Source organism: Buttiauxella sp. BIGb0552 (assembly GCF_004366275.1).
Taxonomy (GTDB): Bacteria; Pseudomonadota; Gammaproteobacteria; order Enterobacterales; family Enterobacteriaceae; genus Buttiauxella; species Buttiauxella gaviniae.
The window spans coordinates 57,672-114,358 of record NZ_SODY01000003.1 but is presented as its reverse complement, the minus strand read 5'-3'; the positions used below and the strand labels follow the sequence as shown (position 1 = coordinate 114,358).

61 protein-coding genes and 1 pseudogene (2 of these 62 cut by a window edge) are annotated in these 56,687 nt (G+C 48.1%); 32 read left to right on the top strand and 30 right to left on the bottom strand.

Translation table 11 applies throughout. The features are described from left to right. Positions 1-72: the end of an S-ribosylhomocysteine lyase gene (gene luxS, locus EDF88_RS09560; protein ID WP_134184367.1), read on the top strand. 444 nt of this gene lie to the left of the window's left edge; 72 of the gene's 516 nt are visible here — the last part of the coding sequence; its start codon lies off the left edge, out of view; it ends in the stop codon at positions 70-72. Positions 73-146: 74 nt separating this feature from the next. Here luxS and emrB read toward each other — a convergent pair whose 3' ends face one another. The 14 genes from emrB to EDF88_RS09490 form a co-directional block, all read right to left on the bottom strand. Beyond that, positions 147-1,685 (bottom strand): multidrug efflux MFS transporter permease subunit EmrB, encoded by a 1,539-nt coding sequence (emrB, locus tag EDF88_RS09555; protein WP_134184365.1) that lies wholly within the window; start codon positions 1,683-1,685, stop codon positions 147-149. Between the two features lie 15 nt (positions 1,686-1,700). Beyond that, positions 1,701-2,873: a multidrug efflux MFS transporter periplasmic adaptor subunit EmrA gene (gene emrA, locus EDF88_RS09550; protein ID WP_064513280.1), complete on the bottom strand. Its 1,173-nt coding sequence runs from the start codon at positions 2,871-2,873 to the stop codon at positions 1,701-1,703. A 134-nt stretch (positions 2,874-3,007) separates the two neighbouring features. After that, positions 3,008-3,538 (bottom strand): transcriptional repressor MprA, encoded by a 531-nt coding sequence (gene mprA / locus EDF88_RS09545; protein WP_064513278.1) that lies wholly within the window; start codon positions 3,536-3,538, stop codon positions 3,008-3,010. A gap of 85 nt (positions 3,539-3,623) precedes the next feature. After that, on the bottom strand, positions 3,624-3,965 hold the full coding sequence (gene ygaH, locus EDF88_RS09540) for an L-valine transporter subunit YgaH (protein WP_134184363.1): 342 nt from the start codon (positions 3,963-3,965) through the stop codon (positions 3,624-3,626). Continuing rightward, entirely contained in the window at positions 3,962-4,702 is a 741-nt protein-coding gene (locus EDF88_RS09535) for an AzlC family ABC transporter permease (protein WP_134184361.1), read from the bottom strand. The genes ygaH and EDF88_RS09535 overlap by 4 nt, the downstream gene beginning before the upstream one ends. A gap of 124 nt (positions 4,703-4,826) precedes the next feature. Further along, positions 4,827-6,002, bottom strand: coding sequence for an MFS transporter (locus EDF88_RS09530; RefSeq protein WP_134184359.1), 1,176 nt, complete (start codon positions 6,000-6,002; stop codon positions 4,827-4,829). Positions 6,003-6,170: 168 nt separating this feature from the next. Then, positions 6,171-7,163, bottom strand: a complete 993-nt coding sequence (gene proX / locus EDF88_RS09525) for a glycine betaine/L-proline ABC transporter substrate-binding protein ProX (RefSeq protein WP_064513271.1) — start codon at positions 7,161-7,163, stop codon at positions 6,171-6,173. Positions 7,164-7,218: 55 nt separating this feature from the next. After that, entirely contained in the window at positions 7,219-8,298 is a 1,080-nt protein-coding gene (gene proW, locus EDF88_RS09520) for a glycine betaine/L-proline ABC transporter permease ProW (protein ID WP_064513270.1), read from the bottom strand. Beyond that, a complete protein-coding gene (gene proV / locus EDF88_RS09515) occupies positions 8,295-9,494 on the bottom strand; it encodes a glycine betaine/L-proline ABC transporter ATP-binding protein ProV (protein WP_064513268.1) in 1,200 nt (399 codons plus the stop codon). Before proV ends, proW begins: the two co-directional genes overlap by 4 nt. A gap of 433 nt (positions 9,495-9,927) precedes the next feature. Further along, positions 9,928-10,890, bottom strand: a complete 963-nt coding sequence (gene nrdF, locus EDF88_RS09510) for a class 1b ribonucleoside-diphosphate reductase subunit beta (RefSeq protein ID WP_134184357.1) — start codon at positions 10,888-10,890, stop codon at positions 9,928-9,930. 9 nt (positions 10,891-10,899) lie between these two features. After that, positions 10,900-13,047: a class 1b ribonucleoside-diphosphate reductase subunit alpha gene (gene nrdE, locus EDF88_RS09505; protein ID WP_134184355.1), complete on the bottom strand. Its 2,148-nt coding sequence runs from the start codon at positions 13,045-13,047 to the stop codon at positions 10,900-10,902. Beyond that, positions 13,020-13,430 (bottom strand): class Ib ribonucleoside-diphosphate reductase assembly flavoprotein NrdI, encoded by a 411-nt coding sequence (gene nrdI, locus EDF88_RS09500; protein WP_134184353.1) that lies wholly within the window; start codon positions 13,428-13,430, stop codon positions 13,020-13,022. The genes nrdE and nrdI overlap by 28 nt, the downstream gene beginning before the upstream one ends. Further along, positions 13,427-13,663, bottom strand: a complete 237-nt coding sequence (nrdH, locus tag EDF88_RS09495) for a glutaredoxin-like protein NrdH (RefSeq protein ID WP_134184351.1) — start codon at positions 13,661-13,663, stop codon at positions 13,427-13,429. The genes nrdI and nrdH overlap by 4 nt, the downstream gene beginning before the upstream one ends. A 210-nt stretch (positions 13,664-13,873) precedes the next feature. Further along, complete coding sequence (locus tag EDF88_RS09490) at positions 13,874-14,305, bottom strand: carboxymuconolactone decarboxylase family protein (protein ID WP_064513258.1); 432 nt, start codon at positions 14,303-14,305, stop codon at positions 13,874-13,876. 131 nt (positions 14,306-14,436) lie between these two features. Here EDF88_RS09490 and EDF88_RS09485 point away from each other — a divergent pair, with 131 nt between their 5' ends. Continuing rightward, positions 14,437-15,768, top strand: a complete 1,332-nt coding sequence (locus EDF88_RS09485; protein WP_134184866.1) for a PLP-dependent aminotransferase family protein — start codon at positions 14,437-14,439, stop codon at positions 15,766-15,768. A gap of 105 nt (positions 15,769-15,873) precedes the next feature. On the opposite strand, the gene EDF88_RS09480 is transcribed toward EDF88_RS09485, so the two are convergent. Next, the gene (locus EDF88_RS09480) at positions 15,874-16,200 is read right to left on the bottom strand and encodes a DUF883 domain-containing protein (RefSeq protein ID WP_034457412.1); all 327 of its coding nucleotides are present in this window, start codon (positions 16,198-16,200) and stop codon (positions 15,874-15,876) included. Positions 16,201-16,360: 160 nt separating this feature from the next. Here EDF88_RS09480 and EDF88_RS09475 point away from each other — a divergent pair, with 160 nt between their 5' ends. Continuing rightward, positions 16,361-16,702, top strand: coding sequence for a DUF2002 family protein (locus EDF88_RS09475; RefSeq protein ID WP_064513255.1), 342 nt, complete (start codon positions 16,361-16,363; stop codon positions 16,700-16,702). Positions 16,703-16,740: 38 nt separating this feature from the next. Here the strand turns inward: EDF88_RS09475 and alaE are convergent, their stop codons facing one another. Further along, complete coding sequence (gene alaE / locus EDF88_RS09470; protein WP_064513254.1) at positions 16,741-17,196, bottom strand: L-alanine exporter AlaE; 456 nt, start codon at positions 17,194-17,196, stop codon at positions 16,741-16,743. 334 nt (positions 17,197-17,530) lie between these two features. Here alaE and EDF88_RS09465 point away from each other — a divergent pair, with 334 nt between their 5' ends. Next, entirely contained in the window at positions 17,531-17,818 is a 288-nt protein-coding gene (locus tag EDF88_RS09465) for a DUF2623 family protein (RefSeq protein ID WP_064513252.1), read from the top strand. 45 nt (positions 17,819-17,863) lie between these two features. Here EDF88_RS09465 and EDF88_RS09460 read toward each other — a convergent pair whose 3' ends face one another. Together EDF88_RS09460 and EDF88_RS09455 are read right to left on the bottom strand one after the other, a co-directional pair. Next, entirely contained in the window at positions 17,864-18,043 is a 180-nt protein-coding gene (locus EDF88_RS09460; protein WP_134184349.1) for a hypothetical protein, read from the bottom strand. Between the two features lie 83 nt (positions 18,044-18,126). Beyond that, on the bottom strand, positions 18,127-18,651 hold the full coding sequence (locus tag EDF88_RS09455) for a rhodanese family protein (RefSeq protein ID WP_134184346.1): 525 nt from the start codon (positions 18,649-18,651) through the stop codon (positions 18,127-18,129). Positions 18,652-18,849: 198 nt separating this feature from the next. Here EDF88_RS09455 and EDF88_RS09450 point away from each other — a divergent pair, with 198 nt between their 5' ends. From EDF88_RS09450 to EDF88_RS09440, 3 genes are all read left to right on the top strand, one after another. Beyond that, on the top strand, positions 18,850-20,385 hold the full coding sequence (locus EDF88_RS09450; RefSeq protein ID WP_134184344.1) for a sensor domain-containing diguanylate cyclase: 1,536 nt from the start codon (positions 18,850-18,852) through the stop codon (positions 20,383-20,385). A gap of 67 nt (positions 20,386-20,452) precedes the next feature. Then, a complete protein-coding gene (locus EDF88_RS09445; protein WP_134184342.1) occupies positions 20,453-21,217 on the top strand; it encodes an EAL domain-containing protein in 765 nt (254 codons plus the stop codon). Between the two features lie 69 nt (positions 21,218-21,286). After that, positions 21,287-22,045 (top strand): EAL domain-containing protein, encoded by a 759-nt coding sequence (locus tag EDF88_RS09440; RefSeq protein ID WP_134184340.1) that lies wholly within the window; start codon positions 21,287-21,289, stop codon positions 22,043-22,045. A gap of 35 nt (positions 22,046-22,080) precedes the next feature. On the opposite strand, the gene EDF88_RS09435 is transcribed toward EDF88_RS09440, so the two are convergent. From EDF88_RS09435 to EDF88_RS09405, 7 genes are read right to left on the bottom strand one after another with little or no spacing between them, the layout of a single operon-like run. Beyond that, entirely contained in the window at positions 22,081-24,177 is a 2,097-nt protein-coding gene (locus EDF88_RS09435) for a flagellar biosynthesis protein FlhA (RefSeq protein WP_134184338.1), read from the bottom strand. Then, positions 24,164-25,297, bottom strand: a complete 1,134-nt coding sequence (gene flhB / locus EDF88_RS09430) for a flagellar biosynthesis protein FlhB (RefSeq protein WP_134184336.1) — start codon at positions 25,295-25,297, stop codon at positions 24,164-24,166. The genes EDF88_RS09435 and flhB overlap by 14 nt, the downstream gene beginning before the upstream one ends. Further along, entirely contained in the window at positions 25,297-26,070 is a 774-nt protein-coding gene (gene fliR, locus EDF88_RS09425) for a flagellar biosynthetic protein FliR (protein WP_134184334.1), read from the bottom strand. Before fliR ends, flhB begins: the two co-directional genes overlap by 1 nt. A 6-nt stretch (positions 26,071-26,076) precedes the next feature. Then, positions 26,077-26,349 (bottom strand): flagellar biosynthesis protein FliQ, encoded by a 273-nt coding sequence (fliQ, locus tag EDF88_RS09420; RefSeq protein WP_166671967.1) that lies wholly within the window; start codon positions 26,347-26,349, stop codon positions 26,077-26,079. Then, positions 26,346-27,107, bottom strand: coding sequence for a flagellar type III secretion system pore protein FliP (fliP, locus tag EDF88_RS09415; RefSeq protein WP_134184331.1), 762 nt, complete (start codon positions 27,105-27,107; stop codon positions 26,346-26,348). Before fliP ends, fliQ begins: the two co-directional genes overlap by 4 nt. Beyond that, on the bottom strand, positions 27,104-27,496 hold the full coding sequence (locus EDF88_RS09410) for a FliM/FliN family flagellar motor switch protein (protein WP_134184330.1): 393 nt from the start codon (positions 27,494-27,496) through the stop codon (positions 27,104-27,106). The genes fliP and EDF88_RS09410 overlap by 4 nt, the downstream gene beginning before the upstream one ends. Then, on the bottom strand, positions 27,489-28,367 hold the full coding sequence (locus EDF88_RS09405) for a FliM/FliN family flagellar motor C-terminal domain-containing protein (RefSeq protein WP_134184328.1): 879 nt from the start codon (positions 28,365-28,367) through the stop codon (positions 27,489-27,491). Before EDF88_RS09405 ends, EDF88_RS09410 begins: the two co-directional genes overlap by 8 nt. 470 nt (positions 28,368-28,837) lie before the next feature. Between EDF88_RS09405 and EDF88_RS09400 the strand changes: the two genes are divergently transcribed. The 11 genes from EDF88_RS09400 to EDF88_RS09350 all read left to right on the top strand — a co-directional run bounded on the left by EDF88_RS09400 (position 28,838) and on the right by EDF88_RS09350 (position 40,905). Beyond that, positions 28,838-29,857 (top strand): sigma-54 dependent transcriptional regulator, encoded by a 1,020-nt coding sequence (locus tag EDF88_RS09400; protein WP_134184326.1) that lies wholly within the window; start codon positions 28,838-28,840, stop codon positions 29,855-29,857. Positions 29,858-29,890: 33 nt separating this feature from the next. Beyond that, a complete protein-coding gene (locus tag EDF88_RS09395; RefSeq protein WP_134184324.1) occupies positions 29,891-30,265 on the top strand; it encodes a flagellar hook-basal body complex protein FliE in 375 nt (124 codons plus the stop codon). Between the two features lie 9 nt (positions 30,266-30,274). Further along, complete coding sequence (fliF, locus tag EDF88_RS09390) at positions 30,275-31,966, top strand: flagellar basal-body MS-ring/collar protein FliF (protein WP_134184322.1); 1,692 nt, start codon at positions 30,275-30,277, stop codon at positions 31,964-31,966. After that, on the top strand, positions 31,923-32,981 hold the full coding sequence (locus EDF88_RS09385; RefSeq protein WP_134184320.1) for a flagellar motor switch protein FliG: 1,059 nt from the start codon (positions 31,923-31,925) through the stop codon (positions 32,979-32,981). Before fliF ends, EDF88_RS09385 begins: the two co-directional genes overlap by 44 nt. A gap of 3 nt (positions 32,982-32,984) precedes the next feature. Then, positions 32,985-33,734: a flagellar assembly protein FliH gene (fliH, locus tag EDF88_RS09380; RefSeq protein WP_134184318.1), complete on the top strand. Its 750-nt coding sequence runs from the start codon at positions 32,985-32,987 to the stop codon at positions 33,732-33,734. After that, entirely contained in the window at positions 33,727-35,043 is a 1,317-nt protein-coding gene (gene fliI, locus EDF88_RS09375) for a flagellar protein export ATPase FliI (RefSeq protein WP_134184316.1), read from the top strand. The genes fliH and fliI overlap by 8 nt, the downstream gene beginning before the upstream one ends. Positions 35,044-35,066: 23 nt before the next feature. Beyond that, complete coding sequence (fliJ, locus tag EDF88_RS09370) at positions 35,067-35,501, top strand: flagellar export protein FliJ (protein ID WP_134184314.1); 435 nt, start codon at positions 35,067-35,069, stop codon at positions 35,499-35,501. A 3-nt stretch (positions 35,502-35,504) separates the two neighbouring features. Beyond that, positions 35,505-36,899, top strand: a complete 1,395-nt coding sequence (locus EDF88_RS09365; RefSeq protein ID WP_134184312.1) for a glycosyltransferase family 2 protein — start codon at positions 35,505-35,507, stop codon at positions 36,897-36,899. A 37-nt stretch (positions 36,900-36,936) separates the two neighbouring features. Then, positions 36,937-37,884: a hypothetical protein gene (locus EDF88_RS09360; RefSeq protein WP_134184310.1), complete on the top strand. Its 948-nt coding sequence runs from the start codon at positions 36,937-36,939 to the stop codon at positions 37,882-37,884. Between the two features lie 92 nt (positions 37,885-37,976). Then, a complete protein-coding gene (locus tag EDF88_RS09355) occupies positions 37,977-40,253 on the top strand; it encodes a glycosyltransferase (RefSeq protein WP_134184308.1) in 2,277 nt (758 codons plus the stop codon). Between the two features lie 16 nt (positions 40,254-40,269). After that, the gene (locus tag EDF88_RS09350) at positions 40,270-40,905 is read left to right on the top strand and encodes a class I SAM-dependent methyltransferase (protein WP_134184306.1); all 636 of its coding nucleotides are present in this window, start codon (positions 40,270-40,272) and stop codon (positions 40,903-40,905) included. Between the two features lie 57 nt (positions 40,906-40,962). Here EDF88_RS09350 and flgN read toward each other — a convergent pair whose 3' ends face one another. From flgN to flgA, 3 genes are all read right to left on the bottom strand, one after another. Next, positions 40,963-41,400 (bottom strand): flagellar export chaperone FlgN, encoded by a 438-nt coding sequence (gene flgN / locus EDF88_RS09345; RefSeq protein ID WP_134184304.1) that lies wholly within the window; start codon positions 41,398-41,400, stop codon positions 40,963-40,965. Positions 41,401-41,405: 5 nt separating this feature from the next. After that, the gene (gene flgM, locus EDF88_RS09340; protein WP_134184302.1) at positions 41,406-41,681 is read right to left on the bottom strand and encodes a flagellar biosynthesis anti-sigma factor FlgM; all 276 of its coding nucleotides are present in this window, start codon (positions 41,679-41,681) and stop codon (positions 41,406-41,408) included. Positions 41,682-41,786: 105 nt separating this feature from the next. Then, positions 41,787-42,545: a flagellar basal body P-ring formation chaperone FlgA gene (gene flgA / locus EDF88_RS09335; RefSeq protein WP_134184300.1), complete on the bottom strand. Its 759-nt coding sequence runs from the start codon at positions 42,543-42,545 to the stop codon at positions 41,787-41,789. A 98-nt stretch (positions 42,546-42,643) separates the two neighbouring features. Between flgA and EDF88_RS09330 the strand changes: the two genes are divergently transcribed. From EDF88_RS09330 to EDF88_RS09275, 12 genes and pseudogenes are all read left to right on the top strand, one after another. Next, on the top strand, positions 42,644-42,994 hold the full coding sequence (locus EDF88_RS09330) for a flagellar basal body protein (protein WP_134184298.1): 351 nt from the start codon (positions 42,644-42,646) through the stop codon (positions 42,992-42,994). An 18-nt stretch (positions 42,995-43,012) separates the two neighbouring features. Further along, on the top strand, positions 43,013-43,438 hold the full coding sequence (flgC, locus tag EDF88_RS09325) for a flagellar basal body rod protein FlgC (RefSeq protein WP_134184296.1): 426 nt from the start codon (positions 43,013-43,015) through the stop codon (positions 43,436-43,438). Positions 43,439-43,441: 3 nt separating this feature from the next. Further along, a complete protein-coding gene (gene flgD / locus EDF88_RS09320; RefSeq protein WP_134184294.1) occupies positions 43,442-44,122 on the top strand; it encodes a flagellar hook assembly protein FlgD in 681 nt (226 codons plus the stop codon). Between the two features lie 25 nt (positions 44,123-44,147). Continuing rightward, complete coding sequence (gene flgE, locus EDF88_RS09315) at positions 44,148-45,338, top strand: flagellar hook protein FlgE (protein ID WP_134184292.1); 1,191 nt, start codon at positions 44,148-44,150, stop codon at positions 45,336-45,338. Then, a complete protein-coding gene (locus EDF88_RS09310) occupies positions 45,338-46,069 on the top strand; it encodes a flagellar basal body rod protein FlgF (RefSeq protein ID WP_134184290.1) in 732 nt (243 codons plus the stop codon). Before flgE ends, EDF88_RS09310 begins: the two co-directional genes overlap by 1 nt. A gap of 23 nt (positions 46,070-46,092) precedes the next feature. Next, complete coding sequence (gene flgG, locus EDF88_RS09305) at positions 46,093-46,878, top strand: flagellar basal-body rod protein FlgG (RefSeq protein ID WP_134184288.1); 786 nt, start codon at positions 46,093-46,095, stop codon at positions 46,876-46,878. Between the two features lie 33 nt (positions 46,879-46,911). Beyond that, the gene (gene flgH, locus EDF88_RS09300; protein WP_134184286.1) at positions 46,912-47,577 is read left to right on the top strand and encodes a flagellar basal body L-ring protein FlgH; all 666 of its coding nucleotides are present in this window, start codon (positions 46,912-46,914) and stop codon (positions 47,575-47,577) included. 12 nt (positions 47,578-47,589) lie between these two features. Next, positions 47,590-48,684 (top strand): flagellar basal body P-ring protein FlgI, encoded by a 1,095-nt coding sequence (locus EDF88_RS09295; RefSeq protein WP_134184284.1) that lies wholly within the window; start codon positions 47,590-47,592, stop codon positions 48,682-48,684. Positions 48,685-48,693: 9 nt separating this feature from the next. After that, positions 48,694-48,984: pseudogene (locus EDF88_RS09290) on the top strand (rod-binding protein); the annotation flags it as partial. Positions 48,985-49,091: 107 nt separating this feature from the next. Continuing rightward, positions 49,092-50,459, top strand: a complete 1,368-nt coding sequence (gene flgK / locus EDF88_RS09285) for a flagellar hook-associated protein FlgK (protein ID WP_134184280.1) — start codon at positions 49,092-49,094, stop codon at positions 50,457-50,459. Positions 50,460-50,480: 21 nt separating this feature from the next. Beyond that, a complete protein-coding gene (gene flgL / locus EDF88_RS09280; RefSeq protein ID WP_134184277.1) occupies positions 50,481-51,389 on the top strand; it encodes a flagellar hook-associated protein FlgL in 909 nt (302 codons plus the stop codon). A gap of 5 nt (positions 51,390-51,394) precedes the next feature. After that, the gene (locus EDF88_RS09275; RefSeq protein WP_134184275.1) at positions 51,395-52,417 is read left to right on the top strand and encodes a hypothetical protein; all 1,023 of its coding nucleotides are present in this window, start codon (positions 51,395-51,397) and stop codon (positions 52,415-52,417) included. Between the two features lie 7 nt (positions 52,418-52,424). Here EDF88_RS09275 and EDF88_RS09270 read toward each other — a convergent pair whose 3' ends face one another. Next, a complete protein-coding gene (locus tag EDF88_RS09270) occupies positions 52,425-52,892 on the bottom strand; it encodes a hypothetical protein (RefSeq protein ID WP_134184273.1) in 468 nt (155 codons plus the stop codon). Then, positions 52,864-53,793, bottom strand: a complete 930-nt coding sequence (locus EDF88_RS09265) for a transcriptional regulator (RefSeq protein ID WP_134184271.1) — start codon at positions 53,791-53,793, stop codon at positions 52,864-52,866. Before EDF88_RS09265 ends, EDF88_RS09270 begins: the two co-directional genes overlap by 29 nt. Before the next feature lie 545 nt (positions 53,794-54,338). Between EDF88_RS09265 and EDF88_RS09260 the strand changes: the two genes are divergently transcribed. Beyond that, a complete protein-coding gene (locus tag EDF88_RS09260) occupies positions 54,339-55,247 on the top strand; it encodes a flagellin (protein ID WP_134184269.1) in 909 nt (302 codons plus the stop codon). Positions 55,248-55,417: 170 nt separating this feature from the next. Then, positions 55,418-56,687, top strand: the 5' portion of a protein-coding gene (gene fliD / locus EDF88_RS09255; RefSeq protein WP_134184267.1) for a flagellar filament capping protein FliD. 35 nt of this gene lie beyond the right edge of the window; the window shows 1,270 of its 1,305 coding nt (coding positions 1-1,270); the start codon lies at positions 55,418-55,420; its stop codon lies off the right edge, out of view.

Below are 56,687 nucleotides of genomic sequence, written 5' to 3'. Positions count from 1 at the left end.
CATGGCGTAAGCGTAAACAGCAACGAAGAGCTGGCTCTGCCGAAAGAGACACTCAAAGAGCTGCATATCTAGTTCTGATTAGGCGTAAGCGCCAATAGCAAAAGGGGCCAATCGGCCCCTTTTGTATTTCTGACATTCTTTCTGACTTAGTGCGCTCCGCCACCACCACCACCGGCACCAAACGGTGGTCTGGCAAACCAGATTAGACCCAGCAACAGAATAAATATTCCTGCAGAAACCCAGAAAATCTCATTGGCTGAGATAATCAGCCCCTGATTGGTAATCTGCTGCGCAATATAGCCAGAGGCTTGTTGCGGCGACATCCCCAGATTTTCCAGTTTTGAATACATCTCCTGCGCATTCGGGTTAAACGGTGAAACGGACTCCGTTAACTGCGAATGGTGTAACGCCTCGCGGTTAGTCCACAGCGTCGTGGTTATCGATGTACCAATCGAACCGGCAAGGGTTCGGGTAAAGTTCGACAAACTCGATGCAGCCGCCATACGCTCAGGCGGTAGCCCGGAAAGCGTAATTGTCGTCAGTGGCATAAAGAAGCATGCCACGGCGAAGCCCTGAATAAACTGCGGCCAGGCCGACGCGCCGAAATCCATTCCCGGCTCGAAGGTATATGCACGCCAGTAGAAACAGACGGCGTACATAATAAAGCTGAACGTCACCAGCCGTCGCATATCGAGCTTATGAGCAAAACGCCCGATAATCGGCGACAGCAATACAGGAAGAAGTCCGACCGGTGCCGATGCCAGACCTGCCCAGGTTGCCGTGTAGCCATATACCTCCTGCAACAGCTGCGGCAGCAACACAATTGCGCCGAAGTAGAGCATGTAAGCGAGACTGATACACAAGCAACCAATGGTGAAGTTTCGCGACTTAAACAACGACAAGTCGACTATCGGGTTGTCGTCCGTTAGCTCCCAGACAATCAAGAAACTAATCGTCACCACCGCGACGATTGTCAGAACGACCACTTCCGTTGAGTTAAACCAATCCAGCTCTTTACCGCGGTCGAGCATGATTTGCAGGCTACCAATCCCCACCACCAGCAGCGCAAGGCCGATGGCATCAATACGGCGCTGCTCGGTTTTGGTTTCACGGCCACGCAGCGTTTGCATCGTCAGCAGAACAACCACCGCCCCGATCGGCACGTTAATAAAGAAGATCCAACCCCAGTGGTAGTTATCACTGATAAAACCACCGAGAATTGGCCCACAAATCGGCGCCACGATAACCGTCATCGACCACAGCGCCAGCGCGATACTTCGCTTAGCAGGCGGGTAGTTATTGAGCAGCAGGCTTTGCGAAAGCGGAATCAACGGCCCGGCAACGATCCCCTGGATAACGCGGAAGAAGATCAGCATCTCCAGACTTTTGGACACGCCGCAAGCCCATGAAGCCAGCACGAACAGAATCGTCGACCACATAAACAACTTCACTTCACCAAAGCGCTTAGCAAGCCACCCGGTGATAGGAATTGAGATGGCGTTGGCCACCCCAAATGAAGTGATAACCCAGGTCCCCTGGCTCAGAGACGAGCCAAGGTTACCGGCAATGGTCGGAATGGCCACGTTGGCGATGGTAGAATCCAGCACCTGCATAAAGGTCGCCAATGACAAGGCGATGGTCATGATGACCAGCGGTGCCCCTTCTAGCGGTTTTTGTTGTGCCATACAACCTCCGCTTTGTTAACCCGCATTGGCCTGGATGATGTTATTAATCAACTCATTAGCAGGTGCCAGGTTAAGTTCGCGCGCGTTACTTTCATACACCGGAGAGTGACGCGTCTCGTTAGCCAGAATACTGCCTTCACGGTTGCTGGTATCCACGGTAACTAATGTGGATAGGCCAATACGTAGCGGATGTTCTTGAAGTTGCTTCGCATCAAGCTCAATACGTACTGGCAGGCGCTGAACGACTTTGATCCAGTTGCCGGTAGCGTTTTGCGCCGGGAGCAGTGAAAACGCGCTGCCGGTGCCCATGTCCAGGCCTACGACCTTGCCAGTGTATTCAATTTTATCGCCGTAAATATCACTGACAACCGTTGCAGGTTGGCCGATACGTATATGCGCAAGCTGCGTCTCTTTAAAGTTCGCATCGACCCACAAACCACTTGCTGGCACGATAGCCATCAGAGGAGTTGTTGGGCTTATTTGCGCACCAACCTGAACAACGCGGCGTGAAACATAGCCGGTCATTGGGCTTACAATTTTTGTGCGGGCTAGCGCCATCCATGCGTTACGCAACTCGGCAGCCGCTTGTTTAACACTTGGCTGCTCTTCGAGTTTGCTACCCAGAACCATGGCCTGGTTTGCATTGTATTGTTGAATGGCAACATCCAGTTGCGCTTGAGCCGTCGCGACGGCATCTCGGGCGTGTTGCAATTCTTCACGGCCAATCAGGTTTGCGTTACCCAAAGGTACGCGGCGATTAAGGTCGCTTTGAGCTTGAGCAAGCGAAGTCTTTTGCAGCTCAATATTGGCCTGCAACTGCTTACTATTAATCATTAACTGACGTGTCTGGCGCACGCTTGAAGCCAGCACGGTTTGTGCCTGCTCAAAAGCTTGCTCAGCGTCAGCCTGGTCTAACGTTACCAGAACATCGCCCTGTTTAACGAAGTCGGTATTTTCAGCCCAAACTTTGGTTACGCTTCCGGAAACCTGGGACATTATCTGTACCTGATTACCGGCCACATACGCATCATCCGTATTTTCGTAGTGACGTAACACCAAAAACCAATAAATCCCATATGCCACAGCAATAATTACAAACAGCAAGGTCAACACAAGTAAGGCACCTTTACGTTTGCCTTTCTTGTTACCCGGCTGTTGCGGGGTTTGAGTCTCCGCATGTGCGCTCATGCTTATCTCCACACTTTTTTATTATAGTGATCGGCTGAGCCGACCTGTTAGACCCAACAGGCCAGCAAGGTGAGTTGCTGGCCTGTCGGTATTCATCTTTTTTGGGGTATTACGATTTCACGCGATGACAGCACTTAGCGCACGGCTTCAAGTACAGTCTGGTTTTCGTCCATTTCATCAAGGCGGGTCAGCAGTTTGCGGGTAATATTTTCCAACTGCTCTTTCTCCGTACCGCTCAGCGCAGACCACAGCTCATGCAGGCAGTGGTGTTGCGGTGGTAACACCTGACGTATGAATTCCTGACCTTTTTCGGTCAAATGCAGATGCAGGCAGCGGCGATCGTTATCGCTTTCACGGCGTTCAATCCAGCCACGCTTTTCCAGCTCATCGGCAATTCGGGTCGCGTTGGTTCGAGAAGAACCTAAAGCACAGCTTAGTTCAGAAGGCTGGATGCTATGGTTTTCCTGAGATTCAAGAGTGATCAACGCCATAAATAGCGTCTCGTTAATGCCCTGAGCTTTCAGCATCTTATTGCGGTTTTCCAAAAGCTTGCCTTGCATGTGCATGCACAGGCGCGTCAGAAGGACTTCCTGGTATGGGAATTCTTCGTAGCGTTTGGCGCGAAATTTTAGCATTTGTTCAATGGGCGTAAACGAACTATCCATTTTGGCATAACCTCATTAGTTGCGGTCGATATAATAACGATGGTGACAAATAAAGTAAATGTATTGTTTATACGTTTTTTAATCGTCAGACGGCGATCACCATCATGAGTTTCCAGGTTAATCCATAACCCAGAGCACTTAATAACGTCGGGATAATAATGCTGCGAGTTTTATAAAAGCTCAGCCCGAGAATGATAAAGCCCATAAGCGTTGGGACCAGACGCTGCGCATCGTGCATGATCTCAGGCACACTTGAGACCACCAGCAGGGCGCAAATTGATGCAATGCCAATACTATCGAGCAGCACGCCTGTCGCACCAAGTTTGGCTGGACGTGTCGAATTTGCCCTGATTCGCAGAGGCAAATAACGGAACAGGTAGTTCGCAAGCCCGACCAGCAGACCCAGCAAAAGTACTTGTGTACTCATCCCGGTTCTCCTTGATAAAACGCCTGCACTAACGCCGCCAGGCATCCACACGCAATGCCTGCAAAAATCGCAGCAGGAATCGAAATCAGCGTGACGTCCAATAGTGCACCAGCAAGCGATGCGGTCACGATCCAGGATTGCTTACGCTGGAATGACGCCAGCAAGAAGCTCAGAAATAGGGCAGGCAGCATAAAACCTAGCGCTGCTTCTACTGCCGGGAAGTTATCCAGCAAGCCATTTCCGGACCAGGAACCCAGCGCCGTACCCAGAATCCATGAAAACCAGGAGCTGAATGCGATACCGATCATCCAGTTTTCGCTCCAGCGACGATTATCACGGACCAGTTTCGCTGTTGCGGCAGCAAACACTTCGTCGGTCAGGCCAAAGGCCCAAATCGCGGTTTTAGGTTTACTTAACTGGCGAGTGATTCGTTGGCGCAGGGAAGGGCCGTATAAGACGTGGCGCACATCCATTGCCATTACTGTTAATGCTGCCACCCATAGCGAGCTACCCGCAGCCAGCAATGCGGTAATAACAAACTGGCTAGCGCCTGCATAAATAATGCAGGAGAAAAATAGACTTTCGAATGGGGTAAATCCTAGCTTTGTGGCATTCAGCCCAAACGCGAATGCTACCGGGATATAACTGATGACAATCGGTAAACTGTCTTTCAGCCCTTCAACCCAGGTAGCATCATTTTGGTTAGTATTTAAGTGATCTGTTGCAGGACTATCCATATTAACTATTTATCTATTTCTGACGTTAATGTCACTCGAATGAACAAACAGGGATAACCTTAACAGACTGGTACGACCCTTAATACCCCAAATTATTCAAGGGGAATGTAAAGGATTAGAGCCATCACGGCTGACGGTGATAGCCACGCCACCACACTACTAAATTTAGTAGGGCGATGATGGCACCTGCTGCGCAAACGCCATTCCATCCAGCATGTTGATATGCACTGGCAGAAATGACTGAACCTGCGGCGCCACCAATAAAGTAGCTGGTCATGTAACCGGCGGTTAAGCGATTTCGTGCATCCGGCATCATGCGATAGATAACGGTTTGGTTAGTGATATGCACACCCTGAACCGTTAAATCCAGCACCAGAATGCCAATGATTAGCGCGATGACTGAATACTGCCCCATTGCGGTCGCAATCCACGACAGCAGCAGCAGCACCAGCCCAATGGTTGTGGTGAGATGTGCTTTACCTTTATCTGCAAATCCACCCGCCGGACGGGCACCCAGCGCACCCGCTGCACCCGCGAGGCCAAACAGGCCAATCATCCCATCCGAGAAGTTAAATGGCGGCGATGCCAGCAGAAATGCCATTGATGTCCAGAGGATACTGAAGTTGGCAAACGTCAGGCAGCCCAATAATGCGCGAGTACGCAATAGAGGGTTTTTGATAAACAAGCCGAATACAGAGGACAGTAACTGCGGATAATTCAGATGAGTTTCAGTCTTCACTTTCGGCAAGCCGCGCCACAGGGCTAAAGCCATCAAAACCATGAGCACACTGGCAACCCAGTAAACGGTACGCCAGCCACCAAGACTTGCCAGCAGCCCGGCAACGGTACGTGCAAGCAAAATACCGAGCAGCAGGCCACTCATAATCGTGCCGACCACTTTGCCGCGCTTTGCAGGTTCAGCAAGCGTTGCTGCAAGCGGCACCAGAATTTGTGCAACGACCGAGAACAAGCCGGTGAGTGCAGTGCCAAGAATCATCATCCATAACGTCTGGCTCAGCGCGACAATCACCATGCCGCCTGCGGCAAGCAGCGTCATAAAGACAATTAACCCGCGGCGCTCGAACATATCGCCTAGTGGCACCAGCAACAGCAAACCTGCGGCATAACCCAGTTGTGCGGCGGTTACAATAAATCCGGCCTGGTTAATCGAAAGGGAAAACGCATTAGCGATGGTATCGAGTAGCGGTTGCGCGTAGTAGTTACTGGCAACGGCCAAACCCGTGGCAATAGACATCAGGACGATAAGCGCGGGGCTAAGTCCAGGGGCGGTATTTTTCATTGTTATTCTTCAACTTGCGATGATGGTGCGGGAATAATAACGAAAATTAACGTAAGCAGGAGTCGGATTGTGCGGTTTGTTTTGGTAGGAATACCCTCTCCAGGCAGGAGAGGGTTAGGTTTTCACCTTCTCCCGAAGAGAAGGCCGGTCTCAGATTAATACAAAGGCTTACTTAGCGGCTAAAGCTTCTTTCACCCAGCCATCAAACTGCGCCTGGTGTGCTTTAATCCAGCCATCAACGTGGCCCTGAATATCTGCTTCTGAGGATTTACCGTTATGCATCATCGCATTCTCGGCATTGATATCCGCCAGTGGTAGTTTCATCAGGCTAAACAATTTCGCCGCCTGGGGGTTTTTCTCGGCCCAGGCTTTGTTTGCCACGATATGCATGGTGTTCACTGGGAAACCATAGTTCGCGCCATTCGGCAGTTTGGTGTCGATATTCTTTTGCTCACCCGGCAAGGACGAGAACGGCACCTGCAACCACACCACATCTTTCCCAGGTTTGAGCACATCGCTCACCCAGTATGGCGTCCAGGTGTAATACAGCACCGGTTTGCCTTCTTTATAACGTGCAATGGTATCCGCCATCATCGCTGAATAATTACCGTGGCTAACCGTTACCGTATCGGCCAGCTTATAGGCTTCGTTCTGATGGTTAATCACCGCTTCACAACCCCAACCCGGCGTACAACCCATCATGTCGGCTTTGCCATCGTTGTTGCTGTCGAACAGTTTGGCAATCTTCGGATCTTTTAGCTGCTCAACGTTGGTGATGTGGTATTTATCTGCGGTCTTTTTATCGATGAGATAACCCTGTGCCGCGCCGGTCACATACGTGCCTTCGCGATAAAACTTGTTACTGCCACCCGCAGCGGCATACATATCGTCATGCAGTGGCTGCCAGTTCACTGCGGTAAATGTGGCATCGCCAGAAGCAATCGAGGTGTAACCCACGTTGTAATCCACTTCGCTTGCCGTATTTACGGTGTAACCCAGTTTTTCAAGGGCACGGCTGACAAGCTGTGTCTGGAAGGATTCTTCAGAAATGGTGCTTTGAATTGGCTGAACCGTAATGCCTTTACCCGGCAAGTCAGCGGCAAAAGTGCTGGTGGTAACGAGTGTGGCAAGAGCTGTCGCGAAAAGAGTCGTGTGTCGCATCGTTATTCCTATTTTTGGTGATGGGGCATGAGGCGGCACGCATGCCGCCACAGGCTTATTTAATGAAGGGACGGGTCAAGAGACCAATTGGGCCGGTATTGAACCAGCGGCGGTTGCCACGGCTGCGCGAATCGCGGCCAATGGACTGAGTTAAGCGGTCGAGAATAATGGCAAGAATGACAATGCCGACGCCGCCGACGGTCGCAAGACCCATATCGAGGCGGCCAATACCGCGCAGAACCATCTGGCCCAGGCCACCAACGGCAATCATCGAGGCGATAACCACCATCGAAAGTGCCAGCATCAGTGTCTGGTTAACGCCCGCCATTATGGTCGGCATCGCCAGCGGTAACTGAACCTTGAACAACATCTGGCGCGGGCTTGCGCCAAACGAACGCGAGGCTTCAATTAGATCTTCCGGCACCTGCTTAATACCCAGAATCGTCAGGCGCACAATTGGTGGCAGGGCGAAGATAATCGTCACTACCACACCTGGCACGTTACCGATACCGAACAGCATTACGATTGGCACCAAATAAACAAACGCTGGGGTGGTTTGCATCGCATCCAATAAGGGGCGAATTATTTTTGCTGCCCGTTCGCTGCGTGCCAGCCAAATCCCCAGCGGCAGGCCGATTATCATGCAGAACATCAGGGCCGTCAGTACCAGCGCCAGCGTTACCATAGCTTGTGACCAGGCACCAATCGCGCCAATCGCTACCAGCGAAATCAACGTTGCGATACCCATTCCCAGGCTCGACATCTGCCAGGCAATCAGCGCAAACAGAATGATGGCAACCGGTGCTGGCATCCCCAGCAAGAAGTGCTGGAAGCCACTGAGGATATAATCCACCGGCACGCGAATGCCCTGAAACACCGGGCGGAAGTGTGTCACCACCCAGTCGATGCCGTGAGTTACCCAGCTATCGAGTGGGATCAGCGTCTTATGGAACGGATCCAGAATGTTAAAATGTTCTGGCTGTGGCGCAGGAGCTGAATTCAGCCAGTCTGCACTGCCACTTGCCGCAGGCGTGGATGCCGCCTGGCTTCCCCACGCATCAGCAGTTGCAGCGGCATGGTTGGTTGTTGTGTCGGCAGCCGCACTGCCGGTATCCCACGGATTTGCTTCACTCATTGACTTACCCCCTCACGATCTAACGCCTGGAGCAGCACCCCTTTTGAGATGATACCCACGTACTGACTCTCTTCACCTATGACCGGAACCGCGCACGGAGCCTGGCCTACATGGGTGAGCAGATCGCTTAGTGACGTATCAGCGGAAACTGCCGCCGGAGATTCGAGGTAAGCATTATCCAGACCCTGACCAGCAGCCAACGCCGCTTTCAGTGAGTCAGTCGAGACAATACCGAGGAATTTTTGCCCGCGTTCGATGACATAACCGAATTCACGATCTTCGTCTTGCAGCAATTTCAGCGCAGAACGAGGGCCAAAACCGGCGGTTTTACGCAGCAGGCCAGCAGGGCTTCGGCGGGCAATATCTTTGGCGCTAAATACCTGACTAATATCCACACCACGGAAGAAGGTGCGTACATAATCATTTGCCGGATTATTGAGAATTTCATCCGGTGTGCCGACCTGTATTACTTCACCACCTTGCATAATGGCAATTCGGTCGCCAATACGCATTGCTTCATCTAAATCGTGGGAGATAAATACAATGGTACGTTGGTGTTTAGCCTGCAATTTAATTAATTCATCCTGCATTTCAGTACGAATTAATGGATCGAGTGCGGAGAAGGCTTCATCCATCAATAATATATCTGGATTAATTGCCAATGCGCGGGCTAAACCAACACGTTGACGCATACCGCCAGAAAGCTCATCAGGATAAGCGTGGGAATAATTTTCAAGCCCTACCTGACGCAATGCATCAAGAGCTTTTTCCTGACGTTCTTTTAACGGAATTCCCGCTAATTCCATGCCGAAAGCAGTGTTATTTAACACCGTCATATGGGGCATCAGAGCAAATGACTGGAATACCATTGAGATCTTGCTCTTACGCACTTCACGCAGTTGTGCGTCTGATATCTTAGCGATGTCTACACCATCAATCAGTACCTGCCCACGGGTTGGTTCAATCAGGCGATTGAGAAGGCGAACCATGGTGGATTTACCGGAACCCGATAACCCCATGATGACAAAAATCTCGCCTTCTTCAATTGCCAGACTGGCGTCTTTTACGCCAAGCGACAGCCCTGTTTTTTCCAGTAATTCGGCTTTTGAAATACCCTTTTCAATATATTTAAATGCGCGCTGTGGGTGCTCACCAAATACCTTATATAAATTCTTCACTTCAAGTTTAATTGCCATGCAATAAAGTTATTCCTGTATTTATATATTTATACACAATTCCTGATGGAAATATTCACTGCATATACCCTAACATACTCAGAATCTGAGACAACCCTCGATTTCTGATATATCCAATATCCGCGCGGCTTGAGTGGGCAGAATTTCCCATGAGTAAAGGGCTGAGAGCAAATCAGAGAAAGATGATATTTTTTGTAAGCGAAGGCGAAATTTGCCTGAATAGCGTGATATTCAGGCGGAAATGTAAACAGCGATTTTGTAGTGTTGACTGAAAATATCAACGCCAGAAATGTGCGGTTTATTTGGCTTAATTTACGATAAGAAACCAAAATAATTCGAGTTGCAGAAAGGCGACAAAGCCGCAAGTCCCCAGGAGCATAGATAACTATGTGACAGGGGGGCGCGGGTGCAGTCAACGCACCTGCGGCTGTTTTTAGAAATCCCAGTCTTCGTCTGTAGTTTCCACCGCTTTCCCCATTACATACGATGAGCCAGAACCCGAGAAAAAGTCGTGGTTCTCGTCCGCATTGGGGGAGAGTGCTGCCAGTATCGCTGGGTTCACCTCTGCCATTTCAGGCGGGAATAGCGCGCTGTAACCCAGGTTCATTAATGCCTTATTCGCGTTGTAGCAAAGAAAGGCTTTCACCTCTTCCTGCCAACCCACATCACCGTAAAGCGCATCGGTATAAGCGACTTCGTTATCGTAAAGATCCATCAGCAAATCGAGGGCAAAGTTTTGCAGCTCGGTCTGGCGCTCAATGCTTTGCTGCGCCAGCACTTTCTGGAATTTGTAACCGATATAATAACCGTGCACCGCTTCGTCGCGAATAATCAGGCGAATCAGGTCAGCCGTGTTAGTTAATTTGCCACGGCTCGACCAGTACATCGGCAAATAAAATCCAGAATAGAAGAGGAAAGACTCCAGAAATACGCTGGCAATTTTCTTCTTCAATGGATCATCGGCGTGGTAATGAGCGAGGATAATTTGCGCCTTACGTTGTAGTGGCGGGTTTTCTTCGCTCCACGCATACGCCGCATCAACATCTTTAGTCTGGCAAAGCGTTGAGAAAATCGAGCTATAGGAGCGGGCGTGCACCGCTTCCATAAAGCTCACGTTAGACAAAACGGCTTCTTCATGCGGCGTTATTGCATCATTCATTAATACCGGTGCGCCAACCGTATTCTGAATAGTGTCCAGCAGAGTCAGCCCGGTAAACACGCGGATAGTCAGTTGCTGTTCTTCATCGCTGAGCGATTGCCAGGCCGGAATATCGTTCGACAGTGGGATTTTCTCTGGCAACCAGAAATTGCTGGTCAGGCGATTCCACACTTCGAGATCTTTCTCATCCTCGATATTGTTCCAGTTGATGGCACTTACGCGGGTTAACTCAGTCATGATTTCTCCTTATAAAGCGCAGGACACACAGCCCTGCACCTCCGTTCCATCCAGTGCCATCTGGCGCAAGCGAATGTAGTAGAGCGTCTTGATGCCTTTTTTCCAGGCATAAATCTGCGCTTTATTAATGTCACGAGTGGTGGCGGTATCGCGGAAAAACAGTGTCAGCGATAAACCTTGATCAACGTGGCGAGTGGCTTGCGCATAGGTGTCGATAATTTTTTCCGGGCCGATATCGTAGGCATCCTGGTAAAACTCCAGGTTGTCGTTAGTCATAAACGGAGCCGGATAATAAACACGACCGATTTTACCTTCTTTGCGAATCTCGATACGTGAGACTATCGGGTGGATGCTTGATGTTGCGTGGTTGATATAAGAGATCGAACCCGTCGGCGGGACAGCCTGCAAATTCTGGTTATACAGGCCGTATTCCATTACGTCGTCACGCAACTGTTGCCACTCTTCGCGGCTGGGAATAGCGACCCCGGCTTTGGCAAATAACGCGCGCACCTTCTCGGTTTTTGGCTGCCAGCTTTCTTGCAGATATTGGCGGAAATATTCGCCATTCGCATAACGTGATTGCTCGAAACCTGCGAAGCGCTGTTTGCGTTCTCGTGCCAGTAAATTTGATGTGCGTACTGCATGCCAGGTCACGGTATAAAAATAGAAATTGGTAAAATCCAGACCTTCTGGCGAGCCGTAAGCAATACCTTCACGCGCCAGATAACCATGGAGATTCATCTGGCCGAGGCCGATGGCGTGTGACGCGGCGTTTCCTGCTTCAATCGACGGTACTGAGCGAATGTGGCTCATATCGGAAACCGCTGTTAGCCCGCGAATTGCGACTTCGATAGTCTCGCCAAAATCGGGGGAATCCATGGTATGGGCGATATTCAGTGAGCCGAGATTGCAGGAAATATCTTTACCTGTTTGTTGGTAATCGAGGTTTTCGTCGTAAGTAGAAGGGCTATTAACCTGCAAGATCTCTGAACACAGGTTGCTCATATTAATACGCCCGGCAATCGGGTTTGCGCGATTTACCGTGTCTTCAAACATGATGTACGGGTAACCAGACTCAAACTGGATCTCGGCCAGTGTCTGGAAGAAATCACGCGCATTAATAAAGGTTTTGCGAATACGCTCGTCCGACAGCATTTCTTCGTAAAGTTCGCTGACGGCAATATCACCAAATGGCTTGCCGTAAATACGCTCGACATCATAAGGCGAGAACAACGCCATCGGCTGGTTATCTTTCGCCAACTGGAAAGTGATATCCGGGATCACTACGCCAAGCGAGAGCGATTTGATGCGAATTTTTTCATCAGCATTTTCGCGCTTGGTGTCGAGAAAACGCAAAATATCGGGATGATGGGCGTGAAGATAAACCGCGCCCGCGCCCTGGCGCGCACCGAGCTGGTTGGCGTACGAAAACGCATCTTCCAGCATTTTCATCACCGGAATAACACCGGACGACTGGTTTTCGATGCGTTTAATCGGCGCGCCAACTTCACGCAAATTGGAGAGCAGGAAAGCTACGCCACCGCCACGTTTCGAAAGCTGCAATGCGGAATTTACCGCGCGGCCAATCGACTCCATATTGTCTTCAATTCGCAGCAAGAAGCAGGACACCAGTTCGCCGCGCTGCATTTTCCCGCAGTTCAGAAAAGTGGGCGTGGCAGGCTGGAATCGGCCGCTGAGCATCTCATCCATCAATTGCGTGGCGAGGTTTTCGTTACCCTGCGCCAGTGTTAACGCCACCATGCACACACGGTCCGGGAAATGTTCCAGATACTCTTTACCGTCGTAAGATTTCAGGGTGTAGCTGGTGTAATACTTCCAGGCGCCGAGAAATGTCTGGAACTGGAAACCACTGTTGAGCGCCTTCTCAAACAACGTGACGACAAAACGACTGTCATAGCGTTGTAGCACGGCATTGTCGTAATAACCTTCAGCCACAAGATAGTCGAGGCGAGCTTGCTGGTGGGGAAACTGGCGCGAACGGGGTAGCACATGTTGTTTATGGAATTGCTCTACCGCCAGCTTATCTTTCTCAAACTGGATATGGCCTTCGGAATCATAAAGATTCAACATGGCGTTGAGTGCGTGATAATCCGCGCTTTCCGTCGCCATTACGCTGATAGCTTCTGTCGTTGCCAAAATTCTTTGACTCCCTTACGCACGTTTTCAATATCTTGCTCGGTGCCGAGTAACTCAAAACGATAGAGATACGGTACCTGGCATTTCTGGGCTATCACGTCGCCCGCCCGGCAAAATCCTTCGCCGAAATTTCGATTACCGCTGGCAATCACACCGCGCAGTAACGAGCGATTCGTCGGATTATTTAAAAAACGAATGACCTGGGCCGGTACGGCGCCGGCAATTCCGCCGCCGCCGTAGCTTGGCACTATCAAAATATAAGGCTCTGGAACGATCAGCCGCTGTTTGAAATCCAGCGGAATGCGCAGTGCGGGTAATTCCAGGCGTTCGACAAAACGCAGAGTATTTTCCGAGGTGCTGGAGAAGTAGACGAGATGACTCATGCAGTCGCCAGGTTGCGCAGACGGTTGATCATATCCGGCCGGAATCCGCTCCAGCTCTCTTGTTCTGTGACCACAACCGGCAACTGGCGAAAACCAAGGGCGCGTAATTCGTCGGCGGCTTCCGGGGTTAAATCGAGATTAATCAGTTCGTAAGTGAACCCACGGCTTTCGATGGCGCGTTTAGTTGCGTGGCATTGGACACAGTCATTTCGAGTGTATATGGTAATGCGCATGATTCTTATTCTCTCCGATGTTGAGAATATGAATACTAGATGTGGGTGTTAAAATAATCAACCATACAAGATATAGTCTTTTTCGATAAGGACAGCAAAGGTGATGAGCGGGGCAGGTTGCGGGCAAAAAAGAATTTTTAGGGTGGATTAGCGTTAGCGAAATCCACCACTATTGTGCGGGTGTCGCTGTGCTAATCCGACCAGAAAAAACTACATACGCATACTGATCGCCAGGCGGTTGAACGCATTCATCAGGCTTGCAGTGAAAGTAAGATCGCTAATCTCTTGTGCGGTGAAGAATTGCAGCAACGGTTGGTACACTGCATCTTCTGCACCACCTTCGGTAATCAAGGTTATTGCTTCGGCCCAGGCCAGTGCCGCGCGCTCTTTATCACTGAAGTGATTACTCACTTTCCAGCCCGCCAATGCATCTAGCTTGGTCTGGTCTACGCCATCTTTGCGCAGTGCTTTTGAGTGCATCTCGAGGCAATAGGCGCAGCCGTTAATTTGCGAGACGCGCAGGAAAACAAGTTCAATCAGGGTCGAGCCGAGCGAGCTTGATTCCAGGCCTTTCAGTGCCTGAAGCATAGGCTTAAATACGGCTGGGGAAAGGTCGTAATAAGGCTGGCGTAATTCAATCATGGGGTAATCCTCGTGTTGGTGTGCGGGCAATTTAGCACTATGATGGACTACTAAAGAGAGCCATAAATTAACTAATAAAGCAGGCCATAATGGCAAGGTCGATTGAACCCGTAGTGAGTGCTCACCATTCGATACCGCGTTACCAGCAAATCGCGCGACAGCTTAAGCAGGCAATCAGTGATGGCGAGCTGGTTGCCGGAAGCCGTTTGCCGTCAAGTCGCACCATGGCGCTGGAACTTGGGGTGGCCCGGGCAACAGTGGAAAATGCCTACGGGGAGCTGGTTGCGCAAGGGTGGCTGGAAAGACGTGGCCAGGCAGGGACCTTTGTCAGCTTGTCGGTGACGAAAGGCGCAAATAACCCCGAGACGACAACCAGCCAACCGCAAGGTACGCCACGTCCGTTCCAGGTGGGTTTACCCGCGTTGGATGCATTCCCGCGCGCATTGTGGGCGCGAATTATGGGACGGCGCTTACGTCTGCAAACACGCTACGATTTAGTGTTACCCGAAGCGAATGGGGAATCGACTTTACGCCAGGCCATTGCCGATTATTTACGTTTTTCACGCAGCATCGACTGCCAGCCGGAGCAGATCTTCATCACCGCAGGTTTTCAGGCTGCAATGAGGCTGGTTGTGCATGCGCTAGCCAAACCTGGTGACGGAGTCTGGCTCGAAGATCCCGGTTATCGCTATGTACGCCCGGTATTTTCAGAAGCGGGGATGGCATTACATCCGGTGCCGGTCGATGGTGAAGGGATGCAGATTGATTATGGTATTAATCATTTTCCCGATGCGCGTTTTGCACTTTTGACCCCGGCTCATCAAAGCCCGCTGGGCGTGGCTTTATCCATAACTCGCCGTCGCCAGTTGCTTGATTGGGCTGCGACAAATCATAGCTGGATTATTGAGGACGATTACGACAGTGAGTTCCGCTACCACGGAAAACCGCTGCCGCCGATAAAAAGCCTCGATGGTCCGCAGCGCGTTATCTATGCCGGAACGTTCAGTAAATCTTTGTTTCCCGCTTTACGCGTCGCCTGGCTGGTGGTGCCGCAACAGGAGGTTGAGGCATTTTCACAGCACACACATTTCCTGCCATGTACTGCCCCATTGTTGATTCAACAAACCATTGCAGATTTCCTGCGCGAAGGGCATTTCTGGCGGCATTTGAAAAAGATGCGTTTGTGCTACAGCGAGCGAAGAGTATGGCTGGAGAATGCTCTGCAACAACAGGGGTTTGATGTCGTCCCACAGGCGGGAGGCATTCAACTGGTGATGCGCGTAAAGGGTGATGACCGTGTACTGGTGGCTAAAGCTCGCGATGCAGGGCTTGCGGTACAAGCATTAAGTGACTGGCGAATGGTGACAACAGGGGAAGGGGGAATATTGATGAGTTTTACTAATCTCACCTCACAAGCGATGGCGTTAAAAGCCGCGAAACAGCTACGCGATGCGATTAGCTGAAATCAAATAGCCAACAAAGACGCCGCTTGAGGAATTACGGATATAAAAAACCCCGGAAGTGGCTCCGGGGTTAGACGCATATTTATTATCACTACACTTTTCGGATTATCGACGGGAAGCTAATAAAGCCCCGATGAAAATACCTACAGCGGCGCTGATACCCACGCTCTGCCATGGTTTATCTCGTACATATGTATCGGCACAACCTACCGCATCACAAGCGGCCTGTTTTACGCGGGTGCGACCATGAAGGCGGGCTCTGGTCTCTTTAAGCAGAGACTCCGCTTTTTTGCGGGCAGCTTCCCCTTCTTCTTTAACATCGCTACCGAACGATTTAAGAACCTCTTCCAGCGTGTCAGCCAGTTGGTTCACGTCACGGTTAATATCATCAACGCCTTCGTCTACATCATTTCGATTTACGCGGTTAAACATTGGTTTCTCCCTTTTTGCGATGTACTACTCAGTGTAGACCATAATTTTTAGTAATGAGTCAGTTCACTCTCTTTCACCGTCTTTATGGACTAATCTGAAAGCGTTGCTAATGCTGGTTATTGTAAGGTTGCGCTGCAATAGAAGATGACGAGGAAAAAATATGTATTTACGACCTGATGAGGTGGCCCGCGTTCTTGAAAAAGCCGGTTTTACCATGGATATAGTGACACCGAAAACCTACGGATACCGGCGTGGGGAAAACTACGTTTATGTAAATCGTGAGGCGCGGATGGGGCGAACAGCTTTGATCATTCACCCCACGTTAAAAGAACGAAGCCAGACTCTGGCAGAGCCTGCGACAGATGTAAAAACCTGCGATCACTATCAGCAATTTCCACTCTATCTGGCTGGTGAAACCCATCAGCATTACGGTATTCCGCATGGATTTAGTTCACGCGTCGCCCTGGAACGTTACTTGTCTGGCTTATTTGGCGAGCACTAATTCGAATGAGGCGTTGTTGGGTTCACACCTCAACGCTATCACACCTCTGCTTTTGCGCTTCGATAACCGCTGATACGAAATAAACGACGGCAATAATCAAGAAAATAGCCATATGCAGCGCCCATAAGCATCGAGACGATGATATTTGAACTTACCGCCGCGACTATTTGATTCCAGTCTGCTCCAACCGACCACAAAATAGCGACGTACACAGGTGACTGGAAAGTCACGTAAGCCAGTACATCGGCGAGATTTTTCGCCCAACTTGCCTGGCTGTAGCGTTTGGTAAAACGCATAAATGCATCACGGTAAAAACCGTATGGCCAGGCAATCAGAATGTTTACGGGAATGGCGACCAGGCGCGAAGAGAGTGATTGCTCAAAACTCATGCCTGAGAGAAAGATTTCAATCATCATGTTCACAACCGAGCAATACACTACCATCGCAAAAGTATCTGCGACTGCATGGCGCAGGCGTGACTCAGGAGAAAACATTATTCTAACTCCGAATGATAATTAGCGATATACACTGCCATTGAGTGCTAATGGCAGTGCTAATAAATGATTTGTTTATGTCGGCTAGATTATATCCCTACGTGCAATTCGACAATTAGTGATAAATTTTTATTTAAAGGCATTTCGTCAATAAAATCCGCTAAATGAGACATATCAGACAGAGTTTCCTGATTTTGTCGTTTGGCTATTAATTTTTCATTTAAAATCATTATCTTAAATTTTTCATGCATAGCCTCATTTTTAAGGCTATCCAGGGCCTGAAAATTCGTTATATAATTTGTTATATAGCGATGTGATCAACAGGAGCATTCAAGTGGATAATCATTTTGGAAAGGGATTGATGGCAGGGCTGAAAGCCCGTGAAGCTGACAGTGTCACCAGGGTGACTCGCTTTTGCTCGGACTACAAACGCGGGTTTGTGCTGGGGTTTAGCCATCGTATTTCAGAACAAACGGGCGACCGCCAACGCGCTGCATGGGAAGCTGGGGTCTTGACTCGTCGCTACAACCTCGACAAAGAACTGGTGGCAGATTTTTTCAAAGAAGTGAATGCTGATACTGCAGTGAAATGCTTTTTTGCAGGTTATGAAAGAGGTTACTGATAATAGTTTTTCGGCGGGCAAAACAAGACCCGCCTGAGATAAGCATTAGCAAACGCCAAAATCGTCATCTTCTTTATACAGCGCAACGTCTTCTGCCTTTAAGGTGACTGTTTCGCCTGTCAAAATGCTTCTGGGCGTACAGAACAGAGTATCTCCCTGAACATCCAGAACTTCATATTTTGGGCCGCCTTTTTTGGGCTGCACCAGATCGCCTGCTTTGAACATAGTTTTCCTCTTTCAACGAAGATAAATAGACAACGTCTATCGTTAACCATAGCCCAAAGCGGCAGGATACATGTCGATTTAACCTAACGTTTGTTCCACGGCATTTTTTCTAGCAGACGTGCCATGCCACAAAAGCCGCTTATACCTGCAAAGAGCAAACCTGCACCCACAAATCCTGAAAGTAAGAAGAAACCCGGATGTACTGCATAACCCAGCACTACGCCTGCAAGCACCAACGTACCCGCAGCAATTTGTACCTGGCGCATCAAAGGTAATGGTTGTGATTTATCCGCCAGAATTTCCTGCCCGTCTTTCTTCCAGGCATCCAACCCACCAGTGAGGATCAAAACTTTCGCCGGAGCCACAGCATCAGCCAGCTTTTGGGCATTTTGCGTGGTGCGCATGCCGGATTGGCAATGAAAAATCACGGTATCGAAAGGGTCGAATGGGCCAAGGCGGTCACCGTTTTCGATGGCCGAAAGCGAGAGTAAATGCGCCTCAGGGATATTCTCACGGGCATGTTCGTCCCGCTCGCGGATATCAATCAACGCGGCTCCTTGAGCGACCAGAATTTTGGCCTGTACCGGGGAAATAGTCTCGATAGTCATGTTGTTCCTATTGGCAATAGAGTGCTTTTACTGAGTTAAGGAGACGATAAAAAAAAAAAGAATGCACGGTTTTTTGGAGTTTTTTGATCGGCAAATTTAAGAATTTGAGTTCATGAGTCGTTTTGTTTTGATGAAGTGTGAAGATCTGGCGTCAAGGCATCAGTATCGGGTTATGGCATTGTTAAGTGGATTTCAGACATGGAAGTTAGTAAAAAGTCAGGCACAGTGAACCGTTTACTGACCGTATTATTTTTGGTGATGTTAATTCCTTTTATGATGGTTTCTATTTGGTCATTTGCTAATATACATAAAAATAATATAGAAGTTTTTGAAAATAACCTGACGCGATTTACACATAATACAGCAATGGAAAGTGTTAATCGCCAGTTAGAAGAGATTGATATTGTATTCCAGATTCTGAATAGCCGAATGACATATGCCGGCACTCAGGTTTTTATTAATGAAGAGAAAGGAATCCTTCATTCAATTATTGCATCAATTGTTAATACATTATCTTTTTTTGATACAGCTATTATTTCTGATATCAAAGATAATTACCGTACATACCCAGAAATAAAACGAGATGATTTCATACCAAGTAAACGCCCCTGGTATCCAAGTCTTAAAAACCAAAAAGGTATTCATTATTCTGAGCCTTATTCAGATGTCCTTGCTGAGTCTAGTGATCCTGAAGTTCGTACTATCACCGTGAGTATGAACCTGTTTGATGAAGAACTACAAAAATATGGAAACATAGGTTTTGACTTGGATATGGATACCATGAGTTCTGCCTTGATAAATGTGGTGGTTCCTTTTGAGGGGAAGTTTTTAGTCGCCTCAAAAGATGGCACTGTCATTATGAATGCAAATATTAAAGATATTTTTCGTCAAAAAGTGCCATTAAAATGGGTTGAAAAATCCATTGATTTAGAAGGCCATTTTTATGATGAAGAAACAAAGAAACATATTTATTACCGCTCTTTTACCGATCCATATTGGTTAGCATTTACGATTGTTGATGACGAAAAATATAATGAATTTATTAATGATGCTCCACAATCATTGATATACATCATTTCAGTATGCCTAATCATATATGTAATTTTGCTTTGCTTATGTCGTGTATACATCAGAGAGATAATTGGCCGTCTGTATATGGGCGTCAACGGCATTAGTTATGATGGCCAAACGCAGGATCTGGAAAAAATCTATACTAAAATAAAAAATAGCCAGGTTGAACTTAAAGAAGTTCGCCGTATTTCGGGTGAAGATGCTTTAACCGGAATTGGAACCCGGCGTAAATTTGATGACCGAATGGCTGAGTTGATTGATTGCAATTCCCCATTCTATCTGGCAATCCTGGATCTGGATAATTTTAAAAGTATCAATGATACGTTTGGTCACACTGTAGGTGATTCGGTGCTTAAATATGTCAGTAAGGTTGGTAAATCTATAATCGAGCCGGACTATGATATTTATCGTTTTGGTGGGGAAGAATTGGTCGTGCTGTTCCATGGCGGGGAATACGATGTCTACTTTGACTTGCTGGAAACATGGCGCATTACCATATGCCAGCGGCAATGGCGAGAAACCACATTGAATGTAACTTTTAGCTGTGGCATCGCGCGTTGGCAGCCAGGTGAAAGTGCACAGGATATTATAACCAAAGCAGATAAAGCGTTATATGAGGCGAAGCACTCAGGGAAAAATGCGATTTACACTGCAAATGACTAAATAGTGAGGTGAATTATGCAGGAATGGGCCGCTTCATATTTAGTCTTAATCATGGAAGGAAAATAAAATGACGGTTGATAATGAGGATGTCAGAAAGATACTGGCTAATATTTCTCAGGGGAATCCTGAGCAGTCTCTCGTCATTTATTTGCAGCCGATTATTAACATGGTTGATGGCCAATGTGTGGGTGCTGAGGCGTTAGTGCGTGGGAGAGTTGAGAGCAAGCTTGTGTTCCCGGACCGCTTCATTGGTCTGCTGGAACAAAATAAAGATATTCGTAAGGTCGGGGTTTACGTACTGCAACGAGCTATTCAATTCAGTAAGGAACATGACCTCCACCAACAGGATAACTTCAGTATCAGTAGTAATTTTTCGCCTATCGAAATCAACGACTGCAGTGTCGTTGAGAAAATTAAAAGTATTACTGATGCAACAGGCTACCCAAGCCATAAAGTGACCATTGAGATTACTGAAACGGATATTTCCCTCAGTTCACAAGGCCGGCAGAATGCCAGCTGGTTGCAGCAACAAGGTTTTGTGATTGCCTGGGATGATATTAGTCATCTCGATGATTTGAGCAAAAACAGCCGTGAATTTTGCAGCAATGTCATTAAGCTCGACCGTAGCTTGCTCAATGAAGAGTGTTTGCCGCAGGCTCGTGAAATCATCTTGTTATGTAAGACCAAAAAATTACAGCTGGTTGCCGAGGGTGTGGAATATGCCTGGCAGCGAGATTGGTTGCTCGAACAAGGCGTTACTGCTTGTCAGGGATACTATTATTCCCCGCCTGTAAATAAAGAAGTTTTTGCACAGAAATATATTTGTGCCTGAGCCCATTTTTCGCGCTGAGAGTCCACGTTTGTAGTTTGTCTCTGGCCCATATTATAAAGAGGTAATAACATGAGCGACATTGGCTCAAATTTTATTCTTAGAAAAATAACCCATAGCGATTTTTCTAACGTAGTGGATTTTTACGTCCAGCCAATTTTCAATTTGTCATCTTTCCAGTGTGTCGGTGCCGAGGTGCTATTACGTGGGATGCATCGGCACAACATCATTCAGCCAGCGCAATTTCTACAGCAGCTTGAAGAAAATGACGGCATTATTAATGTCGGAAAATATATCATCGGTAAAGCTTTTGAGTTTTTACAACAAGAGGTGTTATCGCGCAAACCTGATTTCTTCCTCAGTATCAATCTGGCACCCCATCAACTCAATGATGAAACCTTTTCAGAAAGCATTATGGCGCTTCAGGAAGTATTCGCAATACCAGCAAAATCTGTGATTTTTGAGATAACGCAGTCTGCTGAAGAATTAGCGGAAAGTGGTGAGAAAAATATTCAGCAATTGCAAAGTGCTGGGTTTTCTTTTGCCTGGGATGATGTGGGCAGTATTGATGATGTACAAAACAAACTGGCGCAGGCCGCATGCGATTTTATCAAGCTGGACCGCAGCTGCCTTAAGAATGGTAGTAACGAGAAAACTCCTGAGCTCATAATTGAAGCACATAAAAATAATGCTTCAATTATTGCTGAAGGGGTAGAAACCATGGCGCAAACGTCGATGTTGTTAAAACACAATGTCGAACTGGCGCAGGGTTTTCTATTTTCGCGCCCATTGAAGAAAATAGATTTTGTACAAAGTTATATTCGTACCTAGCCCAGCGTTCATCATATTTAGCGCTGGGCTACCCATCAGGCCAGCGTCCCCACAATATTCAGATCCGCTTCATCAGGCACTTCGTTATAAGACAACACATGCAAACCAGAAGCAAACAGGCGGCCATAGCGAGAAATTAACGGGCGTAATTGTGGCGTTACCAGCAGCAATGGCGCCATACCTTGCGCTTTCATATGCTCCTGAATCATTGGCATCGTGTTTTGTAACTGCGTCAGAATATTCGGGTCAACCGGGAAGTTATCCAGTCCAACTTTTCCACTTTGCTGTGCGTGATTGAGGGCGTTGAGCAGAATGTTTTCCAGTTCATTATCCAGTGTATAAGCCTGAAGGCTGCGCTTTTCTCCGTTGATATTATGGATAATGGCGCGGCGCAGCGCGAAGCGCACATCCGAGGTTAATAGCACCGGATCTTTCGTCAATGCGGCACTTTCAAGCAGAGTCGCTGCAATGGTATTAATGTCTTTCAGTGAAATCTGCTCTAATAATAACTGGCGATAAACTCGCAGCAAAAGGCTGTAGTTAAGTTGAGCAATCAAATCCTCTGCCAACTTCGGCGCCTGCTGGCTTAAACGATGATGTAAATGCGTGATGTCGTCGTAATTAAACAATTCAGGCAAATAATTGCGCGCAATTTTATTAACGTGAGTTGCGACGACGCTTGCACAATCCACCACTTGATAACCCAGATTCAGCGCCTTCGCTTTTTGCTCCGGTAATATCCAGGTAATCGCCATGCCATAAGCGGGGTCTGTATCCAGCACCCCATCGATTTCGCCATACAGTTCCGCCCCTGGGATTGCCATTAATTTGTCGGCATGCACTTCACCGGTCGCAATGCGAATACCGTTGATATGAACTGCGTACTGAGAGGGCTTCAGGCGGAAGTTTTCCCGAATCCGTATTTCGGGCAACAGTACGCCGCAGGTTTCAGAAATCACCTGGCGCACGCCACGAATACGTTGAGAAAGCGGGCTACCTCGAGTGGTATCCACCAGCGTCACCAACTTATAGCCCAGATTCAAACCAATCGGTTCCACCTGAGGAATGCTGTCCCAGTCAATAACGGGTGGATTGTCGTGGGAAATTGCTTCATTGATGGCATCAATTTCAATGATCGGCTGTGGTGCTGCCACTTTTTTGCTCTGTTTCCATCCAGCAAAAATTAGCAGTGCGGTAAAACTCAGGAACGCGATGTGTGGCATACCCGGCACGATAGCCAGCACGAACATGACAAACGCGGCGGTATAGAGAATGGAAGGGCGCGCCAGTAACTGCGTGTTAATTTCGGTGCTGATGTCGTTACCGTCACCCACGCGGGTCACAATAATCGCCGCAGCAGTTGAAAGCAGCAGAGAAGGAATTTGCGCGACCAGACCATCACCGATGGACAGTAAAACATACTGCTGGAAGGAGTGGCCAACATCGAGATTATGGGCAAATACACCGATACAGATACCGCCGATAATGTTGATTATCAGGATCATAATCCCGGCAATCGCATCGCCGCGCACAAACTTCGATGCACCATCCATTGCACCATAGAAATCTGCCTCACCGGAGACATCCTGGCGGCGCTGTCGAGCCTGCTCCTGATTAATTAAGCCTGCGTTCAGGTCAGCATCAATCGCCATTTGCTTGCCTGGAAGCGCATCAAGCGTGAATCGTGCGGAGACTTCGGAAATACGCTCCGCACCTTTGGTGACCACCACAAAGTTGATGATCATCAGGATCACAAACACCACGAAGCCGACGACAAAGTTACCGCCGATAACCACCTGGCCAAAAGCTTCAATGACTTTACCTGCCGCACCTTCCCCTTCGTGACCATGTAATAACACCACGCGAGTGGATGCGACATTCAGGGTCAGACGCATTAGCGTCGTAATCAGCAAAATGGTCGGGAAAATCGCAAAGTCGAGCGGGCGTTTACTGTTGACCGAAACCAGCAACACAATGACGGCCAGCACGATATTGAAGGTGAACAGAATATCGAGGATTAACGGCGACAGTGGCAGCATAATCATAGCCAGCACGCAAAGTAATAACAGAGGAATACTCACGTTACTTCGCCGAATCAGGTTGAAGTAACCCGTAAATTTACCGTTTGCCATCTGTTTTCATTACCTCTTTTGGGATGTCCATATGCTTGTTCAATTGCGGCTTTATATCGCTGCGTCCATTGCGCCACTCTTTAATCTGCATCACGTAGGTGAGTACATGTGCAATGGCGCGAAATAGCTGGGAAGGAATTTGTTGGTTTACGCGCGTGCTGTAATAAATGGCACGCGCGAGCGGTGGAAACTCAACGATTTCAATCTGGTTTTGAGTGGCGACTTCTCGAATATACAGGGCGATATCGTCCATCCCTTTGGCGAGAATATAAGGGGCCTGCGCCTTATTTGGGTCATATTTCAACGCGACGGCATAGTGGGTCGGGTTGGTTAAAATCACGTCAGCGGTCGGCACGACTTTATTAATCTGCCCCTGCGCCATTTGCCGTTGCAACTGGCGGATTCGCCCTTTTACCTGTGGGTTGCCGTCGTTATTTTTATGTTCATCGCGTACTTCTTGTTTGGTCATGCGCATCTTTTTCATAAACATGAAAATAGATAACGGCACATCAATAAAAGCGAAGATGATAATCACGCCGATCAACCACCAGAATGACTGGCGCAGAATCAACAAACCTTCTTCAATCCCCTGGCGCAACCATATGCGTTGTAAGCCCAGCAATTCAGGCAAATTATCCTGAATCAGCGACCATAAGACGGCCATCAGCACGCTGCATTTCAGCAGCATTTTCAGGACGTCAACATAGTGGCTGGATGAAAACATACGTTTCAGACCACTGATTGGGCTTATCTTTTTGAAGTCGGGAAGCAGCTTATTCGGTGTGAAAATCCAGCCACCGGGTACCAGCGTTGAAATGATGCAAACCAGCGGAATGGGTACTAACGTCAAAACGAATTTCAGCAGCAACCAGACATGATGCATCAAGAACTGTTCGAGAGCTGCATCGTCGTTGAGTTTTCCCGCCATGGTCGCAACGGAAAAAAAGGAGTCCTGAACCAGCTGGCGGTAGAACGGGAAAAAGATCATCAGAGTGATAAGCGATGTGACCAGACCAGCGGCCATCGTCAGATCTTTTGAACGCGCAATATCCCCTTTTTCGCGCGCTTTACGAAGCTTGCCGTGGGTAGCCTTTTCGCTTTTATCTCCCGAACCTGACATTAGTAAACCCTTACCGAATCAAGTTTGCTGAGAATGTAATTCGTCAGGCTGAGATAGTGCTCAGGGATATTACTGACCATCAATGCAAGGCACAGCAGGCCAAACAGCATGCTGATAGGAAAACCTAACGAAAACAGGTTCAGCGTCGGTGAAATACGGTTCAGTAAGCCAAACGAGCCTTGCACCATTAGCATCACAAAACCGGTAGGTAGCGCGATTAATACGGATGAGGAAACCAGCCAGCCGAGACTTTGAACCAGGGTTTGCAGCGACAACGAAGTGATTGCTTGTCCTGGTGGCCAATAGGTAAAGCTTTTATACATTATGGTGACGAGCAGCAGATGCCCGTCCATGGTGAAAAAAAGCAGCACGCTATAAACAAAGATTATTTGTGAAATTACCGTGGTGGAGTTGCCGTTACTGGGGTCATTCATTACCGCCATACCGAGACCCATATTCATTGAAAGAATATGTCCGGCGGTTTGCAGGGCCACAAAAACCAACTGCAACATGGCACCAAACAGAAAGCCCCACAGGATCTGCTCACCAATCAGCACAACGCTGCGCATCGAAAGCAATTCAGTTAGCACCACAACTTGATGCAGCATTGGGGAAATGACCGCCGTAAGCGCAATAGCGAGGCCAATTTTGATGCGCCGGGAAATGGATCGTTGATCAAATACCGGGCTGAAATGGATAAACGACAAAATGCGCACAAACGGCAGAAAAGCAGCCATCAACGGGGCGAACAGTGTCGGAATGTCAAAGCCCATAATGATTTAGCCAACCAACCGTGCAGCCTGATGGAAAATTTCAATAGTGAAATCAGACAGTTTAATCAGCATCCATTTTCCCGCTACCACCAGAACCAGCAACGTAACAACCAGGCGCGGCAAAAAGCTGAGGGTTTGTTCGTTAATCTGCGTGGTAGCCTGGAAGATACTGACCACCAGGCCAACGAGCAGGCTGGGTACAATCGCCACCACAGAGATAATCAGCACCAACAAGATGGCACCGGACATAATCTCCCCGGCGGTGTCCATGGTCATCATCCCGAAACTCCTTGTACACTGGTGGTCAGCGTGCTGACAATCAGGTTCCAGCCGTCGCAAAGCACAAACAGCATCAGTTTGAATGGCAAGGAAACAATCAGCGGTGACAGCATCATCATCCCCATCGCCATCAAAATACTGGCGACAATCAGGTCGATAATCAGGAACGGGATGTAAATCATAAAGCCAATCTGGAAGGCCGTTTTCAGCTCGCTCAGTACAAAAGCGGGTACCACGATACTGAGATCCATTGCCATCGGATCGCCTTTCTCGCCCGCAATCGACATGATTTGCGCCATAGAGGTTTTACTGGTTTGCGCCAGCATGTATTTCTTTAGCGGTTGCTCAGCGGTGGTCAGTGCTTCTTTAAGCGAAATTGCATCATTCTGATAGGGAACAATGGCCTGGTCATAAACGGTGGTCCACACCGGGCGCATGACCAGCATGGTCAAAGCCAGCGCGATCCCGGTCAGGATTTTATTCGGCGGGCTTTGTTGTAAACCAAGTGCCAGGCGCAAAATCGCCAGCACAATAATAAAGCGCGTGAAGCAGGTCATCATCAGCACCATGATCGGCAAAAAGCCGAGCAGGGTCATCAGAATCAGAATTTCAACCTTAACGCTGTAATCCTGGCCGCTACCATTGCTGGTGGTGCTAAGCAGGGTAATATCCCCGTTCGCGGCAAGCAGGTGAGGCGAAATAAGCAGCCCGGTTAACAACAATAACCCCAGGCCAGTGCTGTGAAAATGGCGACTCATTGCGTCAGTTTGCCTAAATCATGGTTGCTAAATTCGATGATACGCAGGCCGTATTTATCATTAAGCACTACCACTTCGGCTTTACCGAACTGAATGCCGTTCACCTTTAAATCCAGCGGTTCACCCGCCATCTTATCCAGCTCAATCACGCTGTCGTTGCTGATGGTCATCAGCTCAGCCAATGAAATACTCACCGAAGCAACTTCCAGCGTCAGGTTTACCGGAATACGGCTAAACAGCGCCATTTTACGCAGTTGTTCACTGCGGCTTTCCGTCGCAGTCCTCTCCACAGATTTAGCGGCGGAAATTTCTGCGTCATGCCCGGCAGTTTCCGGCAGGTCGATTTCGTCCAGATTAAAATCAATGGACAGGTCATTTTGATCACTCATACTTCATCTCTGGAGTTTTATCATTAAATTCAGAAAGATATAACCGTCCTCGTTCTTCAGCGACGACTGAGCTAAAAATCTGTTCATTCTCAATAAAAACCGGTAAAGGTTCATTCAACGAAACGGGAATGATGTCACCTGGTCCAATATTTAATAGTTGGGCGACGGTGAGATTAATGGATACCAGACGGCCCGTAAGGGTCAAAGGCATATTGGTAAACATATGTTCTATTTGTTCAGATGAGAGATTCTTAGCCTGAGGCTCACTGCTTTCGCCATCTGCGCGTGAAGTGGCAAGAAGTAAATCAACGTGATGCGCATCCAGCAATATAGAAAAGCAATATTCATCATAACCTTCAAGCCAGAACCGAACAGAATAAGGCCATTGATGAATAATCGAGGTGTAATCATTCTTTAGTTCAAGCGTTTCATTTAATACTTCCTTGACCATTGCCAGCTGCAAAAGCTCCTGGCCAAGTTTTATTTTTAACCGGTCTTCAGTTTTTGTTACCGATTGGTTGAGGTCTAAAGAGACAGTATTCCCTTCTTTGCTCAGTCCATAATAGGTATGCAAAATGCTCAGTAAAAACTTGCGATTAATATCGAAGCCAATACTTCCATAAGGTGTGGAGAATATCTGTGCATTCTTGCAATGATAATCAATATCAAAGGTCAGGTTGTTCAATAGAGCATTGAGTCGATATTTCTTTAAAAAGAAAATACCTAACCTGGCTTCAATACTGTCAAATTTAGCGCTGATTATTTTGGGTATCTTGTGATAGGCCCTGCCAAGTTTACTGACATCCAGTCGCGTGAGTTCAGGACAATCAGAAGCCTGATAAACACGAGTTCTATGCGATGCATTCTGCATGATGTGTCCATTATCATTCAGTGTGCTTACGTTAACGCTTCTTTAATATGTGGCGTTGTGCTGACGAGTAAATAAATAATCATTATGCATAGTGACTATTTTTTTTGGCGTGTTGCAGGTTACGTATGCAGCATTATGTTACAGGCGTAAAGTATGTCTTTTGGTTATGTTTAGTTCAAGTGTTGGCGGCTCATTAATGTATTAATTATTTAAGTTTTTGGTTAATTAATCTGCGTTAATTTATTATTAATCTTTTGATTTTAAAGGGTTTAATTGTGATTTTTGTTAATTGTTCTTTAAAGGGGATTAATGAGGGGACAAGTATAAGCACTTAGGTATACTTCTGTTGGGAAAATTCTTATTAGGGTTTTGAAACCAACTTTTATTGATAGCCTACGCATTATTGACCGGGATGGTCAGTTAGTCACTTTGACTCTCACTTATGCGACGAGATACTTGTGGATTTGGATATGGATAGTTTAACTCAGGATAGCATTGCAAACAGCCACGGGTTTATTGCTCATGCTGCTGCTAGCGTGAGTGCTTTTAATTTGGCAAAAAGAGTAGCCGAATTTAATGTTGCAACCATTATTACCGGTGAAACAGGAACCGGTAAAGAATGCATCGCACGTACCATCCATCATTACAGCGTGGGTGTGAATGCTCCGTATGTTGCGGTAAATTGTGCAGCAATTCCTGAGACGATGCTTGAATCCATTTTATTTGGTCACATAAAAGGTGCTTTTACGGGGGCGCTCAGTAGCATGCCGGGGAAGTTTGAACTGGCAAATAATGGCGTTTTATTGCTTGATGAAATTGGCGATATGCCTCTGAGCCTGCAAGCTAAATTATTACGGGTTTTGCAGGAGCAGGAAGTAGAGCGCCTGGGAAGCCATAAAAAGATCCCCCTCGATATTCGTGTCATCGCTTCTACCAATAAAGATTTAACCACTGAAATTGCTGAAGGGCGCTTTCGCCAGGATTTGTATTATCGCCTGGCTGTGGTTCCTATTCATGTTTCTCCTCTGCGTGAAAGACCAGAAGATATCATTCCGTTGGCATTGAATTTCATCAAGAAATATCAGTCGAGACATCTACAAAATAAAAAACTCAGTGATGACGCGCGCTTTGCGTTATTAAAATATTCATGGCCAGGAAATATTCGCGAGCTGGAAAACGTTATTCAACGCGGATTGATTCTGAGCTCCAGTGACGTGATTCAGGCACAGGACTTGTCATTGCCTGTATCGCACGAAAATACCCGTGCAAATAACACATGGGGTAGCGGTAGCCCGACTTTAGTCACTCCAGTTTGTGACGCGATTCGTGGTGTGAAAGTCCACGGACGGTTGGCGGAATATCAGTACATTATTGATTTACTTAAACAACACAACGGCAATAAATCGCGTACAGCGCAGTCACTGGGCATTACACCGCGTGCATTACGTTATCGCCTGGCAACCATGCGTGGCGATGGAATTTACGCCTGACTGGGTTCAAAGCTTCACAGGAAGAAATAATAAATGGATAAAATTCAGTTGGTTGCTTTCTCATCTGCGCAGCAGGCAATGCTGCAACGAATGCAGCAAAACATGCTCACTTCTTCACAAGGCATTATTGCCCCAGCGCAGCAAATCGGCGGTGAATTTTCTGCCTCTTCCCTTTCTGGCTCATCCGCGGGTTCGTTCAGCCAAATGATGAACGAAGCCGTGAATCGTGTGGATGCCATACAGCATAGTGCGGCCGCGCAACAGATCGCCGTAGAAACAGGGTTAAGCGATGATTTGACGGGCGCAATGGTGGAAAGCCAGAAAGCCAGTGTCGCGTTTTCGGCGATGGTGCAGGTGCGCAATAAGCTCACATCTGCCCTCGACGAAGTCATGAATATGGCTGTGTAAGGTTTTGATGTGATAGATAAAATAAAACAAAGATTCCCGATGACCTTTGAACATGGGCTCACGGGAAACAAGAAAAACATGCTGCTGGGCGCTGCGGGCTTAATGCTCGCCAGCGCTATAGTCACATCTTTGTGGATGACCAATCACAATTATGTGGCGTTGTTTGGCTCCCAGGAAAACGTACCCGTGAAGCAGGTTGTTGATGTTCTGGGTAACCAGACCATTGATTACCGTATCGATCCTGCCAGCGGCATCATTATGGTTGACAGCAGTAAACTGGCAAAAGCACGTATGGCGCTGGCGGAACAGGGTGTGACGGCCATTATGCCTGGCGGCTACGAATTAATGGATAAAGACGAATTGCTTGGCAGCAGCCAGTTTATTCAGAACGTCCGTTATAAGCGCAGTATTGAAGGTGAACTGGCGCAAAGCATTATGGGGCTTGACCCGGTAGAGGCTGCGCGAGTGCATCTGGGGCTGATGGAGTCCAGTTCGTTCGTACTCACTAACCAACCGGAAAGCAGTGCGTCCGTGATGGTGCGTTTACGTGCGGGGCAGCATCTCAACGACCAGCAAGTGGCATCTATTGTGCAACTGGTGGCTGGCAGCGTTCCTGGCTTAAATGCAGGTCAGGTGCGGGTTGTCGATCAAACCGGCAATCTTCTCTCTGAAGGCATCGAAACTGATAACGGCCAGATGGCGGGTATCAGCAAAGTTCGTGACATCAGCCAGCAGATCAAAAGTGAAACCGAAAAGAACATCGCCAATTTGCTCAACTCTATTGTTGGGCAGGGGAATTTCCGTACTAGTGTCGTGCCGCAAGTGGATTTCAGCGCAATCGAAGAGACGCAAGAACGTTTTGCGGGCGACCCACGAATCAGCGATGAAAGCATTAATCAGGAAAACGCCACCGATGAGTTAGCGATGGGCATTCCTGGTTCGTTGAGTAACCGTGCCCCTGCGGCGACTCCTGCACAACCACCGGCCACTGCGGCGGCGACACCCGCCACACCCGCAACCAGCAATCCTCAAGCGCTCTCGAGTCGCAGCCAGACTCAGCGTAAATATGCCTATGACCGCGATGTACGCCATATCAAACATCCGATCTACAAACTCGAAAAAATGTCCATTGCCGTGGTGTTGAACCAGTCAGCCCCCGCACTGGAGAAATGGACGCCGGAACAATTCACCGCGCTCAATAAGCTGATTGAAGATGCCGCTGGGGTAGACAAGCAACGGGGAGATTCACTGACCCTCGACCGCCTTGTCTTCACGCCTGCTGGCTCCCTGGATATCCCGTCAATGAAATGGTGGCAGGATCCGGATATTCGCGATTGGGGGCAGATGGGCGGTATTGGGTTCCTTGCTTTACTGCTACTACTGCTTGGAGTTCGGCCATTGGCGCGGCGTTTCACGCCAAATTCACAGCAACAAGTTGCCAACTTGCAGGATGAAAACAGCGGAGTGCTGTTGGAAGGCGAAACCTCAAGCGACGACGAATCACTGGTACAGGCTTTGCCGAAGTCCTCCTTCCAGGTTGAGGATAATCTCCCACCGCAAAGTTCAGGGCTAGAGACGAAAGTGGAATTCTTACAGACGCTGGCGCAAGGCGAAACCGAGCGCGTGGCTGAAGTGTTAAAACAATGGATAAATAGCAATGAGCGAAATAGCGCAGCCGCAACCGCAAGCAAACAAGACTAATCGCACACCGGGGAACGCTGCCAATAATGGGCGCAGCCGTCTGGAGCAAGCGGCTATTTTGCTGCTCAGTATTGGCGAAGAAGCCGCCGCCACTGTGATGGCGAAACTGAGCCGTGAAGAAGTGGTACGCGTCAGTGAAACGATGGCGCGTTTACACGGCATCAAAGTCACACATGCCCGAAATGCGATGAATAACTTCTTCCAGGATTACCGGGAGCAGAGCGGTATTAATGGCGCTTCCCGTAACTATCTGAAGAACATTCTTGATAAAGCGCTGGGCAGTGAGATTTCCCGTAGCGTGATTAATGGCATCTACGGCGATGAAGTGCGTTATCGCATGGCGCGACTGCAATGGGTTGATACGCCGCAGCTCGCAAGCCTTATTGACCAGGAACACTTACAGCTGCAAGCCGTTTTCCTTGCGTTCTTGCCACCGGATGTGGCGGCCAACGTATTGAGCTGCCTTGAAGAGTCGCGCCGTGATGAAATTATCTATCGTATTGCGCGACTCGATGACGTTAACCGGGATGTGATTGACGAGCTGGATCGCATTATCGAACGCGGTGTGGCGGTGTTGTCTGAACACGGTTCAAAACTGGTGGGGATTAAACATGCGGCGGACATCGTCAACCGCATTCCGACTAATCAGCAGGAACTGCTCGAGCAACTGCGCATTCGTGATGAGGACGTGGTTAACGAACTCAAAGATCAAATGTATGAATTCTTCATTCTCAGCCGCCAGACCCCTGCGGTGCTGCAACGTCTGATAGATGAAATCCCGCTTGAAGAGTGGGCGGTGGCGCTTAAAGGCACCGAGCCAGTTCTGCGCCAGGCGATTTATAGCGCGATGCCAAAACGCCAGGTTCAGTTATTACAAAGTACCGGGACCCGTTTAGGCCCGGTGCCGGCAAGCCGTGTTGAACAGGTGCGCAAAGAGATTATGGCAACCGTTCGTGAACTGGCAGAAGAGGGTGAGATTCAGGTGCGTCTCTTCTCTGAAGTGACGATGGAGTAACGGATGAGCCAGCCAACAAAATCGCTATTTGCCAAACCTCTTGCGGCAACCGCCCGGCCAAGAGTGCATAAATTTCCGCCGCTACACCGCAACCGCCAACTTGTCGATGGCGCGCTGGGTGACGCCGGGTTCAATGCGCCGTTCCTCGATAACGCCAGTCTGCAACAACAGCTTGCTGATGGCTTTCAGGAAGGCATGAAGCAAGGGTTTGAACAGGGCCTGGAAGAAGGGCGCGGCGAAGGTTATCAGGAAGGTGTGCGTCTGGGCTTTGACGAAGGTATGCGCAAAGGTCACGACGAAGGCAAAGTTGCCGGTCGGCAACTATTTATTGATGCATCCCAACCATTAGATAGCGTCACCGAACAGGTTAAGCAGTATCTGGCTGATTATGAAACCCGGCGACGCAATGAGTTGCTGCAACTGGTGGAAAAAGTCACCCGCCAGGTGATTCGCTGCGAACTTACTTTGCACCCAACGCAACTGCTAACCCTGGTGGAAGAAGCCATCGGCAGCCTCGCCAAAACGCCGGAACAGTTGAAAGTTTGCCTGAATGCGGAAGAGTATCGCCGTATTAGCGAAGCGGAACCTGAACGTTCGAAAGAGTGGGGGCTGTGTGCCGATCCGCAAATGCAGCCGGGGGAGTGCCGGGTAGTAACCGAAACCACGGAAATGGACATTGGTTGCGAGCATCGTCTGGAACAATGCATGGACGTGCTAAAAGATACCCTCCTGCCGGAGACGCAGGATGCATAACATTGATTTCGAACAGGCGCTCAAATCGATAGAGAATATTAACCTCGCCCGTGTAGCGGGGCGCCTTGTTCGGGTCAATGGTTTGCTGCTGGAATGCGTCGGCTGTGTGCTGGCTATTGGTCAGCATTGCCGTATTGAAAGCCACGACGGCAGCATGATGGATGCACAGGTTGTCGGTTTCGACCGTGAAATTACTCACCTGATGCCGTTTAAGCACCCGGTTGGGCTGATTGCCGGAGCCAAGGTTTACCCCGCCGAAAAAGAAGAATCGGTGATGGTGGGGATGCAATGGCTTGGGCGCGTGGTCAACGGCCTGGGTGAACCGCTGGATCAAAAAGGTAAATTACAGGGAGATACCCCGTTACCCCGCCATATTGCGCAAATTCACCCACTAACCCGCCGCTCGGTTGATGAACCGCTTGATGTGGGTGTGCGGGCTATCAACGGCCTGCTAACCATCGGTAAAGGGCAGCGTGTTGGCCTGATGGCAGGCAGTGGCGTAGGCAAAAGTGTGCTGCTGGGCATGATCACTCGTTACACCCGCGCAGATGTGGTTGTGGTGGGGTTGATTGGCGAGCGTGGACGCGAAGTTAAAGAGTTTATCGAACATTCGCTAGGTGAAAGTGGGCTGGCAAAATCAGTGGTTGTTGCCGCTCCGGCGGATGAATCACCACTGATGCGCCTGAAAGCGACTGAACTGTGCCACGCCATCGCCAGCTACTATCGCGATCGCGGTCTGGATGTGTTGCTGCTGGTCGATTCCCTGACGCGTTATGCGATGGCCCAGCGTGAAATTGCGCTCTCACTCGGTGAGCCTCCAGCCACAAAAGGCTATCCACCGTCTGCTTTTGGTCTGATCCCAAAACTGGTGGAAAGCGCCGGAAACAGCGAGGGGCAAGGCACGATGACGGCAATCTATACCGTGCTGGCTGAAGGTGATGATCAACAAGATCCGATCGTCGACTGCGCCCGTGCAGTTTTGGATGGGCACATTGTACTTTCAAGACACCTGGCGGAAGCCGGGCACTACCCGGCTATCGATATTTCCCAGTCGATCAGCCGCTGTATGTCGCAGATCGTCACTACCGACCACCAACGCGCCGCGCGTACCTTAAAACAACTGTACGGCGAATACATGAATATCAAACCTATGTTGCCGCTTGGGGGATACGTTGCAGGCAGTGACCCACTGGTGGATCGTGCGGTCGGGATGGCTCCTGCTATCCACCACTATTTACAACAGGAAGTTGGCTTTGGTGCGACGCTTGAAAATACCATCGAGGATTTACAGTCGTTGGTTCAGCGTTAAATCGAGTGACAAAGAGGTAAAGGATGCCAAGAACCATCAGAACGCTTGAACACCTGGTACAGATGCGTGCCCGAACGGTGAAAGATCTCAGCGGAAAATTATCGTCACAACAACAGCTGTGCCAGCGTTATGAAAACAATATTCAGGCGCTCAATAACCTGGCGGTAACGCCCACGGGTGCGGGAAATACCCATGCCGCCATGATGACTAACCAGGCGCATTATAAGAAAAACATCCAACGTATTATCAACTGGCAAAAGCAAGAGCAGACGCTTGCGGATATGAAAATGCAGGAGATCCAACAGAATTTACTGCATGAAGCGCGCCGTGAGCGCGGATATCAACTAGTGCTTGAGCAACGGCAGGATAAATTTGCCAGTGAAGAAGCACGCAAAGATCAGAAAATTACAGATGCGATGTCGGCTCAAAGCTGGATGCGTCGCCAACGTCAGGGATAGCGAATGAAGACGATAAAAAATAGACCTAATCTGATGGGGTCTTTGCTAAATAAACAACTTTCAAAGCAGGCTCAGGAACGAAAACCCTTCGTGAGCGTAATTTCTCCAAGCTACAATCGGAGAGATTTTTTGCCATATTTGATTTATCAATTTCATTACCAGGACTATCCAGCAGACCGTCTTGAGCTGATTATTCTGGATGATTCTGCTGAAAGTAATGAAGATTTGGTTAATATGCTGGCAATGAATAATGACAACGTACGTTATATTCATAGTCCGCGCCGATTACAGTTGGGTGAAAAAAGAAATATGCTCAACGATCTGGCTACAGGCGAATATATCATTTGTTTCGACGATGACGATTATTATCCTGCAAATAAAGTCAGCTATCAGGTCGAACAAATGATTCAACATAAAGCGGTCTTTTCCGGTTGCGACCAAATCTATATATGGTATAGCCATCTGGATAAAATTTATCGCACCACCTCTTTAGGTAAGAATCATGCTTTAAATGGTACCTTCGGTTACCACAGCAACTATCTAAAAAAACATCGCTATCGTGATACCGATATGCTTGCAGAGGAAGGGCCTTTCCTGAATGGATTTACGGCACCGGTACTGCAAGTTGAACCTCGCAATGCAATTCTTTGTGTATCCCATAGTGCGAATACGTACGATAAAGATTTTGTTCTCGGGACTTGCAAATCTGTTGATTTAAAAATTGAGGATTTTGTTACTGACTCAAATCTGCTCACGCACTATCGCCGCTTGAGCCATGCACCCGTTACACAACCGGTCAACTGGCAGGTATTTGAGAAAATAATTGTTCTGGAAAATAGCGTTGATAAGAACACTGAAATCACTACACGCAGCCTGGTGGATTTTGGTATTGCACCGCAACAATTAATTTTTCAGAATAAGAATGACGACGAATTAGATACTCATCTTGCGGTACTGGAACTTGCTAAAGAACAAGGCTGGAAAAGTATTATAATTATTGACTCCGCCATTCAGTTTGTGAAAAAAGAAAACTTTGTTAAGAATGTAAATGGTCTATTAAGCAATATTGAGTCAATTGACTGGAAAGTAATATTGCTGGGGGCGCAGCATGATTCAATACGAACAATGCAAACTCTACCGGGGGTCGCCCGTATTATAGGAGCAGAGTGTGCTTGTGCGTATGCGGTCAACTCATGCTATTACCAGGTTCTGATAGATCTTTACACCCTGGCTAAAGATGAAAAGGTATCTCTAAGTCACGCCTGGCAGATAAAAATGAAACAAGATCTGTGGTTAGGGTTTTATCCTAGCTTTGCGTATTTGTCGGATCAGGATACTTATAAAGACGGTGTCAGTACTGACATAACCCATACTTTTTTCAGAAAAAAACACAACTAAGACAACTAATTCACACGTTATATAGGAGAGTATATAAATGGAACTTATTGAGAATTACCAGCCAGAATATGTAAAGAGATTTAAAGAGAATAACAACAAATGCCTCTGCCAGAATTGTCAGAAAGAAGGCAATGGTTTCCCATTTGTTACCTTAAGTTGGAAAAATCAACAACGTGAAAGCCTCTCTTTATCGTGTCAAACTGCGGCGAGAGAAATATTATTAAATCCACAGGCTTTTGTTTTACATGAAAGTAAGGTTGCCAGTGAATCATCTTTTTTATTAAACCCTAGTTTAGAAGTTATTAATCAGTTATGTATTAATTTTGCAATTTATCCGGGTATCTCATTAGAACAAAAAATCTATCTAATTGGTGTTTTATTAAGCAAGGTACATAGCGAAAATAATGAAGTTGTTTCCGATGTCGATATGCTTGATGATCTTTTTCGTAATCTATTGTTACTGGCAGATAATAATAAAATCCAGCAACAGATGAACCAGTTGCCAGAAATTATTCAAATTCGATTAACAGCGCTAAAAGAAATTGGAAAAATTAAGTTAAATATTAATTTTCCTCTCGAACATCAAATGGCATTTATGTTGAGGTTAAGTGAGCTTACTATCTTAAATGATGAAAGACTCGCTGAACGACTAGAACATATCCAGGTTGCGTGGCGACAGGGTGAAGAGTTTTTCAATCTGCACCAAGAGATCTTAACTAATCTATTAATTTATATAATTTATAATAATACATTTCCTGACTCTGATGAGAGCTATGGGGCCTCTTTCTTCCAGTTGACCGAACATATTTTTCGTTTGAAAACGATTATCTCTATTTACTGTCAAGAAGTAGCAGGATTTGACAGGGAGCAAATTGTGACTCTGATTAGTGCATATTTTGAATGGCATGAGAAAGTTAAAAATATGAAAGCTATTACCAGTCAGGATTCTGAGAATCTGTTACTCAGTGGTTTCGCTTTATTATGATTATCAGGCGGAAATAATATTTCCGCCTGATACCTGAAAGAGTTTTGTGGTCTATTCAATATCTATTAGCAAATTAAAATCTGGCCTTATTCATGAGTTTACAAACAGTTGTTGCGGCTGATATGCCGATGGAGTCCATGCTCACCGTCATTAATGAGAGTGCGAAAATTAATGCACCACTCACGCTTGAAGGTGCAAACCCTGACAAGTTTTCCATGCTTTCACGGCACTTCAAACAAAAGGGTTATGCCTGTATCGGTGAAAGCGAGCAGCCCGGTGCTCATCATTTCGTTGCATTAGGTGAGGGGAAACAACGTATCGTCGTTAATGCGACAAATGATAATTTCCATTTTATGCAGCCAGTGTTGGGGGTTATGCGCGAGCAAGGGCATTTCGTCACTGAACTATCCAGCGCCAATCTGACTCAGCAAGCGTTGCTTAATGCGCTACGCCATTGTGATGTCGCCTGGTTTGAATGGGGGGACACAGCAATCATAGCCGCCAGTCAACTGCCTAAATATTGCCGTATAGTTTGTCGCATTCATCGCTATGAGCTTTATGGCAATGCGGTTATGCAAACAAACTGGAATAACGTCGATGAAGTCATTTTAGTGAGTCAGGCAATGAAGCAGCGTTTTATAGCGCTGTTGGGGGCTAATTTACCCACCCATCTTAAAGTTACAGTACTCGCCAATCTCACTGATCATCACCCTGTTGCACAGATACCCAAAAAACGTAACCCCTTTCATATCGCTTGCGTGGCTCGCTTTGCGCCGCAAAAAAATCTAGTGATGCTGTTACCTATTTTGCAGGTGTTGGTCAAAAAAGATTCGCGTTACAAGTTGTTTATTGCTGGCAGAATTGAAGACCAGTGCTTGCATGATAGTTTTTGCCAACTTGTTGATATTTATGGATTAAGTAGCAATGTGGTTATTTGCGGCAATGTTGCTGCATCCGAAATGGCGAAATGGTATTCAGACAAGTCGTTTTTGTTGTCGGTCAGTTATAACGAATCTCAGGGAATGGGCATATTCGAGGCTATGCTGGCTGGGTTAAAACCCGTCGCTTTCCATGCACCCGGCGGCTTAAGTGAATATCTACCCGCACAATATTTGTTCACAGCAATTGATGAAGCGGTCGCACATATAAGTGCGGGTAACCAGGCTCCAGAAAGCTATATTCATGAAGCACAAACGTTATTGTCCCAAAAAGAATTGCCCGAAGAATATGTTAAAATCTGGCAACCGGTAACCACACAAACGCCGCTTTTTTCTATTGTTATCCCTTGCTACAACCGAGAGCGATATATTGTTCCGGCGGTCAGTTCAGCGCTTAATCAGCGCGATCACAATTTCGAAGTAGTGGTTGTCGACGATGGATCTTCCGATGCCAGCCTGGAGTTACTGGCAACCATTGATGATCCTCGATTACGTATTGTGGCTAAATCGCACACCAATGCCCCTGATACACGCAATCGTTGTATTGTTGAAGCCAAAGGGGAGTATTTGGTCTGGTTAGACAGTGACGATATTCTTCATGAAAATGCTCTTTCTCACTACCGTGCGCTTTTGCAATATTGGCCGCAAGTGGATGTTATTTCTTGTGGTATGGAAACGCTGGAAGGTGAGAAAAAGTATTATTCCCTCTATAATTACCCACCGGCGATTTGGCTATCACAATTACCACAGGGGAATTTTATTGCTAACCCTGGCTGCTGTGTCCGACGTTCACTTTATGGTGATGTTGGTGGCTATGATACGACCTATTTACGCGCCCATGACTATGAGTTCTGGTCTCGTGCAGTGGGGAGCGCGAAGGTCGCTTTTACGGCGCAGTGTAATATTGCTTATCGTCTACACGATGGAAATCTCACGGGGATGGGTAAACCGATAGATACAACTCATGAGTATCGTATCTTTGAAAATATCCTTAAGCGTTACCGCCTTGCGAAATTATTTCCCGGAAAAACTCGCACAGAAATCGATAGCTTTATTCGGGCTCGCCGACAGGCACTCTATGCTGAAACCGGGATAGATAATCTGACCATTATTCTTAATGCAATTGAAATGCCGCTTGATATGCTTCTTGAAAGTATTCATTTGTTGAGCATTCAGGAAGATAAAAAATTCAATGTATTGGTTGTTGCAGATACAAAACTTCCACTCAGTAGTCTTCCTGTTTTGTTTGCCGATTCTCTCGATTGCCAACAAATTAAACGCTATCTGACGGAACGGTCACCGAATATTTATCACCGGGTATTTATGCTATACAGCCATTTTAATAATAGCCCTGGGCTGATTACTGCGCTCAAACACAATATCTTACTGGGCCTTCAAACTCCGGCTGATTTTCAACATCTCCCCTTATGAAATATTGGAAAAAGCAATGACAAATTCTACGTTAAATTTTGAGCACTCAGCACAGTATTGGGACGATCGTTATCGTTTGCAAGGAAACTCAGGTGCGGGTTCATACGGTTGCCTTGCTGATTTTAAAGCAGAAACGATTAATCGATTTGTTGATGAGAAGAATATCCAGTCAGTCATCGAATTTGGCTGCGGCGATGGTAACCAATTATCGCTCTCGCGCTATCCACGATATACCGGCTTTGATGTTTCCGAATACGCGTTACAACGCTGTATAAACCGCTTCGCTAGCGATCCAACAAAAGATTTTTATCATGTCAACAAGTGGGATAGGCAACAAGCTGATTTAACGCTTTCACTAGATGTTCTTTATCATCTTATTGAAGAAAGTGTCTTTGAAAAGTATATGGAAACATTATTTGCGGCAGCCAAAAAATTCGTGATTATTTACAGCTCCAATGACGAACAGTTGAACCATTTGCTTAGCGGACATGTAAAACACGTTCGTCACCGAAAATTCACAGACTGGATAATCAGCAATATGGCCGATAAGTGGGGATTCCATGATTTGATCCCTAATCAGTATCCGTTTGATATTCACGATCAAATCAATACATCGTTTGCTGATTTTTATATTTTCCACCGGATGGAATAACCGATAGATAAAACTATGATTTAACACTAATCAGGTTGGGATTTATTGGGAGATGATTTAATTCGCTTGATAAATCCCACTATCAGTTTCAGCATTATTAATTATATTCGCGACGATATCTGCTTGCATATGCAAAACCATGCCATTTCTTTCGTTCAGTAACTGACATGTCTTAGCCTGCTGATGGATGTCATTAAGTAAAACAGATATCTTATTTTTTTTCTCTTCATCTAAGTGGCTAAATAATTTATTAACCCCCTCGATTGATGCTGTTACGCCTAAAGAAACTAAAGTTTCTGCCCTACGTTCAGCGCTCTCTGATAGCGAAATATATATATCAAGCAATTGCTCACTCATTGTTTCCAGTTTTTCGCTATTGCGCTCCAGCAACAACGTGCGTTGTTCTTCGAGTAAATTCTTCAGCATGATATAGCGCAGCCTGTCTTGCACCATATCCTGCAACAAAGCGGTCATCCGTTGGCCTGTTGTTTGCATAATTATTACCGTTGAAAGTATTTCTGGATAGAAAGCGTCAGGTCATCAAGATTGACGTGCAATTGACCATTGCTGATGGCTTGCTTCATTTCAGCTACGCGGTCCATGTCTACTTCCGGCAGGTTTTGCAGTGCTTTCTGAGCATCACCCAAAACAGGGTCAACGGCTGCAATCGGTGCGCTGCGAAGTGGTGCTGACGCTTTCGTTTCACCTAATTCTTTGGTGGCCTGGCTGTTTTGTGTTGGCTGGATCTGCGAGTAGTGGTTTTGGTTAATTTTCATTTTTCTCTCCCGAGGTAAACCCGGCTCATCTGCAAAAATTTTCTTCTGTCAGTATAAAGCGACGGAAATCTCCGAAAACTTTAATCTTTGAATAAAAAATGACGGTTATCGAGTAGCAACAAGAATATGCACCACACCCGGCGATACCACTATTGCATCAACGGTTCGCTGGCTGCTGATGTTCTTTACCCGAATCACATCCCCTTTACGCCCCTGTTTCATCGCTTCTCCCGAAGTACTCGCTTCGATGCCATTCTGGCGAGCCACCATCAACACGCTTTGCCCACGCTCCACCATTATCGGCTGCTCTAACTGAGCGGAATTCACAATCTGCGCGGATGTAATGCGGCGCTTCACCGTTTGGCCGATTGCTTCTTCTGTCGTGGTAAAGAACTGGGCATTGAGTGGGGCAATATCCTGAACACGAAGCACCACATCCTGTGCATCAATCACACGGCCGCGGTCCAGCGTTTGCATGGCAACAACGATAGGCAGATTGACCGCTATTTTTACTGCCACCGTCTGCGTCCAGCCTTGTGCGTCTGGGCATGTGACATCGTAGCGGAGTCGGTACAACGTGCGTCTGGCGGTTGGCGTTGCTAGCAGATTTTTTTTACATACCGGCAGCGTTGATGCTTCGGCGGGAAGCACCGTTTCAAGCTGTAAGTCATATTTTCCCCAGCCTTGATTTTGCGCCATCTCTTTGACTTCTGCCTGCGCGCTTTTTCTGGCGATTTTATCGAGCTGATGAGTCGCATCTGCGGCATTTGCTGCACTGCATACCAGACTCAGCCCGGCAAAAAACAGGGGGAAGAGGTTTTTCCGCATTGGGGTGAACGAAAATGTTATTTGTTTTGAAATCATGTCTTTATAAACCTGGCACGTAAATTGCTTTTAAAAGGATTCCTCTGAGAGAAATCTGTGCCAGGAGTACAGAGGACGCAGGACTGTAAGGAGTGACAGTGAGCATTAGTTTTGACAAGGCATTAGGCGTACATCCACAGGCATTGCAGCTCAGACTGACCAGGGCAGAGCTGTTATCCACCAATCTTGCCAACGTGGATACCCCTAATTTCAAGGCTAAAGATATTGATTTTGCCGCGCAGATGCAACGTTCAAAACAGTCGTTGTTTCCGGGGACGCAAACCGAGGTGAAATATCGCCTGCCATATCAACCCTCTGCGGATGGGAATACGGTGGCGCTGGATGTAGAACAGGCTGCATTCGCCAAGAACAGCATGGACTACCAAATGAGCCTGACGTTTCTGAAAATGAAATTTTCGGGATTGCGGGCTGCCATCGAAGGCAAATAATTCGTTCAGGAAGAAAGTATGGCTTTTACGGACATTTATCGAATTTCTAGTTCTGCGATGACGGCGCAAACCGTCAGGCTGAACACCATCGCCAGTAACATGGCTAACGCCGATGCTGCATCTGAAAGCGCGGATACGGTGTATAAAGCACGCCGCCCCGTTTTTGCATCTGTCTACCAGAACAGCCAACTCGCCGGAAACAACGCCTTTGCAGGTGCCCGTGTGCAGATTATGGACGTGGTAGAAACCGGCCAGGCTGTTTCCCGTTATGAGCCGCATCACCCGATGGCGAACAGCCAGGGTTACGTTTATTACCCGGATATCAACGTGGTGGAGGAGATGGCAGACATGATGTCGGCGTCTCGCGGTTTTGAAACCAGCGCTGAAGTTCTCAGCAATGTCAAAAGCATGCAGCAAAGTGTGCTGCGTCTGGGTGAGGTGTAATTGATGAATGTAACGGATACCTCCACTTTCGCGGCGGACACCAGCGGAAGTTCTATTTCCGCTAATGGGCAATCGGCATCAGGCATGAATGACATGTTCCTGAAATTGCTGGTGGCGCAGGTGCAAAATCAGGACCCGCTCAATCCAACTGATGGTACGGAATATGTCGGGCAACTGGCACAGCTTTCTCAGGTGCAGTCGATGGAGAAGGTCGCAAGCCTGATGCAAAACAGCAGCATCATGATGGACAACTTGCAGACGCTCACCACCGCTAATCTGGTGGGGCAGAACGTGATGGTGCAAACCGACCGCGTGGAATTGCAGGGTGACTCGGTACTTAATGGCCGCCTGACGCTCGAACACCCCGCGTCATCGGTAACGGTGCATGTTAAAGACGTCAGCGGCAATGAGCACAAGATTGATTTGGGCCGCCAACAAGCCGGGCTGGTGGACTTTACCCTCGATGCTAAAAAACTGGGTTTGCCGGAAGGTAAATACACCCTGAGTGCTGTCACCGATACCGCAGAGAAGTCCATTCCAATGGAAATTGGCGGCACAGTAAGCAACGTGCGTATCCCATTAAAAGGTGGCGTCACGATGCTGAAAATCGCCGGACTTGGAGAAGTCCCGTACAGCAGTATCAGTCAGTTTGGTGGACAGGCTTCCGGCACGCGTCGGGCGTAACAACTTTTGTAATCAGGATGAAATCATGAGTTTTAGCATCGCAACGTCAGGTCTTAATGCTATCAGCCAGCAGCTTGGTGCCATCAGTAACAATATCGCCAACACCGGGACGGTAGGATACAAGTCCGGTCGTGCGGAGTTTGCCGCTCTTTATGCACAGTCTCAGCCTCTGGGCGTGGGCGTAACCGGAGTTACACAAAGTATTACCCGTGGCGGCAATATCATTAGCTCCAGCAACTCACTAGATTTGGCAATTTCCGGTAACGGCTTTTTTGTCGTCCGTGACAGCACCGGCACCACTTCCTACACCCGCGCCGGGTATTTCGGTACTGATAAAGACGGCAATCTGGTGAATAACCTGGGCATGAACATGCAAGGTTACCCGGTAGATGCTAACGGGAATTTGCAGGTGGGTAGCGTCAGCAACCTGAGCATTATGAGCGGTTCTATTCCGGCAAAAGCGACTTCTGGTGCGAGCTTTACGGCTAACTTTGACGCCAACGCGAAAATGCCAACGACGACATTTGACCCCGCTGACGATACTTCTTACAACAATACCTACACGACGCAGGTTTTTGACTCGTTGGGTCGTGAACATACCCTGACGCAGTACTTTGTTAAAACTGCGGATAACCAATGGGGCGTTCACTATTACATGGACGGCAACAGTATTGGCGATGAAACCATTAATTTTGGTACCAACGGCAGCATGGCGAACTTCGCCAATAATTCTACTTCGACGGATTTGACGTTTTCGCCTACGGGCGCGTCACCGATCAATATCAAACTAAATTACGCCGGCACCACCCAATATGGCTCAGATTTCTCAGTAAGCCGCAACCAGGGTGATGGCTATGCCTCTGGTGAGCGTACCGGGCAGCAAGTCGATGAGAAAGGCAATGTTTATGCGACCTTCTCTAACGGCGAACGTATGTTGCAGGGCCAGCTTATCATCGCCAACTTTGCCAACCCGAATGGCCTGCAATCACAAGATGGCACCACATGGGCGCAAACCGGCTCCTCAGGTTCACCGTTAATTGGCGCACCGGGCAGCGGCCTGTTGGGTTATATCAAATCCAATGCATTGGAAGAGTCCAACGTCGATTTGACCTCAGAACTGGTCGGGTTGATGAGTGCGCAGCGTAACTACCAGGCGAATACCAAAGTTATCAGCACCAATGACAACATGATGAACGCCTTGATGCAGGCGGTGTAATGGATCATCTCATTTATACCGCGATGAGTGGCGCCAGCCGCAGCCTGATGCAACAGCAGGTTCACGCCAATAACCTCTCCAACGTCAACACCAGTGGCTTTCGCGGCGACCTGGACAAAGCGGTGTCTACGAAGGTTGCGGGCAGCGGCTATGACTCCCGTTATGTGGTGCAAAACGCCAACGGTGGCGTGGACATGACATCAGGATCGCTTGAGGAAACTGGGCGTGACCTGGATGTGGGCATTGTGGGTAACGGCCTGATTGCGCTGCAAATGGGTGGCAAAGAAGTCTATACCCGTAACGGGCATATTGATGTCAGTGAGGATGGCGATCTAACCATTAACGGCCAGCCGGTGATCGGCGAGGGTGGGCCGATTGTGCTGCCGCCGTTTGCCCAGGTCTCCATTGCCAACGACGGCACCATTTCCATCGTTCCGCAGGATGGGGACATCAATGCGTTGATGGATGTTGACCGTATCAAGCTCGTGGACGTGGCAACCAACCAGCTCAGCAAAGATAACAACGGCTTTTTGGTCAGCAACAACCGCACTGAACCACGCAGTGAAACCGTGTCGCTTGCCAGCAAACATCTGGAAAGCAGCAACGTTTCAGCCATCAGTGAAATGATCGCCAATATGTCGCTGAACCGCAGTTTTGAAACGCAGATCAAAATGATGAAAGTGGCAGAAGATCTTGCCCAAGCCGGGAATCGCGTGATCCGCGCGACCTGATTTGACTATTAAGGGAATAAACAATGAATCCAGCATTATGGATCAGTAAAACCGGTCTGGCGGCGCAGGACGCCAAAATGAACGCAGTTTCCAATAACCTCGCCAACGTCAATACCACCGGGTTTAAACGCGATCGCGTGGTCTTTGAAGACTTGTTTTATCAGAACATGCGTGCCCCAGGCGTACAGGCAAATCAAGACACAGCGACACCGGGCGGCATGCAGTACGGCAGCGGGGTAAAAGTGGTCGGCACGCAGAAGTCCTTCACCGTGGGCAGTATGCAAGTCACCAACCAGAAAATGGATGTGGCGATTGCCGGTCAGGGTTTCTTCCAGATTGAAATGGCGGATGGCACCGTGGGTTATACCCGTTCGGGCAACCTGCAAGTGAACAGTGAAGGTGTCGTCACGACTGCACAAGGGCAACCACTGATCCCACAGATCGAACTGCCGGTGAACACCAAAGAGGTGAACATTGCCAAAGATGGCACCGTTTCCGTGCTAGTGGCAGATGAAGTGGACCCGGTAGAGCTGGGGCAAATCACGCTGGTTAACTTTGTCAATCCAGCCGGTCTTTCGGCTGTGGGCGGTAATCTTTATCGCGAAACCGCTGCCAGCGGTGCGCCCGTTGAAGGTGTTCCTGGTGAAGAAGCATTAGGGCAACTTGAGCAGGGAACATTGGAAGGTTCCAACGTGCAAGTGGTGGAAGAGATGGTTGATATGATCACCGTCCAACGTGCCTACGAGATGAACGCCAAAATGGTTTCCGCGGCTGACGACATGCTGAAGTTCGTCACGCAGACGCTATAAAACGCATGGATTGCGATTAAGAAGTGAATGGAAATGAAAAAGAAAATGCTTGTTGGGCTGTTAGCCCTGGTTTTGGCGGGTTGTGAAAGCCCGGCTCTTTTCGTTAAGAAAGACGATGCGGCCTACGCCCCACCGGAAGAACTGCCGACCGCAACACCTGCTGTTTCCGGCGGCGGACTGTATAGCAGCGGTTATAGCTGGTCTTTAGTTCAGGATCGCCGTGCCTATCGCGTGGGGGATATTCTGACCGTCAACCTGGATGAGTCCACCCAGTCCAGCAAGCAGGCCACCACCAATTTTGGCAAGGAAAACGACGTGACAATAGGCGTGCCGGAAGTGTTCGGCAAAACTCTGGATAAAGCCAGCGCCTCTATCAGTGGCGATCGTAACTTCAAAGGTGCGGCTAATTCTGCACAGCAAAATATGCTGCGCGGTGCCATCACCGTTGCGGTGCACAAAGTCCTGCCTAATGGCGTGATGGAAGTGCGCGGCGAAAAATGGCTGACCCTTAACCAGGGTGATGAATATATGCGCGTGTCGGGGCTGGTCAGGCCGGAAGATGTCTCGCAATCGAACACGATTTCGTCCCAGCGTATTGCCAACGCGCGTATCTCATATGCCGGGCGCGGTGCGCTCAGTGATGCCAACGCCGCCGGATGGCTGACGCGCTTCTTTAACCATCCACTGTTCCCGATTTAACAGGAGAAACCCATGCGTAACATGGTGTCAGGTTTTTTGCTCCTGCTGGTGTGTATCGGTCAGGTTCATGCAGAGCGGTTAGGGAATATCGTTGATATTCAGGGTGTGCGTGGCAACCAGCTGGTGGGATATAGCCTGGTGGTCGGGCTGGATGGGACAGGGGATAAAAACCAGGTCAAATTCACCAGCCAGTCGGTCACCAATATGCTGCGCCAGTTTGGTGTCCAGATGCCGGCCAAAATTGACCCGAAAGTGAAAAACGTGGCGGCGGTTGCCATCAGCGCCACGCTGCCGCCGATGTACGCCCGTGGGCAATCCATTGATATTACTGTCTCCTCGATTGGTGATGCGAAGAGCCTGCGTGGGGGCACGCTGTTATTGACTCAGTTGCGTGGTGCCGATGGCGAAGTTTACGCGCTGGCGCAAGGCAACGTTGTGGTTGGCGGCTTTAAGGCCGAAGGTGATAGCGGTTCAAGCATTACCATGAACACCCCAACCGTGGGTCGTGTGCCTAACGGTGCGAGTGTAGAGCGTGAAATCCCTACTGATTTTCAGGCTAACAGCCAGGTGGTGCTCAACCTGAAACGGCCAAGTTTTAAAACCGCCAACAATGTTGCTTTGGCAATAAACCAGGCGTTTGGCTCAATTGCGACCGCGCAAAGCGCCACCAACGTAATGGTACGTGCGCCGGAACAACCGGGCGCACGCGTGGCGTTCATGTCCACCCTCGAAGATTTGCAAATCACCACCGGTAAGCAGCAGCCGCGTGTAGTGTTTAACGCAAGAACCGGCACGATTGTGATTGGCGATGGTGTGGTGGTTCGTGCAGCAGCCGTTTCTCATGGCAACCTGACGGTTTCCATTCAGGAAACACCGCAAGTCAGCCAGCCTGCGCCATTCGGCCAGGGAACGACAACTGTGACACCCAATTCGAATATTAATGTTAATCGCGAACGTGGACAGATGGTGGTGGTGCCTGCCGGAACCAGCCTGAGAAATATCGTCAACACGCTAAACAGCCTGGGTGCATCACCGGATGACACGATGGCGATTTTGCAGGCGCTGAGCGAAGCCGGTGCAATGGATGCAGAACTGGTAGTGATTTAAGGAAAGATAATGATCGAGTCGCTGACTACAAGAACCCATACCATTCCGGGCGATTTTACCGGAACGCAAAAAGCGCAGAACCTTGAGCAGGCGGCGGAACAGTTCGAAGCGCTATTTTTACGCTCCATGCTCAGCCAGATGCGCAAGGCTTCGGATGTGTTATCGGCAGGGGATAACCCGTTTTCCAGCAAGCAGGAAACGATGATGCGCGATTTTTATGATGACAAACTCGCCTCTTTGCTGGCTTCACAGCGTAGTAGTGGCATTGCGTCGCTCATCATAAAACAGATGGGGCCGCAGGTGGACGGCATGGACCGCGCGCTTAAGTTAACCGGGCCTGGGGTCGCTTTACCTGTTAAAGAGAGGGAATTGACTCCGCCCATAACGCGCTCAGAGCAAGGATCATAATGAACATTATCAATATCGCTTTTTCGGGCGCGCAGGCTGCGCGGCAGGGCATGAGTACCACGTCAATGAACGTGGCAAACTACCTTACGCCGGGTTATAGCCGCCAGGGCATTATCCAAAGTGCCATTGGCACCAACGGCGACAGTTTCTCCGCTGGCAACGGCGTACGCGTAGATAGCATTCGCCGTATTTCCGATCAGTATCTGGTCAATCAGGTATGGCACAGCAACACGCGTGCGGAATATTACGATGCCGGGCAGAAATATTTAGGGGCGCTGGAAAGCGTCATTGGCACCGACAGCACCAGCCTGGGCGGTGGGCTGGACAAATTTTTCGCCGCACTGAATGCGTTAACCACGCAGCCAGATTCCCCGGCGTTACGCCAACAATTGCTTAATGAAGGCCAGTCTCTGGCGACCCGTTTTAACAACGTCGACAGTTTCATCAGCAGCCAGAAAGTGTCTATTAACACCCAGCGTGATGCGCTGGTGGGTAACGTTAATGTGCTCAGTAAAAACATTGCCAGTTACAACCAGCAAATCGCCGATCAGGAAGCGACGGGCGGCAATGCCAGCGTGCTGCGTGACCAGCGTGATGAACTGTTAAAAGAGCTGAGCAGCATGGTTAGCGTGAAAGTTTCTGAGGATGCATCCGGCCGCTACAACGTTTCCTTAAACGATGGCCAACCGTTGGTAAATGGCCGCAATTTCGGGCTGCTCAAGTCCACCATGAACCAGCAAGGTGAGCAGGAAGTTTCGCTAGAATTTCTTAATACTACTTTCGGTGTTTCTTCGGCTATCGGCGGGCAGTTAGGTGCACTCAATGACTACGAGCAGGGCACGCTGAAAACCATGCAAAGCACGGTGCGTGATATGGCCGAGCAATTTGCTAAAGAGTTTAATGATCAACTGGCGAACGGTTTTGACCTTAATGAAGATGTGGGTAAGCCTCTGTTTGTCTTTGATCTCACCAGTGGCAAAGGGATGCTGCAAATCAGCGACCTTAAACCCGATGAGCTGGCGCTGTCAGACAAAGCCGATGAAAGCGGCAATGGCAACAACCTGACAGCGCTTATTGAGCTTAAGAACAAAAAAATTGCCATCGGGAATATGGGCAATATGAGCGTCAACGAAGCCGCTGCGGCGATTATCAGCACCGTGGGGATTGCCAGCCGCCAGAATAAAACTGAGCTTGAAGCGGCCACTTCCGTCTCATATCAGGCGCAAACACAGCGCGATAATCTGAGTGCGGTTAACCAGGATGAAGAGGCCATGAATCTCCAGGTTTATATGCAGGCCTATCAGTCCAACCTAAAAGTGATCGCCACTGGCAACCAGATTTTCAGCGATTTACTGATGCTGTTCTGATAACAGAAAAAGGAATTTATCATGCGTATCAGCAGTCTTTACCACTCGTCCGCTATGTTGCACCAGATGAATAACAACGGTGCGCGGCTGAGTAAATTAATGGAACAAATGGCGACACAAAAGCGCGTCAATGTGCCTTCTGACGACCCGGTTGCCAGCAGCCGTTTGGTGCAATTAAACCGTGAGCAATCAGCAATCGATCAATATCAAAGCAACATCACGCGTTTGTCTGGCAACCTGTCGATTCAGGAATCCCATGTGACCGCTATGAGTGACCAATTGCTGGCACTGAGCGATAAGCTTCTGGCGGCCAGTAATGGCACGAACAGCGACAAAGATATGGCAGGATTTTCAGCTGAAATCTCCCAAATGTTGGAATCGCTGGTGTCCTCAATGAATGCTAAAAATGAAGACGGGCACTACATTTTTGCTGGCACTAAAACCAATACCCAACCAGTGGTTTTTGATAGCAAAACCGGAACCTACAGCTACGCCGGGAACGATGCAACGCGCTCAACAACTGTGGCAAATGGCATTGAAATTGCAGAAAATACCAACATCAGTAACGCTTTTTCTGGCAGCAATAACGATCTCAATATGCTGAATTTGCTCAAAAGCGTGAGCGACAAAATGGCAACGCCAGGCGTGGATTACAAGGACGATTTAAAGCTGTTGCTGGGTGAGACGAAAGCGGCCAGCGATAAAATAGCGGCGGTGTATACCGATCTGGGCGGCAAACAAAACCGCCTTTCGCTTATCGATGATGCCCATTCCGATATTAAAATCTCCCATGGGCAGGTCATTCAGGAACTTTCATCACTTGATGCCGCTACCAGCTACGTCAATATTCAGCTCTACACGCAGGCGGTTCAGGCGTCGAACAAATCGTTCATGATGATAAGCCAACTTTCCCTCTTTAATCAGATGTAATCATTATGCAGGTTGGATTAAACCAGTCAGGACTTCCTTTAAGCACGCCTTCGAACCTTGGGGGAGTGAAACAGACCGCGGCGGTGGCAAAGCAGGCACAGCCGCGTGCACGAAATACTGATAACCGGTTCCCGGAATCACCGCTCATTTCTACACGCCCGCTGCGTTATAACGTGCAGCTTAATCAGCAGCTGACTTCAGTCCAGCAGGCGGATAATTATTTATCGCAGGTTGAAAGCCACCTCTTACAACTGCGTTATGCGGTTGGCCATGGCTCACTGCGTGGTGATGCCACAAACGACGCTGCCCGTTCCCTTTCTGCTCTCTTGAGTCAACGCCCGGTTCTAACGGCGGGCACTGTCGACAGGCATCTGGATGTTGACCCAGAGCAGACCGCGCAGGTGCATTTTACGCTGCCAGCGGCTGGGCGAATTTTGCAAAATGATGAAAGCGAAACGCTGATTTTCTCGCTTGCCGGACAGCGGCGCGAAATGGTGGCGGTATCGCTCGAAGCAGGTGCCACGCCTCGTCAGAATGTGATGCGGTTAAACCAGGGACTGGGGCGGTTTGGTATTCATGCAAGCTTAGATAAGCAACAGTCATTGGCATTTAGCGTGGATGAAAAAAACTGGCCGCAGGTCAGCAGCCAGTTAAGCGTGCGTGGGGAAGGAAAGCGCTTTTCCGCCAATGAATTCACTGCGCTATTGGCTCGCCCGGAACCAGCCGTGACAGATACGCTCAGCCAGTTGGCACAACAACCTGCGCTGATGCGTGAGTATCAAGGAGACGTTCAGCAGGCGCTGGAACAAGTCACTCAGCAGCGCGGCCAGTTGTACAACCACCAGGATAATGTGCGTCGAAGAATCAATGAGATGGCGACGCAATACCGCCCTGCGGAGGCATTGGAACATGCCCGCGCGCTGCGTGCGCATTTACAAAATAGTGACCAGGATTATGCCGCAACTGCCAGAGCGTTAGGCGCACAGGCAAATTTGCGACAGGGTACGGTCAGCAATTTACTGCGTTAATGAGTAATCAGTCACCCAGCGGAAACAAAAACATCATCCCACTTTGCCCAATGACTAACGGTTTTTTGTTCACGGTCATTGGGTAAACCCACACCACGTTATGACGCAGGAAGTCGATAAAACTGAAAATCAGTTTGTGGTTTTCAGGGTTGCTATAACGAATCGGGACGTAATCGTAAAACACTCGCCCACGCTTACGTATAACTTCATCAAGCTTGCCACGCAGCACAAACATCGCATCATCTTTGCGCGTTAATGTGAACAGCAGTGCTTCATCCATATCCATGATCTGCGCTTGGTATACTTCGCGCTGATCGGACATTAAATCGTAAAAACCTATCTCCATCGTCCCTTTTATCGGGGCAATTTTGGCCTTCGCCGATCTGGCATGCAGATGTGATATTCCGCCAAAAATCAGGGCAATCAGGATTGCGACCAGGCTGAGATTAAGATTTTTTACACGGGGCAATTTCATTTAATTTTCGCTCGGTTTCGCCAAAAATGGTGTTAGTGAGTCTCTGGTTATCAATCCGCCAGTGATAAAGCGTCATTGCCAGTTGCTGGTTTGCGCAGGTGGTTTCAATTGAGAAGGTATAATTAAGCACTTGCTCATCGGCCCGGTAATAAACTGTCATCCATGCATCGCGGGCAATCAGTCTTTGGTTGAGCATTTTCAGTGTGGAGTTGAATTTGAGGAGGTCTTCATTGTTCATTTCATCCACGGCGGCGGCGATACGGAACACGCGGATATTGCTGTACTGATTTTTCTGTTGCTCTTGAGCGACCATCTCGTCGCAACTCTTATGGAAAAATATTAACCAACCGCTGAGAGTTATCACGCAAATTATTAAAAAGAATGACAGAGTTTGCCATGGAGGCAGCGGGTAAAGTCTGTGTTTAGCTACAGGTGCCGTAATATCTTCAGCCACTGGAACATTATTCATTGGGACGGCTTCTACCATCTCCGATTGAATTAAGTATTTTGTCTCGGGTAATTTTACTGTGTTTGAAACCGCTGGAGGCGAAGATGAAGTGTCAGCTTCTGGTTCGATCAACTGGCAAAATTCAGGTTCAAGCAAGTAACCTTTTTTCGGAATAGTTTTGATTACCCGTTGCTGCTTACCGTCATCCTCGAGTGCTGCGCGCAGGGCATGGATAGCATTCGACAGGCTGTTATCGCCAATTACTCTGCGTTCCCAAACCAGGCTTGTCAGTTCATTGCGAGATAACGTTTGCCCTGCATGCTCAATCAGACAGTCCAATAATTTAAGCTGATATTCACCGAGCCGACGGATTTCCCCCGACTGAAGATGGACAATGGCGCCCGATGTGTAATCCAGCAACCAATTATTAACAGAATAGCGAGGTTTACTCATAAGTTTTTTAAATTTCAGGTGTGCTATATAAAATATAAATAGATTGGAAAAACAGATTTATATGCTTGTTTTTCTGAGGTTGTTGTAGTGGTTATGGCTGATGTACCTGATTTTGTAATGGTAAAAATCTTCAATTGTTTAAAATGATATTGTTTTTATGTGGTTATTATATTGGATGTGGTAAAAATATGCATTAAAATAAAAATCCTTTAAATACAGATAATTATATACAATATCTTGAAGTGATCGCCCTCTGTTAAATAAAATGGTTGGATTTATACAAAATTATACATTTTTTTATTAATTGAAGTTTAAGTCTGCATGCAAATTTGTCGCATTGTTATATCTAATGTGCTCGCATTAACAATGTCCATTTTTGTGGAAATAATTCTTTCCGTTTTCACTTATTAGCCAGTCAGATGAAAAGAAATGGTTTTCATATGAATATTTTTTAATTGGCGTTTAATTTCTTCATCAAACGTGTCGTTTTCTCTAAGTACACAGGCAAACACTGCCTAAAAGCATAATTCTCAAGGAGAGAACACATGGCACTTTCAATTTTCACCAGCGGCGCGGCAATGTCTTCCACCAACGCTCTGAACAAATCTAACAGCATCCTGTCCACAGCCATGGAACGCCTGGGTACCGGTAAACGTATTAACTCTGCGGCTGATGATGCCGCTGGTCTGCAAATTGCCACCCGTCTTCAGGGCCAGGTTAATGGTATGAGCGTTGCCCAACGTAACATCTCTGATGCAACGGCGATGCTGCAGACGGGTGAAGGTGCGTTCGAAGAAGTCACCAACATTATGTACCGTATGAAAGACCTGGCAACACAGGCAGCGAACGATACAAACAATACTAACGATCGTGATGCTATGCAGGCAGAATTCTCAGCATTGACCAGCGAACTGAATAATATCTGGGATAATACTGATTTTGCAGGAACTAAACTCTTTGGGGATGAGGGCCTTGGGAAAACTGCAGGTTTGAACTTCCAGATTGGAACCTCCAGTAAAGAAACAATTAACACCTCTGGTATGGCATCCGCGATTTCAGACCTGGGTAAAATCATTACAGGTAGCGGTTTAGCTGGCGTACCAGGCGCATCAGGTGTACCTGCAACTCCTGCAATCAGTGGTCTGGGTCAACTGACTTTGGCAACCAGTTCTGCAAGTGCTGCGAGCGTTATTACTGCATTGGAAAACACCATTAACTCTGTTGCAGGCGTGCGTTCCGGAATGGGGGCCATGATCAACCGCCTTGGCCATACGGCTGCCAACCTATCCAATATGCAGGATAATACGACGCTGGCATTGGGTAACATTCGTGATGCAGATTTCGCCTCTGAAGCCACCAATATGACCCGTAACCAGATGCTGGCACAAACCAGTATGTCGATGCTGAAACAAGCTAACAGCATGTCCGGTATGGTGATGTCCCTGCTGGGCTAATCCCTCCTGATTTAAAAACACCGCTTCGGCGGTGTTTTTTTTCCGCTTCCTATTATGCGGAAGAAGAACTTCCTATCTCATATTAACCAATTGAATTAAAACAAAATAAAAGTTGGCATAACTATTGCTATAAATAACTTCAGGACATAGCACTATGCCAGGGAGGAAGGATGACCGATTTCAGCAGTATTGACCCGCAGACAATGGCAAAACAGCTTGCCGGCTTTGATGTGCAGACACTGCAAAGCCAGCTAAAAACGCAAAAAGCGCGTTTAACCGCGCAGCAAAATGCGCTCAAATCCCTGAAAAGTAACCTGACGGATTTTCGTACCTCGCTCACTAACCTGAATAAAAGCAGCAGCGGGATGCTGAAAACCAGCGCCAGTATGAGCGTTGAGAACATGGCTAAAGCGACCACCACCTCCGATGCGCGTAAAGGCACCTATAACCTGTTTATCGAGCAGTTGGCTTCTTCACATCAGGTGGCCTATGACGGCCTGAAAGATGATGACGTCAAAAATGCGACAGGTTCGATGAACATTGAAATCAATGGCAAATCCATTGCTATTGATATGGACGGTGTTGATAGCCTGGCAGGCCTGGCTAAAGCGATTAACGGCATGGATGGCAATCCGGGCGTGACCGCATCTCTGGTGCGTACTGGCGGCGAAGTACGCTTAATGCTGAGCAGCGATAAAAGCGGTGCTGAAAATGCCATTACGCTAAGTGCTGCCCCCTCCGCAATGACCAGCGATGTGAGAACCATATCGGCAGCTCAGGATGCCAAAGTCTGGCTCGGTGACCAGAACAGCGGGATGCTAATCACCAATAGCACCAATACGCTGACCGATTTGATAGACGGCGTGACCCTCGAATTAAATCAGACCCATAAAGCGGGCGATGCGCCACTGCGTATTAATGTCGGTGTTGATACCACGGAAACCCAGAACCAGGTTAATAGCTTTGTTGAGGCTTACAACAAGCTTGTAGGAACACTCGGCTCGTTAACCGCCTCTGGTTCGAGCAGTACCGATCGCGGTGCCTTTGCCGGAGATGCCAGCATCAGTGGGTTACGTCGTGAATTAAACGAAATGCTGCGTACTTCCATTGGTGGACTCGATATCACCCAGTTTGGTCTGTCTGCTGATAAAGACGGCAAGCTCACGCTCGATAGCGACATGCTGAAAGAAAAACTGACGGACGATCCCGGCAAGCTCAATGCCTTTTTTAACGGCAACGGCGGCTTACTGAAAAAAATGGACAAATCTCTCGACCGGTTGCTGAGTATTACAAGCGGCGACATCAAAAGCCGCGAAGAAACCAACCGCCGTCGTGAAACGGAATTAAGCGATCGCAGCGACAAAATCAGTACCCGTTATGACACCGCCTATAACCGCTATTTGCAGCAGTTCACCCGCATGCAGAGCGTGTTACAGCAGA

Excerpts from the sequence above, each read along its gene's own strand:
- fliQ (WP_166671967.1), bottom strand. The coding sequence starts at position 26,349 with ATGATGACCATGGACACCGCCGGGGAGATTATGTCCGGTGCCATCTTG.
- EDF88_RS09475 (WP_064513255.1), top strand. The coding sequence starts at position 16,361 with ATGTATTTACGACCTGATGAGGTGGCCCGCGTTCTTGAAAAAGCCGGT.
- EDF88_RS09450 (WP_134184344.1), top strand. The coding sequence starts at position 18,850 with ATGGAAGTTAGTAAAAAGTCAGGCACAGTGAACCGTTTACTGACCGTA.
- ygaH (WP_134184363.1), bottom strand. The coding sequence starts at position 3,965 with ATGAGTACACAAGTACTTTTGCTGGGTCTGCTGGTCGGGCTTGCGAAC.
- EDF88_RS09410 (WP_134184330.1), bottom strand. The coding sequence starts at position 27,496 with ATGAGTGATCAAAATGACCTGTCCATTGATTTTAATCTGGACGAAATC.
- EDF88_RS09265 (WP_134184271.1), bottom strand. The coding sequence starts at position 53,793 with ATGAGTAAACCTCGCTATTCTGTTAATAATTGGTTGCTGGATTACACA.
- flgD (WP_134184294.1), top strand. The coding sequence starts at position 43,442 with ATGAATGTAACGGATACCTCCACTTTCGCGGCGGACACCAGCGGAAGT.
- nrdF (WP_134184357.1), bottom strand. The coding sequence starts at position 10,890 with ATGACTGAGTTAACCCGCGTAAGTGCCATCAACTGGAACAATATCGAG.
- proW (WP_064513270.1), bottom strand. The coding sequence starts at position 8,298 with ATGAGTGAAGCAAATCCGTGGGATACCGGCAGTGCGGCTGCCGACACA.
- EDF88_RS09435 (WP_134184338.1), bottom strand. The coding sequence starts at position 24,177 with ATGGCAAACGGTAAATTTACGGGTTACTTCAACCTGATTCGGCGAAGT.
- fliP (WP_134184331.1), bottom strand. The coding sequence starts at position 27,107 with ATGAGTCGCCATTTTCACAGCACTGGCCTGGGGTTATTGTTGTTAACC.
- flgL (WP_134184277.1), top strand. The coding sequence starts at position 50,481 with ATGCGTATCAGCAGTCTTTACCACTCGTCCGCTATGTTGCACCAGATG.
- EDF88_RS09360 (WP_134184310.1), top strand. The coding sequence starts at position 36,937 with ATGGAACTTATTGAGAATTACCAGCCAGAATATGTAAAGAGATTTAAA.
- EDF88_RS09480 (WP_034457412.1), bottom strand. The coding sequence starts at position 16,200 with ATGTTTAACCGCGTAAATCGAAATGATGTAGACGAAGGCGTTGATGAT.
- nrdI (WP_134184353.1), bottom strand. The coding sequence starts at position 13,430 with ATGAGTCATCTCGTCTACTTCTCCAGCACCTCGGAAAATACTCTGCGT.
- EDF88_RS09270 (WP_134184273.1), bottom strand. The coding sequence starts at position 52,892 with ATGAAATTGCCCCGTGTAAAAAATCTTAATCTCAGCCTGGTCGCAATC.
- EDF88_RS09385 (WP_134184320.1), top strand. The coding sequence starts at position 31,923 with ATGAGCGAAATAGCGCAGCCGCAACCGCAAGCAAACAAGACTAATCGC.
- fliJ (WP_134184314.1), top strand. The coding sequence starts at position 35,067 with ATGCCAAGAACCATCAGAACGCTTGAACACCTGGTACAGATGCGTGCC.
- EDF88_RS09295 (WP_134184284.1), top strand. The coding sequence starts at position 47,590 with ATGCGTAACATGGTGTCAGGTTTTTTGCTCCTGCTGGTGTGTATCGGT.
- EDF88_RS09310 (WP_134184290.1), top strand. The coding sequence starts at position 45,338 with ATGGATCATCTCATTTATACCGCGATGAGTGGCGCCAGCCGCAGCCTG.
- proX (WP_064513271.1), bottom strand. The coding sequence starts at position 7,163 with ATGCGACACACGACTCTTTTCGCGACAGCTCTTGCCACACTCGTTACC.
- EDF88_RS09530 (WP_134184359.1), bottom strand. The coding sequence starts at position 6,002 with ATGAAAAATACCGCCCCTGGACTTAGCCCCGCGCTTATCGTCCTGATG.
- EDF88_RS09460 (WP_134184349.1), bottom strand. The coding sequence starts at position 18,043 with ATGTTCAAAGCAGGCGATCTGGTGCAGCCCAAAAAAGGCGGCCCAAAA.
- flgH (WP_134184286.1), top strand. The coding sequence starts at position 46,912 with ATGAAAAAGAAAATGCTTGTTGGGCTGTTAGCCCTGGTTTTGGCGGGT.
- flgC (WP_134184296.1), top strand. The coding sequence starts at position 43,013 with ATGGCTTTTACGGACATTTATCGAATTTCTAGTTCTGCGATGACGGCG.
- EDF88_RS09490 (WP_064513258.1), bottom strand. The coding sequence starts at position 14,305 with ATGATTGAATTACGCCAGCCTTATTACGACCTTTCCCCAGCCGTATTT.
- EDF88_RS09260 (WP_134184269.1), top strand. The coding sequence starts at position 54,339 with ATGGCACTTTCAATTTTCACCAGCGGCGCGGCAATGTCTTCCACCAAC.
- flgN (WP_134184304.1), bottom strand. The coding sequence starts at position 41,400 with ATGCAAACAACAGGCCAACGGATGACCGCTTTGTTGCAGGATATGGTG.
- EDF88_RS09395 (WP_134184324.1), top strand. The coding sequence starts at position 29,891 with ATGGATAAAATTCAGTTGGTTGCTTTCTCATCTGCGCAGCAGGCAATG.
- EDF88_RS09365 (WP_134184312.1), top strand. The coding sequence starts at position 35,505 with ATGAAGACGATAAAAAATAGACCTAATCTGATGGGGTCTTTGCTAAAT.
- fliR (WP_134184334.1), bottom strand. The coding sequence starts at position 26,070 with ATGGGCTTTGACATTCCGACACTGTTCGCCCCGTTGATGGCTGCTTTT.
- flhB (WP_134184336.1), bottom strand. The coding sequence starts at position 25,297 with ATGTCAGGTTCGGGAGATAAAAGCGAAAAGGCTACCCACGGCAAGCTT.
- EDF88_RS09275 (WP_134184275.1), top strand. The coding sequence starts at position 51,395 with ATGCAGGTTGGATTAAACCAGTCAGGACTTCCTTTAAGCACGCCTTCG.
- mprA (WP_064513278.1), bottom strand. The coding sequence starts at position 3,538 with ATGGATAGTTCGTTTACGCCCATTGAACAAATGCTAAAATTTCGCGCC.
- EDF88_RS09355 (WP_134184308.1), top strand. The coding sequence starts at position 37,977 with ATGAGTTTACAAACAGTTGTTGCGGCTGATATGCCGATGGAGTCCATG.
- EDF88_RS09440 (WP_134184340.1), top strand. The coding sequence starts at position 21,287 with ATGAGCGACATTGGCTCAAATTTTATTCTTAGAAAAATAACCCATAGC.
- alaE (WP_064513254.1), bottom strand. The coding sequence starts at position 17,196 with ATGTTTTCTCCTGAGTCACGCCTGCGCCATGCAGTCGCAGATACTTTT.
- emrA (WP_064513280.1), bottom strand. The coding sequence starts at position 2,873 with ATGAGCGCACATGCGGAGACTCAAACCCCGCAACAGCCGGGTAACAAG.
- EDF88_RS09455 (WP_134184346.1), bottom strand. The coding sequence starts at position 18,651 with ATGACTATCGAGACTATTTCCCCGGTACAGGCCAAAATTCTGGTCGCT.
- EDF88_RS09350 (WP_134184306.1), top strand. The coding sequence starts at position 40,270 with ATGACAAATTCTACGTTAAATTTTGAGCACTCAGCACAGTATTGGGAC.
- nrdH (WP_134184351.1), bottom strand. The coding sequence starts at position 13,663 with ATGCGCATTACCATATACACTCGAAATGACTGTGTCCAATGCCACGCA.
- flgA (WP_134184300.1), bottom strand. The coding sequence starts at position 42,545 with ATGATTTCAAAACAAATAACATTTTCGTTCACCCCAATGCGGAAAAAC.
- fliI (WP_134184316.1), top strand. The coding sequence starts at position 33,727 with ATGCATAACATTGATTTCGAACAGGCGCTCAAATCGATAGAGAATATT.
- EDF88_RS09535 (WP_134184361.1), bottom strand. The coding sequence starts at position 4,702 with ATGGATAGTCCTGCAACAGATCACTTAAATACTAACCAAAATGATGCT.
- flgM (WP_134184302.1), bottom strand. The coding sequence starts at position 41,681 with ATGAAAATTAACCAAAACCACTACTCGCAGATCCAGCCAACACAAAAC.
- proV (WP_064513268.1), bottom strand. The coding sequence starts at position 9,494 with ATGGCAATTAAACTTGAAGTGAAGAATTTATATAAGGTATTTGGTGAG.
- flgG (WP_134184288.1), top strand. The coding sequence starts at position 46,093 with ATGAATCCAGCATTATGGATCAGTAAAACCGGTCTGGCGGCGCAGGAC.
- flgE (WP_134184292.1), top strand. The coding sequence starts at position 44,148 with ATGAGTTTTAGCATCGCAACGTCAGGTCTTAATGCTATCAGCCAGCAG.
- EDF88_RS09405 (WP_134184328.1), bottom strand. The coding sequence starts at position 28,367 with ATGCAGAATGCATCGCATAGAACTCGTGTTTATCAGGCTTCTGATTGT.
- emrB (WP_134184365.1), bottom strand. The coding sequence starts at position 1,685 with ATGGCACAACAAAAACCGCTAGAAGGGGCACCGCTGGTCATCATGACC.
- EDF88_RS09400 (WP_134184326.1), top strand. The coding sequence starts at position 28,838 with ATGGATAGTTTAACTCAGGATAGCATTGCAAACAGCCACGGGTTTATT.
- fliH (WP_134184318.1), top strand. The coding sequence starts at position 32,985 with ATGAGCCAGCCAACAAAATCGCTATTTGCCAAACCTCTTGCGGCAACC.
- flgK (WP_134184280.1), top strand. The coding sequence starts at position 49,092 with ATGAACATTATCAATATCGCTTTTTCGGGCGCGCAGGCTGCGCGGCAG.
- EDF88_RS09445 (WP_134184342.1), top strand. The coding sequence starts at position 20,453 with ATGACGGTTGATAATGAGGATGTCAGAAAGATACTGGCTAATATTTCT.